This is a genomic window from Sideroxydans sp., from assembly GCF_054604835.1.
The window spans coordinates 1-55,706 of record NZ_JBTSFG010000007.1 but is presented as its reverse complement, the minus strand read 5'-3'; the positions used below and the strand labels follow the sequence as shown (position 1 = coordinate 55,706).

At 58.0% G+C, this 55,706-nt stretch carries 56 protein-coding genes and 3 tRNA genes (1 of these 59 running past the window's edge); 32 read left to right on the top strand and 27 right to left on the bottom strand.

Features of this window, described 5'->3' with window-relative positions; genetic code table 11:
- The 5 genes in view from lptB to ACYCZ5_RS11640 are tightly spaced (at most 1 nt apart) and all read right to left on the bottom strand, a layout consistent with a single transcriptional unit that may run on beyond the window.
- A protein-coding gene (lptB, locus tag ACYCZ5_RS11660; protein WP_461544972.1) for an LPS export ABC transporter ATP-binding protein crosses the window boundary here: on the bottom strand, positions 1–319 show its start. 404 nt of this gene lie to the left of the window's left edge; the window shows 319 of its 723 coding nt (coding positions 1–319); the start codon lies at positions 317–319; the stop codon falls past the left edge of the window.
- 1 nt (position 320) lies between these two features.
- Positions 321–917, bottom strand: coding sequence for a lipopolysaccharide transport periplasmic protein LptA (gene lptA, locus ACYCZ5_RS11655; protein WP_461544971.1), 597 nt, complete (start codon positions 915–917; stop codon positions 321–323).
- A complete protein-coding gene (gene lptC, locus ACYCZ5_RS11650; protein ID WP_461544970.1) occupies positions 901–1,485 on the bottom strand; it encodes an LPS export ABC transporter periplasmic protein LptC in 585 nt (194 codons plus the stop codon). The genes lptA and lptC overlap by 17 nt, the downstream gene beginning before the upstream one ends.
- On the bottom strand, positions 1,482–2,006 hold the full coding sequence (locus tag ACYCZ5_RS11645) for a KdsC family phosphatase (protein ID WP_461544969.1): 525 nt from the start codon (positions 2,004–2,006) through the stop codon (positions 1,482–1,484). The genes lptC and ACYCZ5_RS11645 overlap by 4 nt, the downstream gene beginning before the upstream one ends.
- Positions 2,006–2,992: a KpsF/GutQ family sugar-phosphate isomerase gene (locus ACYCZ5_RS11640; protein WP_461544968.1), complete on the bottom strand. Its 987-nt coding sequence runs from the start codon at positions 2,990–2,992 to the stop codon at positions 2,006–2,008. The genes ACYCZ5_RS11645 and ACYCZ5_RS11640 overlap by 1 nt, the downstream gene beginning before the upstream one ends.
- A 96-nt stretch (positions 2,993–3,088) precedes the next feature.
- Between ACYCZ5_RS11640 and ACYCZ5_RS11635 the strand changes: the two genes are divergently transcribed.
- A complete protein-coding gene (locus tag ACYCZ5_RS11635) occupies positions 3,089–5,059 on the top strand; it encodes a cation:proton antiporter (protein ID WP_461544967.1) in 1,971 nt (656 codons plus the stop codon).
- 28 nt (positions 5,060–5,087) lie between these two features.
- Here ACYCZ5_RS11635 and ACYCZ5_RS11630 read toward each other — a convergent pair whose 3' ends face one another.
- Entirely contained in the window at positions 5,088–5,720 is a 633-nt protein-coding gene (locus ACYCZ5_RS11630; protein ID WP_461544966.1) for a type II secretion system protein, read from the bottom strand.
- 223 nt (positions 5,721–5,943) lie between these two features.
- Complete coding sequence (locus ACYCZ5_RS11625; RefSeq protein ID WP_461544965.1) at positions 5,944–6,582, bottom strand: prepilin-type N-terminal cleavage/methylation domain-containing protein; 639 nt, start codon at positions 6,580–6,582, stop codon at positions 5,944–5,946.
- A 249-nt stretch (positions 6,583–6,831) separates the two neighbouring features.
- On the opposite strand from ACYCZ5_RS11625, the gene ACYCZ5_RS11620 reads away from it, so the two are divergent.
- From ACYCZ5_RS11620 to ACYCZ5_RS11605, 4 genes are all read left to right on the top strand, one after another.
- Complete coding sequence (locus tag ACYCZ5_RS11620) at positions 6,832–8,514, top strand: sensor histidine kinase (RefSeq protein WP_461544964.1); 1,683 nt, start codon at positions 6,832–6,834, stop codon at positions 8,512–8,514.
- Positions 8,515–8,670: 156 nt separating this feature from the next.
- On the top strand, positions 8,671–9,903 hold the full coding sequence (locus ACYCZ5_RS11615; protein ID WP_461544963.1) for a hypothetical protein: 1,233 nt from the start codon (positions 8,671–8,673) through the stop codon (positions 9,901–9,903).
- Between the two features lie 159 nt (positions 9,904–10,062).
- Positions 10,063–10,296, top strand: coding sequence for a DUF1902 domain-containing protein (locus ACYCZ5_RS11610; RefSeq protein ID WP_461544962.1), 234 nt, complete (start codon positions 10,063–10,065; stop codon positions 10,294–10,296).
- Positions 10,296–10,493, top strand: coding sequence for a type II toxin-antitoxin system HicA family toxin (locus tag ACYCZ5_RS11605; RefSeq protein ID WP_461544961.1), 198 nt, complete (start codon positions 10,296–10,298; stop codon positions 10,491–10,493). Before ACYCZ5_RS11610 ends, ACYCZ5_RS11605 begins: the two co-directional genes overlap by 1 nt.
- A gap of 14 nt (positions 10,494–10,507) precedes the next feature.
- Here ACYCZ5_RS11605 and ACYCZ5_RS11600 read toward each other — a convergent pair whose 3' ends face one another.
- The 4 genes from ACYCZ5_RS11600 to ACYCZ5_RS11585 all read right to left on the bottom strand — a co-directional run bounded on the left by ACYCZ5_RS11600 (position 10,508) and on the right by ACYCZ5_RS11585 (position 14,177).
- Positions 10,508–11,233, bottom strand: coding sequence for a UDP-2,3-diacylglucosamine diphosphatase (locus ACYCZ5_RS11600; RefSeq protein WP_461544960.1), 726 nt, complete (start codon positions 11,231–11,233; stop codon positions 10,508–10,510).
- Positions 11,234–11,313: 80 nt separating this feature from the next.
- Positions 11,314–11,802, bottom strand: coding sequence for a peptidylprolyl isomerase (locus ACYCZ5_RS11595; protein ID WP_461545105.1), 489 nt, complete (start codon positions 11,800–11,802; stop codon positions 11,314–11,316).
- 95 nt (positions 11,803–11,897) lie between these two features.
- Complete coding sequence (locus tag ACYCZ5_RS11590) at positions 11,898–12,983, bottom strand: L,D-transpeptidase family protein (protein WP_461544959.1); 1,086 nt, start codon at positions 12,981–12,983, stop codon at positions 11,898–11,900.
- An 84-nt stretch (positions 12,984–13,067) separates the two neighbouring features.
- The gene (locus tag ACYCZ5_RS11585) at positions 13,068–14,177 is read right to left on the bottom strand and encodes a L,D-transpeptidase Cds6 family protein (RefSeq protein ID WP_461544958.1); all 1,110 of its coding nucleotides are present in this window, start codon (positions 14,175–14,177) and stop codon (positions 13,068–13,070) included.
- Positions 14,178–14,352: 175 nt separating this feature from the next.
- On the opposite strand from ACYCZ5_RS11585, the gene ACYCZ5_RS11580 reads away from it, so the two are divergent.
- Positions 14,353–16,029 (top strand): glutamine--tRNA ligase/YqeY domain fusion protein, encoded by a 1,677-nt coding sequence (locus ACYCZ5_RS11580; protein ID WP_461544957.1) that lies wholly within the window; start codon positions 14,353–14,355, stop codon positions 16,027–16,029.
- A 1-nt stretch (position 16,030) separates the two neighbouring features.
- Positions 16,031–17,410 (top strand): cysteine--tRNA ligase, encoded by a 1,380-nt coding sequence (gene cysS, locus ACYCZ5_RS11575; RefSeq protein ID WP_461544956.1) that lies wholly within the window; start codon positions 16,031–16,033, stop codon positions 17,408–17,410.
- Here cysS and ACYCZ5_RS11570 read toward each other — a convergent pair.
- From ACYCZ5_RS11570 to ACYCZ5_RS11510, 13 genes are all read right to left on the bottom strand, one after another.
- Entirely contained in the window at positions 17,407–18,087 is a 681-nt protein-coding gene (locus ACYCZ5_RS11570) for a type II secretion system protein (protein ID WP_461544955.1), read from the bottom strand. The genes cysS and ACYCZ5_RS11570 overlap by 4 nt on opposite strands.
- A gap of 20 nt (positions 18,088–18,107) precedes the next feature.
- Positions 18,108–19,748, bottom strand: a complete 1,641-nt coding sequence (locus ACYCZ5_RS11565) for a hypothetical protein (protein ID WP_461544954.1) — start codon at positions 19,746–19,748, stop codon at positions 18,108–18,110.
- Positions 19,749–19,820: 72 nt separating this feature from the next.
- Positions 19,821–20,213 carry a hypothetical protein gene (locus ACYCZ5_RS11560; protein WP_461544953.1) on the bottom strand — a complete coding sequence of 131 codons (393 nt, stop codon included), beginning with the start codon at positions 20,211–20,213 and terminating at the stop codon, positions 19,821–19,823.
- Entirely contained in the window at positions 20,210–20,809 is a 600-nt protein-coding gene (locus ACYCZ5_RS11555) for a hypothetical protein (protein ID WP_461544952.1), read from the bottom strand. The genes ACYCZ5_RS11560 and ACYCZ5_RS11555 overlap by 4 nt, the downstream gene beginning before the upstream one ends.
- Entirely contained in the window at positions 20,806–22,281 is a 1,476-nt protein-coding gene (locus ACYCZ5_RS11550; RefSeq protein ID WP_461544951.1) for a hypothetical protein, read from the bottom strand. The genes ACYCZ5_RS11555 and ACYCZ5_RS11550 overlap by 4 nt, the downstream gene beginning before the upstream one ends.
- 2 nt (positions 22,282–22,283) lie before the next feature.
- On the bottom strand, positions 22,284–23,486 hold the full coding sequence (locus tag ACYCZ5_RS11545) for a type II secretion system F family protein (RefSeq protein WP_461544950.1): 1,203 nt from the start codon (positions 23,484–23,486) through the stop codon (positions 22,284–22,286).
- A 6-nt stretch (positions 23,487–23,492) separates the two neighbouring features.
- Complete coding sequence (locus tag ACYCZ5_RS11540; RefSeq protein WP_461544949.1) at positions 23,493–25,199, bottom strand: GspE/PulE family protein; 1,707 nt, start codon at positions 25,197–25,199, stop codon at positions 23,493–23,495.
- Between the two features lie 8 nt (positions 25,200–25,207).
- Positions 25,208–26,302 (bottom strand): tetratricopeptide repeat protein, encoded by a 1,095-nt coding sequence (locus ACYCZ5_RS11535; RefSeq protein ID WP_461544948.1) that lies wholly within the window; start codon positions 26,300–26,302, stop codon positions 25,208–25,210.
- Complete coding sequence (locus ACYCZ5_RS11530) at positions 26,299–26,823, bottom strand: type II secretion system protein GspD (protein ID WP_461545104.1); 525 nt, start codon at positions 26,821–26,823, stop codon at positions 26,299–26,301. The genes ACYCZ5_RS11535 and ACYCZ5_RS11530 overlap by 4 nt, the downstream gene beginning before the upstream one ends.
- 66 nt (positions 26,824–26,889) lie before the next feature.
- On the bottom strand, positions 26,890–28,116 hold the full coding sequence (locus ACYCZ5_RS11525) for an IS256 family transposase (RefSeq protein ID WP_461544947.1): 1,227 nt from the start codon (positions 28,114–28,116) through the stop codon (positions 26,890–26,892).
- Entirely contained in the window at positions 28,058–29,314 is a 1,257-nt protein-coding gene (locus tag ACYCZ5_RS11520) for a hypothetical protein (protein ID WP_461544946.1), read from the bottom strand. Before ACYCZ5_RS11520 ends, ACYCZ5_RS11525 begins: the two co-directional genes overlap by 59 nt.
- 175 nt (positions 29,315–29,489) lie before the next feature.
- Positions 29,490–30,953, bottom strand: coding sequence for an ExeA family protein (locus ACYCZ5_RS11515; protein WP_461544945.1), 1,464 nt, complete (start codon positions 30,951–30,953; stop codon positions 29,490–29,492).
- 9 nt (positions 30,954–30,962) lie between these two features.
- Positions 30,963–32,390, bottom strand: coding sequence for a sigma-54-dependent transcriptional regulator (locus ACYCZ5_RS11510; protein ID WP_461544944.1), 1,428 nt, complete (start codon positions 32,388–32,390; stop codon positions 30,963–30,965).
- Between the two features lie 159 nt (positions 32,391–32,549).
- On the opposite strand from ACYCZ5_RS11510, the gene ACYCZ5_RS11505 reads away from it, so the two are divergent.
- From ACYCZ5_RS11505 to rpmG, 10 genes are all read left to right on the top strand, one after another.
- Entirely contained in the window at positions 32,550–33,356 is an 807-nt protein-coding gene (locus ACYCZ5_RS11505) for an ABC transporter ATP-binding protein (RefSeq protein WP_461544943.1), read from the top strand.
- A complete protein-coding gene (gene mlaE, locus ACYCZ5_RS11500; RefSeq protein ID WP_461544942.1) occupies positions 33,356–34,144 on the top strand; it encodes a lipid asymmetry maintenance ABC transporter permease subunit MlaE in 789 nt (262 codons plus the stop codon). Before ACYCZ5_RS11505 ends, mlaE begins: the two co-directional genes overlap by 1 nt.
- A gap of 2 nt (positions 34,145–34,146) precedes the next feature.
- Positions 34,147–34,605, top strand: coding sequence for an outer membrane lipid asymmetry maintenance protein MlaD (gene mlaD, locus ACYCZ5_RS11495; RefSeq protein WP_461544941.1), 459 nt, complete (start codon positions 34,147–34,149; stop codon positions 34,603–34,605).
- A gap of 24 nt (positions 34,606–34,629) precedes the next feature.
- Entirely contained in the window at positions 34,630–35,256 is a 627-nt protein-coding gene (locus ACYCZ5_RS11490; RefSeq protein ID WP_461544940.1) for an MlaC/ttg2D family ABC transporter substrate-binding protein, read from the top strand.
- A 3-nt stretch (positions 35,257–35,259) separates the two neighbouring features.
- Entirely contained in the window at positions 35,260–35,550 is a 291-nt protein-coding gene (locus ACYCZ5_RS11485) for an STAS domain-containing protein (RefSeq protein WP_461544939.1), read from the top strand.
- Between the two features lie 6 nt (positions 35,551–35,556).
- Positions 35,557–36,807, top strand: coding sequence for a UDP-N-acetylglucosamine 1-carboxyvinyltransferase (murA, locus tag ACYCZ5_RS11480; protein ID WP_461544938.1), 1,251 nt, complete (start codon positions 35,557–35,559; stop codon positions 36,805–36,807).
- A 49-nt stretch (positions 36,808–36,856) separates the two neighbouring features.
- On the top strand, positions 36,857–37,492 hold the full coding sequence (hisG, locus tag ACYCZ5_RS11475; protein WP_461544937.1) for an ATP phosphoribosyltransferase: 636 nt from the start codon (positions 36,857–36,859) through the stop codon (positions 37,490–37,492).
- The gene (gene hisD, locus ACYCZ5_RS11470; protein WP_461544936.1) at positions 37,489–38,787 is read left to right on the top strand and encodes a histidinol dehydrogenase; all 1,299 of its coding nucleotides are present in this window, start codon (positions 37,489–37,491) and stop codon (positions 38,785–38,787) included. Before hisG ends, hisD begins: the two co-directional genes overlap by 4 nt.
- Before the next feature lie 75 nt (positions 38,788–38,862).
- A complete protein-coding gene (rpmB, locus tag ACYCZ5_RS11465) occupies positions 38,863–39,099 on the top strand; it encodes a 50S ribosomal protein L28 (protein ID WP_461544935.1) in 237 nt (78 codons plus the stop codon).
- Positions 39,100–39,111: 12 nt separating this feature from the next.
- Positions 39,112–39,282 carry a 50S ribosomal protein L33 gene (rpmG, locus tag ACYCZ5_RS11460; protein WP_459722404.1) on the top strand — a complete coding sequence of 57 codons (171 nt, stop codon included), beginning with the start codon at positions 39,112–39,114 and terminating at the stop codon, positions 39,280–39,282.
- A 63-nt stretch (positions 39,283–39,345) separates the two neighbouring features.
- On the opposite strand, the gene ACYCZ5_RS11455 is transcribed toward rpmG, so the two are convergent.
- The 3 genes from ACYCZ5_RS11455 to ACYCZ5_RS11445 are packed head-to-tail and all read right to left on the bottom strand — an operon-like array spanning position 39,346 to position 41,652.
- Entirely contained in the window at positions 39,346–39,693 is a 348-nt protein-coding gene (locus ACYCZ5_RS11455) for a SpoIIAA family protein (protein WP_461544934.1), read from the bottom strand.
- Positions 39,690–40,526, bottom strand: coding sequence for a DMT family transporter (locus tag ACYCZ5_RS11450; RefSeq protein ID WP_461544933.1), 837 nt, complete (start codon positions 40,524–40,526; stop codon positions 39,690–39,692). The genes ACYCZ5_RS11455 and ACYCZ5_RS11450 overlap by 4 nt, the downstream gene beginning before the upstream one ends.
- Positions 40,527–40,545: 19 nt before the next feature.
- Complete coding sequence (locus ACYCZ5_RS11445) at positions 40,546–41,652, bottom strand: aromatic ring-hydroxylating oxygenase subunit alpha (protein ID WP_461544932.1); 1,107 nt, start codon at positions 41,650–41,652, stop codon at positions 40,546–40,548.
- 181 nt (positions 41,653–41,833) lie between these two features.
- Here ACYCZ5_RS11445 and ACYCZ5_RS11440 point away from each other — a divergent pair, with 181 nt between their 5' ends.
- The 15 genes from ACYCZ5_RS11440 to ACYCZ5_RS11370 all read left to right on the top strand — a co-directional run.
- Positions 41,834–42,073 carry an exodeoxyribonuclease VII small subunit gene (locus ACYCZ5_RS11440; protein WP_461544931.1) on the top strand — a complete coding sequence of 80 codons (240 nt, stop codon included), beginning with the start codon at positions 41,834–41,836 and terminating at the stop codon, positions 42,071–42,073.
- Positions 42,073–42,966 (top strand): polyprenyl synthetase family protein, encoded by an 894-nt coding sequence (locus ACYCZ5_RS11435; RefSeq protein WP_461544930.1) that lies wholly within the window; start codon positions 42,073–42,075, stop codon positions 42,964–42,966. Before ACYCZ5_RS11440 ends, ACYCZ5_RS11435 begins: the two co-directional genes overlap by 1 nt.
- On the top strand, positions 42,966–44,813 hold the full coding sequence (gene dxs / locus ACYCZ5_RS11430) for a 1-deoxy-D-xylulose-5-phosphate synthase (RefSeq protein WP_461544929.1): 1,848 nt from the start codon (positions 42,966–42,968) through the stop codon (positions 44,811–44,813). The genes ACYCZ5_RS11435 and dxs overlap by 1 nt, the downstream gene beginning before the upstream one ends.
- 72 nt (positions 44,814–44,885) lie before the next feature.
- Entirely contained in the window at positions 44,886–45,683 is a 798-nt protein-coding gene (gene folE2 / locus ACYCZ5_RS11425; protein ID WP_461544928.1) for a GTP cyclohydrolase FolE2, read from the top strand.
- A gap of 2 nt (positions 45,684–45,685) precedes the next feature.
- A complete protein-coding gene (locus ACYCZ5_RS11420; RefSeq protein ID WP_461544927.1) occupies positions 45,686–46,402 on the top strand; it encodes a type 1 glutamine amidotransferase in 717 nt (238 codons plus the stop codon).
- An 8-nt stretch (positions 46,403–46,410) separates the two neighbouring features.
- Positions 46,411–46,734: a ferredoxin FdxA gene (fdxA, locus tag ACYCZ5_RS11415; protein WP_461544926.1), complete on the top strand. Its 324-nt coding sequence runs from the start codon at positions 46,411–46,413 to the stop codon at positions 46,732–46,734.
- Positions 46,731–49,280 carry a PD-(D/E)XK nuclease family protein gene (locus ACYCZ5_RS11410; protein WP_461544925.1) on the top strand — a complete coding sequence of 850 codons (2,550 nt, stop codon included), beginning with the start codon at positions 46,731–46,733 and terminating at the stop codon, positions 49,278–49,280. The genes fdxA and ACYCZ5_RS11410 overlap by 4 nt, the downstream gene beginning before the upstream one ends.
- Positions 49,277–52,537, top strand: a complete 3,261-nt coding sequence (locus tag ACYCZ5_RS11405) for a UvrD-helicase domain-containing protein (RefSeq protein WP_461544924.1) — start codon at positions 49,277–49,279, stop codon at positions 52,535–52,537. Before ACYCZ5_RS11410 ends, ACYCZ5_RS11405 begins: the two co-directional genes overlap by 4 nt.
- Before the next feature lie 43 nt (positions 52,538–52,580).
- Positions 52,581–52,754 (top strand): (2Fe-2S)-binding protein, encoded by a 174-nt coding sequence (locus tag ACYCZ5_RS11400; protein WP_461544923.1) that lies wholly within the window; start codon positions 52,581–52,583, stop codon positions 52,752–52,754.
- Between the two features lie 162 nt (positions 52,755–52,916).
- Positions 52,917–53,591: a RadC family protein gene (gene radC, locus ACYCZ5_RS11395; protein ID WP_461544922.1), complete on the top strand. Its 675-nt coding sequence runs from the start codon at positions 52,917–52,919 to the stop codon at positions 53,589–53,591.
- Entirely contained in the window at positions 53,591–55,120 is a 1,530-nt protein-coding gene (locus ACYCZ5_RS11390) for a protein kinase domain-containing protein (protein WP_461544921.1), read from the top strand. The genes radC and ACYCZ5_RS11390 overlap by 1 nt, the downstream gene beginning before the upstream one ends.
- Positions 55,121–55,235: 115 nt before the next feature.
- Positions 55,236–55,321, top strand: a tRNA-Tyr gene (locus tag ACYCZ5_RS11385).
- 50 nt (positions 55,322–55,371) lie between these two features.
- A tRNA-Gly gene (locus ACYCZ5_RS11380) sits at positions 55,372–55,445 on the top strand.
- 12 nt (positions 55,446–55,457) lie between these two features.
- Positions 55,458–55,532, top strand: a tRNA-Thr gene (locus ACYCZ5_RS11375).
- A 51-nt stretch (positions 55,533–55,583) separates the two neighbouring features.
- Positions 55,584–55,706: GTP-binding protein (locus ACYCZ5_RS11370; protein WP_461545103.1), on the top strand; the 123-nt coding region annotated here is incomplete at its 3' end.

Genomic DNA, 55,706 nt, shown 5'->3' with positions numbered 1-55,706 from the left:
CGTGCAGCTCGAGTACGGCCTCGATGTTCTGGCTGACCGTCATGCGCCGGAAAATGGAGGCTTCCTGCGGCAGATAGGCCAGCCCCAGTCGTGCGCGTCGATGGATGGGCAGATGGGTGACCTTTTCGCCGTCTATGGTGATCTCTCCGCCGTCGGCAGCGACCAGGCCGACGATCATGTAGAAGGTGGTGGTCTTGCCCGCGCCGTTCGGCCCCAGCAGGCCGACCACTTCGCCACTGCTCACATGCAGCGATGCATCCTGCACCACAGTACGGGAACGGTAGGTCTTTTTCAGGGATTCGGTACGGAGTTCGCTCATATCATTGTCTTTGCGTGGCTGGAGGCGACAAGGTCTCGCTGGGCTGTATGGTCAGCGTGCTTGTCGGCTTGGGTGTTTCCGTGGGCTTGTCGCGCTTGGGTTGCAATACGGCCCGTACCCGGTCGTTGCCGGTCTTCTGCGAAGCATCATCCCCGCGCGCTCTGAACACTTCCGTCTTGGTGCTGTAGGTGATGTGCGCGCCCTGGACTTCGTCCTGTCCGCGCTTGACGCGGGCCCGGTCGTAAAAGTCCACTGTTTCAGCGCGTGTGTCGTATTCGATCCGTTCGCCATAGCCTTCAGCATACTCTTCGCTACCTTCATAGCGCTGGCGGAATTTGGCCGGATGCCCGGTGGCGGTGAGATGCTGATAGCCTTCCTTGTCCTCGCGGACTTCGATGCGATCGGCGTGGATGTTCAAAGTGCCCTGGATCAAATGCACGCGGCCCTCAAAGCTTTTGAATTGGCGCGCGTCGTCTATCAGCACTTGGTTGGCTTCCAGATGTACCGGTTTGTCACGGTCTGCCTGTTCCGCCAGCGCGTTGTGGGCGCAGAGCAATAGCGGTATGAGCAGTAGCAGGGGCTTAGTCTGATTTTTCATGGACTGCTCTCACTTGTTGCAGGAATTTCACGGTGCGTGCTTCGTTATTCAGCTCCATGCCGACGGCATTGATGTTGTTATACCGGTCGAACATCAATACCGGAAAATCCGTCTCTGCCCAACCATCGTCCGGCAGCACGCGCAGATAGTCGGTATTGAAGTGTTGATCCTGCGTCGGCAATTTCCCCGGCCGAAATATGCGGACATCATCGTGCAGATGGATCTCTTCGCCCTTGCTGCTGAGCATGCCGCTTTGCGCATCGATCCTGGTGGGGGGCTGATCCTTAAAGAAGCTGGTCAGGGTCGGGTTTTGCAGGTGTGTGGTGTCATCGTCCGGGTAGTGCCACATCTTCTCGGTGATAAGCGTGAAGCGAGCCTGCCCTTCCGTATTCAAGGCGGTCGAGCGCAAGCCGTACACCACGAAATCGACATCGTGCCGCTGGGCGCCGGTGGAGGGTTCTACGGGTTTGACTTGCAGGTTCAGCCAGTAACTGCCGAACAGCAGGCCCAGAACGGGCAGTAGTGGCAGCCAGGCCCGCAAACGATTGACGAAGGAGAGGCGGCTCATCGTTCCAGATAAGGGGCGAGTTGCACCTCAAGCGAGCCCTGTGCCGACATGATCAATTCGCAAACCTCACGCACGGCACCGTTACCACCGGCACGCTGGCTTACATAATCGGCACGATCGCGCACGCATTGCGGCGCATCGGGGACGCTGAACGAGACGCCGACACGGAGCATCACCGGCAGGTCGATCACATCGTCGCCCATGAATGCGGTGGATTCGGGTGGGAGATTCAGGTCGGACAGCAGTGATTGCATCGCCGCATATTTGTTTTCCACACCCTGATAGAGCCGCGTGATGCCCAGGTTCTTGGCGCGCAGTTCGACACAGCGCGAGGTCCGGCCGGTGATGATCGCGAGTTCCACGCCGCTTGCCTTGAGCATCTTCAGGCCGTGCCCGTCCAAGGAGTTGAAGCGTTTGAACTCTTCGCCGGAATCGGAAAGGTACAGCCCGCCGTCGGTCAGCACCCCGTCCACATCGAAGGCGATCAGGCGCAGCGGTTTGATTCTCTCTGTCAGCGACATCAGATGACTTTCGCTTTCAGCAAGTCATGCATATTCAGCGCGCCGAGCACCTTCTTGTTCGCATCGACCACCAGCAACTGGGTGATGTTGTACTGCTCCATCATCTGCACGGCTTCGACCGCAAGCGCATCGGGGCTTACCGTACGCGGTGTTTTCGACATGACCGTGCTGACCGGTGTGGTGTTGAAGTCCAGCTTCTTCTCCAGTGTGCGGCGCAGGTCGCCGTCGGTGTAGATGCCCAGCAGTTTATGGTGCTCGTCCACGATGCCGGTCATGCCCAAGCCCTTACGTGAGATCTCCAGCACGGCCTGGGCCAGAGTCGCGTCTTCGCGCACCATGGGGATGCTGGCATGGCTATGCATGATGTCGCGCACATGGGTGAGCAGGCGTCGTCCGAGACTGCCGCCCGGATGCGAACGGGCGAAATCCGCTTCGCCGAAACCTTTGGCATCCAGCAAGGCGACGGCGAGCGCATCGCCCAAGGCCAAGGCGGCTGTGGTGCTGGCTGTTGGCGCCAGGCCCATAGGGCAGGCTTCTTGCGCGACTGCGCCATTCAGATGCACATCCGCTTCGAGTGCAAGGCTGGAGCGGGGATTGCCGGTCAGGCTGATGAGTTTTGCGCCTTGGCGCTTCAATACCGGCACGATAGTTAGCAACTCTTCGCTTTCGCCCGAGTAGGAGATGCCGATGAACACGTCATCCTGCGTCACCATGCCGAGATCGCCGTGGCTGGCCTCGCCCGGATGGACGAAATAGGCCGGTGTGCCGGTGCTGGAGAAGGTGGCCGCGATCTTGCGTGCGATATGCCCGGACTTGCCCATGCCGCTCACGATCACCCTGCCCTTGCAGGCGAGGATCAGGTTAATGGCGTTGAGAAAGTTCGAGTCGATACGATCGACCAGCGCTCTGACGGCGTCGGCTTCTATGGTCAGGACGCGGCGCGCAAGTTCGAGCGCGTGCGGGGCGGCGGGAGCGGGTTTGTTCATGGCGTGAATTATAGGTGAACAACCCAGTCGTGTCTTTGCCGCATCCATGCTGCGAACGATTTTGAAACTTGCAAGAGTTAGGGCATCATCAGACGCATGAACGATTCGTTACAACTCCTGCTCATTTTGCTCGCCGTTGCCGTGCTGGTGGTGGTGCTGTTCCGTTCGCTGCATCTGCCCGCCATGCTGGGCTATCTCATCGTTGGCGTGCTGATCGGCCCGCATGCGTTGGGCTGGATCCCCGATGCACCCGAGACCAGGCATCTGGCCGAGTTCGGCGTGGTGTTCCTGATGTTCAGTATAGGTCTCGAATTCAGCCTGGCCCGCTTGCGGTCGATGCAGCGTCTGGTGTTCGGCTTGGGTACGGCGCAAGTGGTCGCCACCATGTTGCTGGTCATGCTGACTTCCACCTTCTTCGATCTTGGCTGGGCGGCTGGGCTGGCGCTGGGCGGCATCATGGCCATGTCCTCGACGGCTATCGTCAGCAAGATGCTGGTTGAGCGCGCCGAACTCAACACGCCGCACGGCCAGAAGATCATGGGCGTGCTGCTGTTCCAGGATCTGGCCGTGGTGCCGCTCATCATCCTGATCCCGGCCTTGGCGTCGCAGGACGGCAATCTCTCTTCCACGCTGGCCTATGCGGCATTGAAGGCGATCCTGGTGCTGACCGTGCTGCTCACCTTTGGGCAGCGCTTGCTGCGACCATGGTTCCATCTGGTCGCGCGCCAGAAATCCTCCGAACTGTTCATGCTGAACGTGTTGCTGTTCACGCTCGGCTTGGCCTGGATCACCGAGTTGAGTGGTCTGTCCATGGCGCTGGGCGCCTTCGTGGCGGGCATGCTGATCTCCGAGACCGAATACCGTTATCAGGTGGAAGAAGACATCAAACCGTTCAGAGATGTGTTGCTCGGTCTGTTCTTCGTCACCATCGGCATGATGCTGGATATGCAAGCGCTGATAGAAGGTTGGGGTTGGATATTGCTGTTGCTGCTCATTCTGGTGCCGTTCAAGGCGCTGGTGGTTGCGCTGCTGGTGCGTTCGTTCTCGGGGGATTGGGGGCCGGCGTTGCGCACCGGTCTCGGCTTGGCGCAAGCGGGCGAATTCGGCTTCGTGTTGCTGACGCTCACCGGCGGGGCCAATCTTCTGCCGCATGACGTGATGCAGAACGTGTTGGCCGCCATGCTGGTCTCCATGATGATCGCCCCCTTCCTGATCCAGCATGCCGAGTCCATCGTGCGCCGCATCTCGCCGGAAGAATGGATGAACAGTGCCATGCAGATGCATCAGATCGCTGTCCAGAGCATGAGCACCAACCAGCATGTCATTATTTGCGGGTACGGACGCAGCGGGCAGGCGTTGGCGGCGTTCCTGAAGAACGAAAAAGTGAGCTTCATCGCGCTCGACCTGGATTCGCGCCGTGTGCACGAGGCCAGTTCATCGGGAGAACGCGTCGTGTACGGCGACGCCGCCAAGCATGAAGTGTTGCAGGCGGCGGGGCTGATGCGTGCCAAGGCTTTGGTCATCACTTACGACGACAAACATTCTGCGCTGAGGATATTGCGCCATATCCAGCAAGGCCGCCCTGATCTACCGGTTATCGTGCGCACGTCCGATGACAGTAATGTCGAGATCCTCAAGAAGGCCGGTGCCACGGAAGTGGTGGCGGAGGTGCTGGAAGGCAGCGTCATGCTCGCCTCGCAGGCGTTGTTGATGGCCGGTATCCCGCTCAGTCGCGTAGTGCGACGTGTACAAGAGGCGCGTGCCAAGCGCTACAGTATGTTCAGCGGTTATCTGCGCGGCAATCGCGATGAGATCGGTGAAGAAACAGACAGCATCCAGCCGCGCTTCCAGAGTGTCATGCTGCACGAGCAAGACAAGGCGGTCGGGATGCGCTTGGGCGACCTGAAGCTTTCTGAATTCAACATCGAAGTCAACGGCGTGCGCCGTCACAACCTGCTGGGCGGTGAGCCTTCAGATGATATGCTGCTGCGGGCGGGTGATGTGTTGATGTTGCTGGGGCAGCCGATGATGCTGGAGGCTGCGGAGAAAAGATTGCGGCAGGGGTGATGCGTGCAAGGCTATCTGAACCGAGCCTTCAGACGCTCAGGCAAGCCAGATAGAAATCGCGTTCGATGATGTTGCTTGACGCAATCGGCTCGCCACCACTGTTCGCATGAGAGACCAACATCGAACCTTTGGCTGTATAACCATCGTCCAGCATCATGTCCAATTGCTTCACTAGGCGCCCCGAGATGTTGTCGGAGCAGATGATGTATCCGCCGCCCATGCCGCTGATGGGCGCGTTGCTGATGTCGGTGACGCCCAGACTTCCTCCTGACGTGTTGAGCGGCACATAGCCGCTCGCCTCGGCGTTCACCACCCCCTGCAAAAATCCCGCCAAGCGAACATGTTGCCAGAGGAAGAACGATTCGCTCAGATAGGTATTCAGATCGCCCTCGATACGCAGATTGCCGTTGCCGTTCTGTATGGATATAGAGGTCGGCGACAGGTTCGCGGATGCTGCGGAGTCATCACCCGGCAAAGCGCGGAAGCGATCCTGATAGCCAAACAGCGCCACTTGAATGTCGCGGAAGTCGTTGGCGAGGCTCTTTGCGCGTGAGTTATCCACCAGCTCCCTGCCTTTGATCGTCAATGTGATGAGCAGTCCGATGATCGCCATGACGATGGCGATCTCTATCAAAGTGAAGCCGGATTGTTGGCGTTGCATGGGTTGGTTGTTCCTTGGCCATTAGCTATGGGTAGACATTAGCAGAAACCATGCCAATAGCATGGTCGTCCGTTATTGGTCTGAAACATCTATGGGCTGGCATTTGGTGAGTGTGGCGACGATACGTCGACATTCGGCGACGAGAAATGGCCAGGGATAGGGCGTAAAAAAGCCCGCCGATTAGGGCAGGCTTTTTTGCGGGGCTTTTATAGGTGTGAGGCGATTAGAATCCCATGCATACATTGTATGGGGAGTCATCTCCTATGCTTGCTGTTGCAGTTGCTGCAGTAGTTCCGCTGACTGCGGTCATCATGGAGCCGGCTGCAGTATTCCCATCGTCCATTGCGATATCAAGTTGCTTTGCGAATTTCCCAGGTACGCTGGCGGAGCAGACTATGTAGCTTCCGCGCAAGCCAACAATTGGATTGTTGGCTGAGCTATTGGTGACGCCGATAGACCCGCCGATGGTGTTGGTGGGAATGTAGGCGCTATCGGCGGTGGTGGTGGTGCCCGGTGCGATTCCTGCCAAGCGGATATGCTGCCAGAACTGGAACGACTCGCCGGATGATGCGTCCCAAGCGCCACCAATGACGCCATTGCCGTCACCGTTTGTGATGGTGACGGTGACTCCAGAAACTGCCAAGTGAGTTTGCGCTGCTTTGTCATCGCCAGGAAGAGCGCGATATTTGTCTTGATAGGCATATATGTAAATGGGCACGTTCTTGAAGTCAGTGGCCAGATTCTTAACCTTCGCGCTATTGATCAGCTCTTGCCCCTTCAGCACGCCGCCGAGCAGCAGGCCGATAATCACCAGAACGATGGCGATTTCAATTAGAGTAAAGCCGGATTGTTTTTGCTTCATTGTGTTTCCTCCAGTGGGTGATAGTTGGGTTCACGTTGCGCTAGACTGCGCGTATTCGAAACCCTGATAGCAATAGCTATCGCCTGCATAACTGATACAGCAAATAGCATGCCATCGTTCCGGCGTATGCGATTTAGTGTGCTTTATATATAAAAAACAATTCAGTGGCAAATATATTTCATCAATTAGGTGAGCGATGAAGCAAGTTCCGAAGATCGGCCGTCGAGGAATCGACGCAATGGTGACGAGATGACGACATTCAGCCCTGCGCACTGGGCGCGTTCAAGCCGCTGGCTATCGCTGCTTATGCTGGTGATGTTGCATGCGGCCTTGTGGTTGGGTATCGACAACATCTGGGCGCGCCCGCTATTGCTGGCCCATCTGGGCGTGTTTCTCGTTTGGCAGCCGTTGTGGCGCAGCGAAACGCGCTTGAGTTGGGGGAATTCGCTGTTCATCCTCGGGGTGAGCTTGGCCGCGCTCACATGGTTGAATTGGTGGATATTGGCATTTTGGGTCGGCGGGCTGTTTGCTTTGGTGGGCGCGCGTGCTTTCTCTTTCTATGCGCGCTGGCAGCGCATCTATCATCTGTTGGTCATGGCGTATCTGCTGGCGGTGCTGCTTCTGTATATCACGCCGCATCTGTTCGATCTTCCTGCCTTCGATGAGGTGACGCGTAATCTGATGACTGTCGCGCTGCCCTTGATGTTGGCTGTGATGGCGCTCATTCCAGTCGAGCGCGAAAAGCCGAATGCGGTGCAGGCTATCGACTTCTTCTACGTGCTGCTGCTGTTCACCTTGCTTACGGTGCTGGTGCTGGGCACGCTGGCTTTCATGACGCTGAACCAGGTCGGATATCTGGATGCGTTGTTGCGAACTTTGTTTGTGATTGCGGTCGCGTTATTCGTTCTGGGCGCTCTTTGGCATATGGACTTTGGACCATTCGGATTGCAGAGCAGCTTTTCCCGATACGTGCTTTCCATCGGCACACCGTTGGAAGTGTGGCTTAAACAATTGGCGGCGGATGCGCAGCGGGATAGCGGTCCGCGCGAGTTCCTTGAAAGTGCAACCGAACATATGATCGAGATGCCCTGGATGCTCGGGATGGCATGGGTATCGGCAGAAGGACATGGCACTTTGGGCAATGCCAGTCCGCACCGGGTCGAGCTGGCTGATGAAGATCTGAACATCACCCTGTTCACCAGGCAGGCTGTCGCGCCGACCGTGTTGCTGCATATGCGGCTGCTGGTACAAGTGCTGGGCTATTTCTATCAGGCCAAGCGGCGCGAACAGCGTCTACGCGAAATGACCCGGCAACAGGCTATCTACGAAACGGGTGCGCGTCTGACGCATGATCTAAAGAATATGCTGCAATCACTGTTCGCCCTTGCATCCATTGCGCAAAGCGAACCGGCAAGGGCGCAGCCCATCTTGCAGCAGCAGTTGCCAGTGCTGTCGCAGCGCATCGAGGCATTGCTGGGAAAACTCAAAGCCCCCACGCCGGAGACCGAATCCCGAGAGATCGAATTGATGACATGGTGGGAAGAGCTGTGTCAGCGCTATGCGCATCGCGATATCGAGTGGAAGCTCGAGCATGAGGGCGAACGGCCTGCCTTAAGGATACCTGCGGAGATGTTCGACTGCGTGGCGGACAACCTGATCGAAAATACGCTGAACAAACGTTTGCGTGAGCCTGCGCTGCATGTCCGGGTCAGTCTGGATGCCAGATCGCCGTCGTTGCGCGTGAGCGATGACGGAAGTGCGATACCTTCAGCTTATGCACAAAAGCTGTTGCGAACGGTGGTGCCATCAGAGGATGGCTTGGGGGTGGGCTTATATCAAGCATCAAGATGGGCGCGGCAGAACCATTACAAAATGCAGCTGCGGGAAAATCAACCGGGCAACGTGACCTTCGAGCTCTCGCCCGATGCGTAAGGGGTTGGTATAGGGTTGTTGCAATATTGCAACACATGCCAACAAAGCTTTGACACGCTCTTCACGTTTTCTTTATTGTGCGTCCCCATGGTTGAGAGGGTATGAAACCTTCCTGCCATCTAAGGGTAATTTCCAAATCAACGAGGAGAAACATCAATGAAGAAAATCGCTCTCTCTCTGGCAAGCGTACTGGCTGCAGCAGCCTTCGCACCAGAAGCATCCGCTATCCCCGCATTCGCGCGTCAAACCGGTATGGCTTGCTCTGCTTGCCACGCACAACACTTCCCCGTTCTGAACGGATTCGGCCGCGCATTCAAGGCCGCTGGCTTCACCATGATGGGTTCGCAAGAGAAGATCGAAGGCGACCACATGTCTCTGCCGGCAGTTATGAACTTCGGTCAGTTGCTGAAGGTTCGTTACCAGAAGACTTCCGGCACAGCCGGTACACCGTCTGGCCAGGATACAAACGGCGGTGAGTGGCAGTTCCCTGACGAGTACGCTCTGTTCGTTGGCGGCCGCGTGTTTGACAATGGCGCACTGAAAGCTGGTGTCATGGCTGAGAACGCACTGGGTGGTACAGATGCTGGTATCGTCGCTGGTCTGCGCGTGCCAGTGGTTATGGAGATGGACGCAGCCTTGATCTCCGTGATCCCGTTCACCACTGACTCTCTGGGCCCATTCTACGGCTACACCGAGTCTAGCCAAGGTATCAACCGTGCAATCCGTTGGGCTGAGCACCGCACCGACATCTCTGCAGCTCAGTACACCGGTCTGGGTAACAGCCCGGCAACTGGTATCACTCTGATGGCACATAGCGACATGGGTTACATCAACCTGACCCGTTATGCGAACACCTTCGCGTCTGCTGTTGCCATGTCTTCGACCGCTATCGAAATCGCTGCAACGCCGACAATCGCTGACTTCGCAACCATCATCAGCGTGAACGTGCTGTCCGGCGAAAGCGACAAGAAGAATGAGTCTGGGTTTGCAGTCAATACAGCTGATGGCGCTATCGAGGCAGCTACTACGACTTGGAGCAAGGCAAAGACCAAGGCAACTGCAGTCAGTGCACAAGCTCACGGCGAGTTGGGTGGCATGGAAACAGGTCTGTACTTCCAGACTTCGTCTACACCTGCTGACAGCACCTTCGGCAAGAAGTCTGCAACCGTTGTTGCTGCTGACTTCACTGTGATCCCGCACACTCTGTCTCTGGGTGCTGCTGTTCGCTCTGCCAAGGCATCGGATGTGTCCGACAACTCCACAACTTTCACAGCCGTGTATGACTTGGCTCAGAACGTTGCGCTGGTTGCCAACTACACCAAGTACAGCAAAGTACAAGGTTCCAATGGTGACAGTCTGTTCACCGGCATGCTGGAAGCAGCTTGGTAAGTTTGAGCTGACATAAGGGTTCCGGTTCGCCGGGATCCAAACCAAGCACAAGCACCAATGAAACAGGGGAGACTTCGGTCTCCCTTGTTTTTTGCCTGTCATTCACGCAAAGCGAGTATCCAGTTATACTGGCCTCACAATAATTTCAAGGAGCGATTGATGAAATCTCTGTTTGTTCGTGCTGAATGGGACGATGAAGCAAAAGTATGGGTTGCTACTAGCGACGATGTGCCGGGATTGGTTGCGGAAGCGGATACAGAAGAGGCATTGCTTGCCAAACTTCACGTGTTGATTCCTGAACTGCTTGATGCGAACGGCTACCCTGATGGGGGGGAGGTTCCTTTCGAGCTATTTTCCAGACGTTTCGACGTGGCTCATCGGAAAGTGGCCTGATGGTCGCGAGTTTCACGGCGCAGTTGAAGGAAATTCTCAGCAAGGCGGGATGCCGATTCGAGAGGCAGGGGAAGGGTGATCATGAGATATGGTTCAGCCCCATTACTGAAATCAGATTTCCCGTGGACAGTAAAATCAAATCTCGTCATACCGCAAATGCGGTTCTAAAGCAGGCTGGGTTGCCGAAGAAGTTCTAGAAATCTGTGCAGTTTTATTGTGGGCTGTACCAGCTGATTCCTTCGCGGTCGGCGCGCAACGCGTTAGTCCGTGTATCCCAGTCACCCAGCACCCAGCGTTCGCAGGTGTGGCGATCCACATGATGCAGATGTTTCGCTGGTCGGTGGGTGTGGCCGTGGATGAGGCGCGGATAGTCGTGGTGGCGTAACAATGTATGCACGGCTTCGTTGCTCACGTCCATGATCTCCATGGCTTTCTCGCGTTTGGAGTGTTCGCTCTGCGTACGCAGTTGTTCGATCTGTGCTTTGCGCTGACTCAAGGATTGTGCGAGGAATTGAGATTTCCAATCTGATGCGCGTACCGTGGTTCGGAATTGTTGGTAAGCACTATCTCCTGTGCAAAGGATGTCGCCGTGGGTCAGGAGGGTAGCTTGCCCGTAAAGGTCGATGAGGGTTGGATCGGGCAGCAGTTGGGCTTTGCAGGCGGCGGCGAGCGCCTCGTCCATCAGGAAATCGCGATTGCCGTGCATGATGAAGATGCGTGTCCCGCCTGTGGCGAGATTGGAAAGTGCGCCGCATATCTGGCGATGGAAGGGGTTGTCTAGGTCGTCGTCGCCTGCCCAGTATTCGAACAGGTCGCCCAGTATGTAGAGCGCTTCGGCCTTGGACGCGACTTCCTGGGCAAACCGCAGGAACTGCTCTGCCGTGTACGGATGGGATTCGCTGAGGTGCAGGTCGGAAATGAAAAGGGTATGGGGCATTTCAGGATATGGGATGCGGGACACGGGATTCGGGGGACACGGCTGGCGTCACTGAATCCTGAGTCCCGAGTCCTAAATCCTTACTGAACCACTTCAGCCTTGATGATGATGACATCTTCCTTGGGCACGTCCTGATGGAAACCGCTGCTGCCGGTCTTGACCTTGCCGATCGCATCGATCACGTCCGTACCTTCGACCACTTTGCCGAACACGCAATAGCCCCAGCCGTCCTGGCCGGGATAGTCGAGGAAACTGTTGTTCTTGGTGTTGATGAAGAACTGTGAGCTGGCGGAGTGCGGGTCGCCGGTGCGCGCCATGGCGATGGTGTATTTGTCGTTCTTCAGGCCGTTGGCGGCTTCGTTTTTGATCGGATCGTTGGTCTTCTTCTGCTTCATGCCGGGTTCAAAGCCGCCGCCCTGTATCATGAAGTTGGGGATGACACGGTGGAACACGACGTTGCTGTAGAAGCCGCTGTTCACATAGTCGAGGAAGTTCTGGGTGGTGATCGGCGCTTTTTCAGCGTCCAGTTGCAGAGTGAAGGTGCCGTGGTTGGTTTCGAATTTGACCATTTTCAATTTTCCTTTGGTTAGAGATGCGGCTTGCGCGGGCAGGATGCAGAGTCCTACCAGCAGTGAGGCGAGGATGATGCGTACGAATTTCATTATCAGGCGGCTCCTTCATAGACGATCTGCCAACGGCCATCGCGCTTTTGCCAATACTGGCGCTTGTGCATGCGATTGCTCAGGTTGTTGCTGTCGTATTGCTGCTCGAAATCCACCACGACCAGATCCTGCTGGGTCGGGTACGGGAACAGACTGAGGTTCTCGATCTTCACCTTGATCCAGGACTTTCCGCTATTGACCAGACGCTTGTGCGCGGCAAAGTCAGAGAGCGTGGTGATGCCGGCATTGAAATCATCCGCATAGTGGGAAAGATAACGGTCGGTGTCGCGGCTCTCCCAGTCGTTGCGCCATTGTTCGATGGATTTCATCAAGGCAGCGCGCTCCTGATCGTCCGACTCGCCCAGCCAGTCGATGCCATTGGTGATGATGACCGGCGTGGTGCCGACCTGGATGTCGCGTCCCAGCCGACTCAGGTCGGCATTCGACAGCACGACACAGCCGTTGCTGGCGCGTGGCGGGCGGCTATAGGTGTCGGACGGTGTGCCATGCAGCCAGATGCCGTGACCTTTGCGCCCCTGGCGTTGATCCCATTCGTTCGGGTAGCTGATCGGGAATGCGCCTGAGCCATACAAGTCGGCCAGCTTGTGGCGGGGGATATAGCTGTCCACGAAGTAGACGCCGAGCGGGGTCTTTTGGTCTCCCTCGACGACTTTGTCCGGCCCCTTTTTCCCCATGCTGATGTAGAAATCGGCGACGTAGCGTGGCTCGCCATCTACGTTCTCGTAAAGATAGAGTGTGGATTTGCTGGTATCCACAACCACCGCGTGCTGTTGCTTGGGGTTGAGACGCCATAGATAACGCGGCACGGCGACGGGCTGCTGTTGCTGCGCGCGCTGCAAACGCACTTGTGCCTCTTCCCGCAGGTCTTGCACAAGGTCGCGCGGGGCATTCGGGGCATCACCGAATTCGCTGATGGAACGCGAGCGGGCCAGCAAGAGATCGCCCTTTACCAGTTGTGCGAGTTTGAAGTTCGGATTGAGTCTGAGCAGGGAATCGACTTCATTTAGCGCGACATCGAGCCGATTATCACTGACTGCCTGCAAGCTTCTGGCCAGCTGCTGTTCCATGTCGCGCGAATCCGGCTCCGCATGGGCGCTGAGCCCGAAGCAGGACAAGAGCAACAGAAGGGGATTGAGCCGTGTCTTCATCTATTAGTTGTCGCTGCGCTCATCCGCGATCTGCCAGCCGGCGGCCGTTTTGACCCAGTGCAGCGTCTTGTTGTTGATGCTCTTGAAGTGGCTGGCGTTGTAGGTCTGGCGGAAGCTGATGCGCGCATGGCTGTCGTCGATGACCTCGACTTTGGCATTGTCGATGCCGACCTTGATGGACTTGGGCTTGCTAACGCGATCATTGCGCATCTGTTCCCAGGCTTTGCGCGCTTCACCATTGGGCGTCTTGAATTCGGCCGCATAGAAGCCCAGATAGCGCTTCACATTCTTGGCAGCCCAGGCGGCGGCCCAATCGCGCGTCGCTTGCATGACCTCCGCGCTTGCATCGGTTGCTGCTGCAACCGGCTTAGCCGCAGGGATTGCCTTGGCAGGTGGTGCGACTGCCACGACCGGTGCTGTGGCCACGACTGGCGGTGCAGCAACGGCTGTTGCGGCAGGTTCTGTCTTGGCTGGCGTCGGTGCTGCCACGATCGGCTGAGCAGGTGCGGGCTTCGCGGCCACAACGGGCTTCGCCGGTGCGGCAGGTTGGGCCGCGGCCGCGACTGCCAGAGCGGGTGTCGTTGGTGTCGCGTTCTGAGTACCCTTGCCGAACAGATCGCGGATCAGGGCGAGCTTGGTCTTGGTGCCGGTGTTGTTCTTGTCCAGTTGCAGCGCGCGGTCGTAGGCTTGGCTGGCCATCTTGGCGTAGATGTCGCCGAGGTTCTCGTGCGCGGTGGCATAGCTCGGGTGGGTGCGGATCGCCATCTCCAGTGCGACTTTGGCTTTTTCGTATTGCCCTTGTCCGGCATACAGCACGGCGAGGTTGTTATAGGGCTCCGGCAATTCTGGATAGTCGTTGGTCAATTCGGTGAAGATGGCGATGGCCCCCACTGCGTCACCCTGCTCATTGACGATGAGGCCTTTGAGGAAGCGTGCCTGTGCGTCCTTGGGCTTGTTCGCCAGATAGCCGTTCACCTTGTCCAGTGCCTGCGTCAGCTGCCCCTGTTTGAAGAGCTTGTTGGCGTCCTGTATCTCGTCGGCATGGCTGCCGAGGCTGAATGTAAGTAGCGCGCATAGTGCGACACCGGTTGCGAATCTTTTCAATGTATCCATTTTGGTCTTTTTCTTGATAGGGTTATGTTGCCGGCCGAGTGCGCCAAACGCACGCGATTCTACCAAAGAAGCGACTCTCATACACTGATTGCCTGCGCGAGGAAGTGTGGGGCGGCCATCTGCCGGTTTCGGGTAGAATCACGCATCTTCATAGCAACGCATCATTGGCATAGACATGAGCAGCAACACACCCGCCCCGACCCCTGTTTCGAACTTCATCCGCACCATCATCGATGCCGACCTGGCAAGCGGCAAACACACGAGCATCGTCACGCGCTTCCCGCCCGAGCCGAACGGCTATCTGCATGTCGGGCATGCCAAGTCGATCTGTCTCAACTTCGGTCTTGCCAAGGATTACAACGGCCTGTGCAACCTGCGTTTCGACGACACCAATCCGGAGAAAGAGAGCGAGGAATATGCACTGTCCATTCAGGATGACGTGCGCTGGCTCGGTTTTGAATGGAACGGAGAGGTGCGCTGGGCGTCGGATTACTTCGATGCGCTGCACGACTTCGCCGTCGAGCTGATCAATAAAGGCTTGGCGTATGTGGACGATCTGACGCCGGAGCAGATGCGCGAATATCGCGGCACGCTGACCCAGCCGGGCAAGAACAGCCCCAACCGCGATCGCAGTGTGGCAGAGAACCTCGACCTGTTCGCGCGCATGAAGGCCGGTGAGTTCGCCGATGGCGCCATGGTGCTGCGCGCCAAGATCGACATGGCTTCGCCCAACATGAATATGCGCGATCCGGCGATCTACCGCATCCGCCGTGCGCACCATATCCGTACCGGCGACAAGTGGTGCATCTACCCGATGTACGACTATACCCACTGCATCTCCGACGCACTGGAAGGCATCACCCATTCTATCTGTACGCTGGAGTTCGAGGATCATCGCCCGCTGTACGACTGGGTGCTGGACAACATCACCATCCCTTGCCATCCGCGCCAGTACGAGTTCTCGCGCCTGGAACTGCACTACACCATCACCAGCAAGCGCAAGCTGCTGCAACTGGTGAACGAGAAAAAAGTCAGCGGTTGGGACGACCCGCGCATGCCCACCATCAGCGGTATGCGCCGTCGCGGTTACACACCGGAAGGCATCCGTGAGTTCGCCAAACGCATCGGTGTCTCCAAGAGCGAGAACAGCGTCGACATGGCAATCATGGAAGGCGCGATCCGCGAAGATCTGGAGTTGCGCGTGCCGCGCGTGATGGCCATCATCAATCCGTTGAAAGTGACCATAACCAATGCCGAGGGCGCACTGACACGCGAAGCGGATTTCCATCCCAACGTGCCGGAACTGGGCAAGCGTGAAGTGCCGTTCGGCAAAGAATTGCTGATCGAAGCAGACGACTTCGCCGAAGTACCGCCACCCGGCTGGAAGCGCCTCACCCTCGGCGGCGAGATCCGCCTGCGCCACAGCTATGTGATGCGTTGCGACGAGGCGGTGAAGGATGCGTCCGGCAAGGTGATAGAACTCAAGTGCAGCATCGACCATGACACGCTGGGCAAGAACCCGGAAGGCCGCAAGGTCAAGGGCGTGATCCATTTCCTGTCGCGCGAACATGCGCTGCCGGCCGAGATCCGCCTGTACGACCGCCTGTTCAACGTGCCGGAACCGGATGGCGACCGAGAGGTGGAATTCCTGTCGCATCTCAACCCGCATTCGCTGGAAGTGGTGCAAGGCTGGGTGGAAGCCTGCGCAAAGGATGCTGCGCCGGAAACGCGCTACCAGTTCGAGCGCCTTGGCTATTTTGTGACCGACCGCCGCGACCATCAGCCGGGCGGTAAGTTGGTGTTCAACCGCACCGTGACGCTGAAGGATTCTTGGGCGAAAGAGCAGAAATAACATGCTGAAGATCCACAACACACTCGCCCGTGACAAACAGGAATTCAAGTCTATAGAAGCGAACAAAGTGCGCATGTACGTGTGCGGCATGACTGTGTACGACTACTGCCACTTGGGTCATGCGCGCGTGATGGTGGTGTTCGATATGGTCTATCGCTGGCTCAAGGCATCCGGTTACGACGTGACCTACGTGCGCAACATCACCGACATCGACGACAAGATCATCAAGCGCGCTGCCGAGAACAAGGAATCCATCCATGCCCTGACACAGCGTTTCATCGACGCGATGCACGAAGATGCCGATGCGCTCGGCGTGCAACGTCCGGACCACGAGCCGCGCGCGACGCAGTTCATCCCGCAGATGTTGCAGATGGTCGAGCAATTGGAACAGAACGGACTCGCTTACAAAGCGGCGGATGGCGACGTGAACTACGCGGTGCGCAAATTCGATGGCTACGGCAAGCTATCCGGCAAGTCGCTGGAAGACCTGCGTGCCGGTGAGCGTGTAGAAGTGGCTTCGGACAAGAACGATCCGCTCGATTTCGTGCTGTGGAAACATGCCAAAGCAGGCGAGGCCGAGGAGGTTCAGTGGGAGTCAAAGTGGGGCAAGGGCCGTCCCGGCTGGCATCTGGAATGTTCCGCGATGGGTTCCGAATTGCTGGGCAAGCATTTCGACATCCACGGCGGCGGTGCCGACCTGCAATTCCCGCACCACGAGAACGAGATCGCGCAGAGCGAAGGCGCGCATGGCTGCCAGTATGTGAACTACTGGATGCACAACGGCTTCGTGCGTGTGGACAACGAAAAGATGTCCAAATCGCTCGGCAACTTCTTCACCATCCGCGAGGTGCTGAAGAAGTACGACGCCGAAGTGGTGCGCTTCTTCATCCTGCGCGCGCACTATCGCAGCCCGCTGAATTACTCAGATCAACATCTGGATGATGCCAAGGGTGCACTGACGAGACTCTATACGGCTTTGAAGTCAGCAACTGCTGATGCGCGTGAAGTGGATTGGAACGAGCCTTACGCCCAGCGTTTCAAAGCCGCCATGGACGACGACTTCAACACCCCGGAAGCTGTCGCCGTATTGTTCGACCTCGTCAACGAGGCGAACCGCAGTCAGTCAGGTGAGGCCGCCGCACAGCTAAAGGCGCTGGCTGGTGTGCTCGGTCTGTTGCAAAGAGATGCGCAGGAATTCCTGCAGGGCAGCGCGACGGCTGGTGGATTGGACGATGCAGCGATCAATGCGCAGATCGAAGCCCGCATCGCCGCCAAAAGAGCCAAGGACTTCGCCGAGGCAGATCGCATCCGGAAAGCGTTGCTGGAGGCGGGGGTCGTGCTGGAAGACAACGCGCAGGGGACGAGCTGGCGCAGGGCTTAGGGAAGTTTGCCTGCGGCGACCATGCGGTTGATCAATTGCGGGCGAGAAATCCAGATCAGGATATCGTCAAAGGTGGTGCTGGGTGTGTCGCTTTGATAAGTACCTGTAGTGGCTTCGAATGAGCTACTGGCATTCTGCAGGTTTCCAGTCAAATCGGGGCCAGTGGAAAAGACGATTGCGATGGGGCGCTCTGAAACAGAAGTCAAAGGATTTCCGCTTAAATCCTGTACCACCAGTTTGTCGGCTGTGTCGGGGTTGGTCGTTATCGAAAATGGGACGGCAAAATTTCGATTCACGCGATACCGCCAGTAGCCTAACCATAGATCACTGCTGCTGGCTCGTTTGCTGCCCCAAGCATCAATCTCGGGAACACCTAGTGTCTTCCATGGTAAATACCCTTCACTGGTTGGGGCGCTGGAACATGTTCCATCTTCAACGCCATAATTGGCATCGGCGGGGTCCGTTGTAGTGGATGGGCATGGCAAACGACCGTTTATTACGGAAAATCCCATTAGTGCCTGCTGAATCACATCAATTTGCTTTCGAGTCTCAGTTCTGCGTTGCTGTTCGACTTGGCTTGATAGAGACGGCAGAAGACCTGCCATAAGCAACGCCACGATAGCGAGCACCATGGCCATTTCGACCAGCGTAAATCCAAGGTTGGTACGGGGTGGCATAAAGGGGGGCGGGGTAAGCCTCATGGTGCGACAACAATGACCTGATCGTTGAACGAAGTGGAAGCTGGCTGATTCTCGAATGTCTTGTCTCCTGTCGAAGAATTTTCGCTTTCCAGATAATTTGAGATGCACGCTGCGGTCTGTATGTAGGTTCCAGTCGCACTGCAAAGTGCGGAGGTAGATGAACGTGATTGTCCTGAGAGCGCGCTACCCGTCATGATGATCACAGCTTTTCTGTCGTTTCCGCTATGTGCGCCGGAAAGTGTCAGGCACTGATAGGCTCCGGATGTTGTGGTACAGGTGATGCTGCCGCCACCGCTGCCTGCTGGTGCGTTGCCTTGAGAGACGGCGTAGTACAGCAGCTGCTGCCATTGGTTGTTCTGGATCCAGTTTGCTAAGGTGCCAGACTCGTACTGGATGTTACGCATATCGATGCGCTGGAATTGGCTACCTCCAGACTTGCCTTTGGCGGAGAAGACGACAGTAGCGCTGCCGTCCGAGTAGTTCAGTGTGCCGCTAACGGAAATGGAATCCGGATCGAAGATGGTTTTGGCAAGTTGGTAGTTCCCGTAGCGGTCGCGTACTCTGACCTGTTCGTTGCTGTCGTAAATACCGTTGTTGTTTATATCAAGACTGAACATTTGCCAGAAACCACGCCCGACATTCTGGAGCTTCGCCGTCATGGTGACGGTGGCGCCAGCGGGCAGGGTGGCATAGGAGGCATCAGCAGTGCAGCGCACGCGCGAATTGTTCCAGTCACTGTCCCTACGCTCGCAATCGAATATTGGTGTAGAGCCGCTACTGAAGGAGATGGTGATTGGCGAAGAGGACCATTCTGGGTTGGGAGGTGAGGAGCCGATACCATTCAGATTGCCGAATGGGTACAAGCCTTCGTAAGTAGAGACCGCCCCTTTGTAATTTGCTGTAGAAAAAGGGGCGGCAAATGGATAGGCCCCCCACGATGAATAGTAGTTATTCAGGTGCCGTCTGAATTCCCCGCCGACACGCTGCTCTACCCTTGTGAATAGCTGGTCATGGGAAATGGTGATTAGTTGATCGTTGAAGTCCGGGCTGGAGGCAGAGCTTTGGTAGGTCGTGTTGGGGGAAGAGCCTAGGCTGGCGTTGCCGTTGCTGCCTTCCAGATAATTTGATGGGATGCATTTGGGGTCGGATGATGCGGGGGACGTGCATGCAGTACTAATATCGCCACGTGTTTGTGATGATACAGGTGCGCCGGGGGCAAATACGATGGCCATTAGATTGGTGTTCCCTCCGTCAATATCCAATGTGCCTTCTGTGTTGCTGTTGAGTGGCATGACCGAGTCATATCGGCGTACATTGCTAGATAGGGTGTACCACAGCCGCTCGCCAGTCGCGTCGCGCAGGTCAGAAAGGCCAAGCGTTTTCCAAGGGAGACGGCCAATGTATTGGGGGCAATTTCCTGAGCCTCCTGCATCTGACTCACCATCATTATCTGTATCTGGGCAAGGTAGGCTACCTGGGTAATCGGAATATAGTATGGATTGCCCTATCAGGGCCTCCTTGGCTTGTGCCAGCGCCAAGGTAGTCTTCTCATCTCGCTTGATTTTGAGGCCGGCATTACTCAAAGTGCCGACCAATGCCGCTGAAACGCCCAGCACCAATATGACCGCCATCACCATAAAGACCGCACCTCTCTGAGTGTGCAAACTTTGAAAGTGTCGGGCAAATTTATGCGGCAAGTGCGACATGGTTTAATCGTCGTTCGAGGCTTGCATTTTTGAAGGCTGGGAGCTTGATGGTGTAACGGGACTGTCCAGCATCAGCCGCTGCCCGACCTTGACCTTCACCGATTCGGTCTTTCCCGGCAGGATCACCGGTACGCTGGCCGGTGTGCGCGAGTCGGCAGAACCGGCGGCTTGTTGCTCGCCGTTTATCCAGATGATGCGCTTCCCGCCATCGCGTTGGATCATGCCGTTGACGATGAGAGAGTGGCTGTCGTTGCCGGGCTCGTCGGCACTGAGTACATGCTGCCGTTCCAGTTGCGCGCGTTCATTCTGGGTAAAGAACAGACGGCCCAATTCGGCAGCTTGCACGGTTGTGGTAGAGACCAGGGTAAGCAGAATCAAAGCGAATCGGATTTTCATGGCGTGTCCCGGTTCTTCATGGTGAACCAGCCTCCTGCGCATGCTGCTTTCAGCATGACGCCGCCGTTTTGCGCGTCGTCAGTACGGGAAAGGGCGCACTTGTCGAGCAGGAACCAGCCCGGCATCTGGCGACTCAGCGCTTCAAAGAAATTCAGGAGCTGGCCTTCGTGCAGCAGATCGAACTCCATGGATAAGGGGCTGAGGCTGAGTGCGAAGTTGCCTGCATTCAGCGGCGGGTTGGGAGCGTAGGAAGTTTGCGGGCCTATCGTGTATTTGAAATCCGGTAGCAGGTTTTGTTTGCGCAACTTTTCCAGACCTTCGATCCAATCCAGCCGCTGCTCGTTACCGATGACTTTCTGCGCGACCAATGCGTCATATTCCATCTGGTACGAGGCCATGTTCTCCTGGTCGTTCTGTGCAGTGAGGAGAAGGTCGCGCGCTGTATTGAGTTGGCGCTGCGCTTGCTGAAGATCCTTAAGGGATTGCTGCTGGATGGTGGCGCTGTAATTGATAACCCCGACCGCGAAGCCTGCGCTGATCAGGCAGGCGAGCAGACTCCATTTGATCTCGCCGAGGTCGTCTGTGGTGAAGCTCATGACGGGGTCCTCCATATGATCTTTAGGGTGAACTGGCCTTGCGAAGATCCGGCACTCTGGCCGCTGATGCTGCCTTTGGATGTGATATCCAGTGGCAGTGCTGTGGCGCTGACGGCATAGCCGCGCTGGATCAAGGCTTGCTCGAACTGCTCGAGATAAGCCAGCGCGCCACGGTGGTCGCTGCCGAATCCTGCAAGGGAGCCGATGAAAGTGATGACCTGCGCGGGATACTGGGAAGGGGCTGCATCCTCAGGGCTGGTGCGCCATGACAGATTGTTCAAGGTGATGCGCGGGAAGGATTCCAGCACAGCGCTCAACTCATAGATGATCTCTTGAGGTGGGTGCGAATACTGGTTCAGGCTGCGAGCCAACAGCACTGCTGTCTTCATGTCGGCAGCGGGCACTGAGGTGTTGGCGAAGTTACGCTGTATCCCTTGCGCCTGTGTTTGAAGTTGAGTCGTTTGCTGGTTCAGCGGGGTCGTCTCCGCAGAGAACTGCTCGCTTTGCCAGAAAGCCATGCCACTCCACAACAGGCCAAGCAGCAAAATGACGAAAGCCAGCCCGAACAAGACGAAACGCAGTTGCCACAACATGAAGAAATGGGTGTGCTGTGAACCGGCATAGTGGGCGCTGGGCGGCTTCGCTGCAAGCAGGTTGAGGAACAGCGGGGTGCAGTCGGAATCTGCGATTTCCTGTTTGCACTTGTGGCGGCGCGCGAAATCGGTGATGTCCAGATAGTTGAAATGCATATCGCCGCTGCTGGCGAGCTGCGTATTGAGCTGCGCGATCTCGTTCGCGTGGCAAAGGATATAGACTTCCAGAACCTCACCGGGTGGTGGCAATGAAAGGCTCTTCAGGTATTGCTGCGTGCGCGGTGTCTCGGAAATGACCGAATCGATCAGCGTACCGCTCTCGTTGATCGGGATCAGGCGGGAGAAATGCAGCCGCTTGTTGTGGAAATAGGTCTGGCGCAAGCCGGCGTTGCGCTCCCAGGTCAACAGCAGGATGTGCTCGGATTGGATGTCTTTGAGCAACGGTGCGCTGATGTTGGGGATGGAGTAGATGCCCGCCAGCGGCACATGGTTCTCCAGCAATGCATCCAGCCAGGGCGTGATGCGCTGCGGATTGGTCAGGGCCGAGAACAGATATTCGTCATCGCGCCGACCTTCCTCCTGCCGCTTGAGCAGGGTCGCCTGACGGAAAGGGGTGCTGCGGTAGTACTGCTCGAACTTGCGGCCGATGAGCGCTTTGCGGTTGGGACCGATCAGATGCGGGATGGTCTCTAGATGAAAGTCTTCCTCGATGATGTCGACCAGCAGATAGGTCGGGTTGCGATGCTGTTCGACGAAGGCGGAGAACTGCTCGCGACCGTCCGCGTCGTTGCTGAACTCATGCGCGAAGCTCAGGCCGCTGCCGTTCCAGAGGTAGGCCTGGAAGTTTTCTGCGCTAAGGAATAACAGGGTGCGTGCCATAGTCAGAGCTGTACTTTGCCGATGAGGTCGTAGATGGGCGAGAGGACAGATAGCATCACCCAGCCGAGTAGTGCGCCAAGGATCAGTGTCATGGCCGGCTCGATCATGACCTGCACCTTTTTGATCGCATCCTTCACGTCGCGATCATAAAAATAACTGACGTTGAGCAGTGCCTGGTCGAGCTGGCCGGTGGCCTCGCCGACCTTCAGCATACGCACGACCAGAGGCGGGAAGATGCCCGTCTTCTGGAAGCTCTGTGTCAGATTCTTGCCGGCTTCGATCTCGCTCATGACATTCTGCAGGCTCTGCGCGATGACCTGATTGTCCACCAGATCGCGCGAATTGGCGATGCAGTCCAGGATGGTGATGCCGGAACTGTACATCATGGCGAAGGTGTTGGCGAAGCGGGCCAGAATGATCTTGCGCAGGATAGGGCCGGTGGGCCAAATGTTCAGCTTGAGGTTGTCCACGTGGTATTGCAGCTTGGGATTGACCAGCAGTGCCAGTTTGAAGCTGCCGAACAGCACGAACGGTGTGAGCAAAATTACATACCAGTAATTTACGAAAATATCGGACGTGGCCAGCAGGATGCGTGTCTGGATGGGAATTTCCTGCCCCATGCCTTTGATGAATCCCACCAACTGCGGCACCAGATAGATCATCAGGAAAAAGGTGATGGCCAGCACGATGGTGCCGACGAAAGCAGGATAGATCATCATGGTCTTGGTCTGCGAGGCCATCTCGTCCTGCCACTTCAGCGATTCCATGAGGTGTTTGAACACATCTACCAATCTGCCGCTGTCCTCGCCGGCCTTGGTCAGGTTGGCGGTGATCTTGTCGAAAGCGTTGGGATGTTCTGCCATCGCTTGCGATAGTTTCTTTCCGCTCTCGATGGATTCCACCATGCTGGCGATGATCTCGCGGAAGGAGGGTTCCTCCATGGTGTCGCGCAGATCGGCCAGGCATTCCAGCAGCGGCACGCCAGCCCGCGAAAGTTGCTCAAGGTTGAAAAAGAAAGTGATGAGATCGACGCGTTTGACCTTGGTTGAACCGAAGGAGGCGGCATGGTCTTCCTCCTTTGCACTGATCAGATCCAGACCGCCGCGCTTGAGGCGCATCTCCAGGTCGATCAGATTGGCTGCATCCTGCAGTCCTTTGGCGCGCTTGCCGTCGCTGTCGATTGCTTTGTAGAGATAGAGGGCCATGGGGCGTTAGTGCCGATCAGTGAGGTCGACTACGCGCGAGACTTCCGCCACGGAAGTGACGCCCTGCAAGATACGTCTGATGCCGTCCTGCGCCAGTGGGCGGAAACCGCTTTCCAATGCGGCGTGCTTGATATCGCGGATGCTGGCGCGACGCGCGACCAGGTCGTCCATGTCGGAATCCATCTTGAGGATCTCCATGATGGCTTGACGTCCAGAGTAGCCCTGATGGTGGCAGATGTCACAACCGGCTGCGCGGTAGAGGGTGACCTCTTCGTTGTGGTGCAGGCCGAGCAGTTTCCGTTCCGACAGGTCGGGCTGGTAAGGATATTTGCAATGGCGGCACAGCATGCGGATCAGGCGCTGCGCCACGATGCCGATGATGTTGCCGGCCAGGATGTCGGGCAGGATGCCAATATCGAGCAAGCGCGGGATGGCGCCCACGGCAGAGTTGGTATGCAGCGTCGAATACACCTGGTGGCCGGTCATCGCGGCGCGGAACGCCATCTCGGCAGTCGGATGGTCGCGCACCTCGCCGACCAGGATGATGTCCGGGTCCTGACGCATCAGGGAGCGGATACCGCTGACGAAATCGAGCTTGGCGGCTTCGTTCACCGAGCTTTGGCGGATCAGCGGGATCGGATATTCCACCGGATCTTCCAAGGTCATGATGTTCACCGATTCGGTGTTCACATGATTGAGGATGGAATAGAGCGTGGTGGTTTTGCCGGAGCCGGTCGGGCCGGTGACCAGCACGATACCTTCCGGTTTGGAGATGATGGAAAGCAGCGTTGAGAGCGCGATGTCGTCCAGCCCGAGCTGGTTGATCGGCACGATGCCTTTCTGGCGGTCCAGGATGCGCAGCACCAGATTCTCGCCATACTGGGTGGGGTGCGAAGCGACGCGGAAATCGATGGGGCGACCGGACAGACGCAGCGAGATGCGGCCATCCTGTGGCGCGCGCGTCTCGGCGATGTTCATGCCGCTCATCACCTTCAGGCGCACCACCATGGCCGGCCAGAAACTCTTGTGCAGACTGCGCACTTGGCGCAGCACGCCGTCCACGCGGTAGCGGATGCGCAGAAAACTGTTCTCAGGTTCGAAGTGGATGTCGGAGGCGTTCTGCTGCACGGCTTCGGTCAGCAGCGCGTCGATCAGACGTACCACCGGCTGGCTGAATTCATTGACGCCTTGCTGCAGGCCCTGGTGTTCCAGTTCGCCCGGTTCGATCTCGTGCAGGATGCCGTCGATGGAAAGTTCGAAGCCGTAATACTGGTCGATCGCGCGCAGGATGTCGGATTCGCTGGCCAGCAGCGTGATCAGCCGGTACTCGTCCTTGAGCAACGCGCGCACCTGATCCAGCGCGATGATGTTGTCCGGATCGGCGATGGCGAGCGTCAGATTCTTGTTGGCCGCATCCACCGAGATCGGCACCAATTGATAGCGCCGCGCGACTTCCTTCGGAATCATCGTCACGGCCGCGGAATCGACGATCACGTTCGCCAGATCGACGCTCTCCTGTCCCAGGTTTTCGGACAGCACGTCGCGGATGGTCGCCTCGGACAGGAAGCCGAGACGAACCAGTAAGCGCCCCAGCGGTTGGGGGGATTTGCTCTGCTCTTGGGTGGCGATACGCAACTGGTCTTCGCTGATGACGCCCTTGGCGATGAGCAATTGTCCGATCGGCTGCTGGAACTGTTGTTGCGGTGCGGCCATCGTCGTTCCTAGCGGGGAGAGGTCAGTTCATTCAGACGACGCTGTGCCTGTACGTGATCGAAGCCGGCGCTATTGCTGCTGTCCAAATCCAGCGCCTGGCGGTAATGATCGGCAGCCAGCTTGCTTTGACCAAGATGATCCAGACTGACGGCCAGATTGAAGGTGAACAATGCATTGCCCGGCTCTAGTGCGCGCGCGCTGAAGTAGGACTGCTGTGCCTCTGCCCAGCGTGACTGGTCCGCATAGGTGTTGCCCAGTGCGTAATGCAAGGCTGCGGCTTGCGGTTGTTCGGACAGCATCTGCTTCAACCGCACTTCGGAGTCGACCTGGTCCGTGCTGTAGGAAGCCATCGCCCCCAAAGCGACCGGATCGCGGGGGTCGAGCAACAACACCTGACGGTAGTAGTGTTGCGCAGTCTGATCCTGTCCCTGTTGCTGCGCAACCGCGCCCAGGCCAAGCAAGGCATCGCGGTTGCGGGCATCCTGAGCGAGCACGTTGTGGTAGCCCTGGGCAGCCGACAGATACTCGCCGCGTTGATACGCCTGCCAGGCATCCTGCAATGCCGGGGTGATGGTGTCCGCCTTGGGCTGGCGTTGGATGGTCAGGCGGCGAGGTGTGCGTTCGGTGGCGCGTCGGGTGACAGGTTGGGCCGGTGCCGCTTTGACCGTCTCGGTTACCGGCGGCGTAACGGTCGGGGTTGGTTCTGCTGCTTGCACGGGGACCGGCTCCGGCGCGATGTCTGCGACCAGGCGCGGCGCGGCCGGTGGCGGGGTGATCGGCGCAGCCGCGACAGGTACGGGGCGCGGTGCAGGGCGTCTGACGGGCGGGTTGAGCTCGGTCCAGACGTAATAGCCGTAACCTGCGCCTATCGTGCTGCAGATCAGAAAGGTGGTCGGAACCAGCCCCAGTTTCCAGCGACGGCGAGGCGGCTCTTTTTTCTTCTTTGCCGCAAACAGGGCTTGTCCTGCGGCGCGCGAAGTTTCAGTCGGCGTGCTTTCCGGGGCTACATAGGCTGTCGACTGATTGGGATGCTCCTCCAGCGTCAGGCCGGTGCCCTTGCCTTGTTCGCCAGACTTCTTCATCGCGTCGAGTAGCAAGCTCATCGTGTTTCCTTTTCGCTCTCGGGCTTGAGGAAGTCGCTGGTCGGCAAGCTATCGCGGAATCCGACGTAATCGCCATCAAGACTGCTGTCCTTGATTACGATTGGTCGAAGAAAGATGACGAGTTCTTTTTTGATTTTGGTGTCATTGCGACTTTTGAATAAATTGCCAGCGCCGGGGATGTCGCTGAGTAAAGGGATGCCGTCACTTTGATAATCAATCTCGTCTTCCATCAGGCCACCCAAGACGGCGATTTGCCCACTATTCACACGAATAATAGACTCGATTTCACGCGTTCTGATTTCCGGGATCTGATTGTCTATTGCGGGGATGTTGCAGGTTGCAACACCGCTGCCGCAGGGATTCGCCAAATTAGGGTTGGGGTCTTTAACATAACCGATGATGCGAGTAATGGTAGGGCGGACGTTAATCGTCACATTGTCGAAATCGTTGATTTCTGGCGTCACGTTCATGGTGAAGCCAATTGAAACAGGTACTGCAGTAGTAGTGAAAGACGCCGGGATGATAGTGGTGCCAGTTGTAGAACCAGGTGTGGAGGGTGTCCGGAATTTTGTGTAAACGGGGTTTCTCTACTGCTGCGGCATCCGATCTTCGAATTGAATAGTAAACCGATTTAACGCAGCCTTCCAATCTCGTATCGGCATCGTCCACTTCTTGCTGATGTTATTCAGCGCCAAGTAAAACAATTTCAATAGCGACTCATCAGTTGGGAACGAGCCCCTGTTCTTGGTGATCTTGCGCAGGCTCATGTTCACCGACTCAATGGCGTTGGTGGTGTAGATCACCTTCCTGATCTCCGGTGGGTAGTCGAAGAACGGGATGATGCGTGGCCAGTTGCGTCGCCAGGATTGTGCGATGGGCGCGTAGGCCGAGCCCCATTTCTCTTCGAACTCGTTCAGATTCTGCTCGGCCTCTTCGACGGTGGCGGCTGCGTAGATGCTGCGCAGGTCGGCAGCAATCTCCTTGCGTAGTTTCCAGCTCACGTAGTTCAGGCTGTAGCGCACCATGTGCACGATACACAGCTGCACGGCGGTCTTGGGATAGACCGTCTCGATGGCTTCCGGGAAGCCTTTCAAGCCATCCACGCAGGCGATGAAGATGTCCTGCACGCCACGGTTCTTGAGTTCGGTCACCACCTGCAACCAGAACTTCGCCCCCTCGGTCTGGGCGATCCAGATGCCCAGCAATTCTTTCTCGCCAGCCATGTTGATGCCCAGCGCCAGATACACCGCCTTCGCACGTACGCTGCCGCTATCGCGTACCTTCACATGGATGCAGTCGAGATAGACGATGGGATACAGCGCATCGAGCGGACGGGACTGCCATGCCTTGACCTCTTCGATGACCGCGTCGGTCACGGATGAGATCAGCGTAGGCGATACCTCGGTGCCATACATTTCTTCTAGGTGGCCCTGTATCTCGCGCACCGTCATACCACGGGCGTAGAGCGACAGGATCTTGTCGTCAAATCCATTCCAACGGGTTTGATGCTTGGGGATGAGCTGTGGTTCGAAGCTGCCGTGGCGGTCGCGGGGGATTTCGATGGGTAGTTCGCCGAACTCGCCCTTGAGTTTCTTGCTGCTTTTGCCGTTACGGGTGTTGCCTGCGGGATTGGTAACGGTATCGTTCTTGGCATGGCCGAGGTGGGCTTCCATCTCGGCATCCAGCGCCCGTTCAACGAGTGCTTTGGTGAGTTGCTTGAGTAGGCCGTTCTCGCCTATCAGATCTTCGGGCTTCTTATAGCCAGACAGCAGGCTGTCGATCAAATCTGCTGGTAGTGCTTTTGCTGCGGTCATTGCTACTCCTTTCAAAGTGGCGGCAGTTTCCTGCCAAATGACCGTTTACACAAAAATTCTTACACCCTCCAGGTGTGACCTGCACCGTGAAGTAAATTCTATTGTCCACAACCTTGATGGTTGCAGTTTGGTTGTTCATCACACTCAGCTTTGGGCTGGAAAGAACCTTAACGTCGCCAAAGGAATCTAGCAACTTAACCGCGCTACTTATGTTTCCAAATTTCGAGGCTGGATTGGCGTAGCCAATAGCTAGCATGCCATTGGCAGTCGCTGTTGGAGTTGGAGTCCCATCTCCGAAATCAAAAGAAAATCCGGAAGTTCCCGATGCCAGCTTCGACCAATTTATACCCTGCTGATAATTGCTGTTCAAGCTTACTTCCGCGATGGTTGCTTCAATCAGCACTTGGCGTCGGGCTGTTTGCATCACCTTTGTGAGAAATTCTTGCACCTTACTGTGTTGGCGCGATGTCGCTCGGACAATTATGACGCCAGTTTCACTGTTGGCATTTATGTTGACTGCAGGCTCATATTTTGAAGCTTGTTGTGGTTGCTGTGCTTTGTTGCTGGCCTCATTACTGTTCTCGGAGCCTGAATTGCCTTGGGCGTATTCGGCTTGAGCACGCATTTCATTGCGAAGCTCTAGTTTTTCGCTGTGCCTGATTCTATCCTCATCAGAAATGATGGCTTTGATGTTGGCAACCAGGCTTTCCACTAGATTATTTTTGGTTTCGCTGGTTACAGTGGTCGAAGCACTGTTGCCACCAGAAGTGTTACTTGAAGCGCCTCCGACCTGGCTGCTTGTGAAAAGCTTGCTGGACACAGTCCGGGACATATTGATGAAATCAATTTTGTATGTTTTTAAGAATGGAGTGTCAGCCTCGACAAATAAATTCCCATTGTCGAGTGTGTAACGCATATCGATCTGCTTAGATATGCGGTCAAGGATTTGAGGCAAAGTCTGATTAATGGCGTTAAGGGTAATCAGTCCTTCAATTCCGGAATTGATGTCAATGTTGATCTTGGCATCCCGAGCCAGCGCAAACAGCACTTCGCGAGCGGGAAGATTGGTGACGACGACGCTGTAGGTTTCTACCTTGGCTGCAGCTTTGGGAGGGGGGAGGACGACGGCTTGTTTGCTGGGTTGGGGGATGGTGCCACTGCTGCGGGCGACGGTGTCCGGCGTTTGCTGGATGTGCATGTCGGACTGCTTGAGCGGTTTCGTACTACAGGCGGCTAGCAATACACCTGTAGCGCAAAGTAATGCGTGACTGGACCTCATTCCCATTTCCCCCTGTTGTTTGGGCGAAAGGTAACCTAAAACACTGGGGCTCGCAACAGTCCTGATGGACTATATATTTTTTTCTTTCATCGGCTTATGGGAGGTTTTGATAACTTTCCAGCAAGTGCAGAGTCGGTGCAAAAGCTTCCAGATAGCGTGCGGGGAGTTCTGGAATAGCGGCGCGAGCCTTGCTACTGCTGGGGAAACTGCCATATAGCACGCGGAAAGCATCCTGACCCTGCAGCTCGATAGGAATGATGAAGATCTCTTCCAGCTTGCCCAATTTACGGGCTCTGCGCAGGAATCCTTCCATGCGCGCCGGCTGCACATTCTCGGTATAGAACAGTTGGATGCTAGTGCTGCCTTGTGGCGCGGCATTCAACATGGCCTCGGTGGCATCCAGCCTTTGCTGCAGCAGGCTGTTGGCGGGAATGCCGGGCAGTTGTTTGAGCTTGAGGGCAGGGCGTGCTTCTACAATGCTGGTTGGCGTGGCTATCGGCGCGACGCTGCTGGCGGCGACAACCGGCTTATCGCCAAGTGGCGTTGCATCAGCCGTTGCTGACGCTGCTTGTGCGACGGTTGCGGCAGTTGCCGTGCTAACCATAGGCGCCAATTCTGCTGGTTGGGCTGGCTTGGGCGCTTCGGAAGCACGTTCCTGATTCAGGAACCAGACGAATCCTGCAAGCGTGGCGCTGAACAACAGTAGCCCGCCCAGTACGGCGGCATAGCGGCGGCCGTTCCAATTGCGCATCGGGGTCATCTCGCTGTCGCGCAAGGCCGCTTGCACGTGACGCTCTTCGATCTTGTGCGTGTTTTCCACAAAAGCTGCCAGCAGTGCTTTGTCGGCCAGGATGTTGACTCTGCGCATCAGGCCTTGCGAGGCTTTGCCGATCTGTTTTTCCGCATTGGCGGAAAAGATATCCGGTCCCTTGTAACCGGCTGCCCGCATGCGGAACATCAGATAGGCATGCACGATCTTGGGGGACAGCGGCAGGATGGTGAAGTGGTGGACGATGCGATCTTTCAGTTGGCGCATATTGGTCTGCGCCAGTTTTTCGTCCAGTTCGGGCTGGCCGAACAATACGATCTGCAGCAATTTGTGTTTGCCGACCTGCAGGTTGTAGAGCAATCGCAACTCTTCCAGTGTCTCCAGCGGCATGGCGTGGGCTTCGTCTACCAGTACCACGACGCGTTCGCCGCGCTCGTACATCGCTTCCAGATGGTTTTGCAGCGTCTGCAGGATGACGTTGACGCGCTTGCCTTCCAGGTCGAGTTGCAGGCGGTCGGCGATGGCGTACAGCAGTTCGTCGCGCGACATGCTTGGGTTGGCGAGATAGATCGCCTTGATGTTGGTGGGCAGTTTGTCCAGCAGCATGCGGCACAGCATGGTTTTGCCGCTGCCGACCTCACCGCTGATCTTGATGATGCCTTCGCCGTCGGTGATGGCGTAGACCAGTGCGTCGAGGATCTCGCCGCGGTTGGCACCCGAGAAGAAGAAATCTGTGACCGGTGTGATCTTGAACGGAGGCTCATTGAGGCCGAAGTGCTCCAGATACATCTTTTCCCCTTATTGATTGCGTTGCTGCGATCTGTGTTTTTGCAATGCTTCCATGCGACTGTACAGGGTGGTGCGCGCGATGCCGAGCAGTTTGGCCGCTTCGCTCACATTGCCGTGCGCCAGTTCCATGGCGGCATCGATATACGTTTGAGCATAGCCCATCAGCAGATCATCCAGATTGAAGTCGCCTTGTTGCAAGCGCGCATGCACGCCGGCTTCGGGTAAGGTGGTCAGTCCGTCGGACAATTCAGGGTGCAGGTCGAACTCGCTCTCAAGCTGTCTGGCAGTGAGTCGTGCACCGGGGTGTTTGGTGACTAGGCGGATCACGATGTTGCGCAGTTCGCGGGTGTTGCCGGGAAAGCTATAGCTCTTCCAGCTTGCTTCCGCGGATTCATCCAGCGTGAACGGGGTACTTTGCATCTGCTGGGCATAGATGCGCCGGAAATGATCGAGCAGCAACACCTTGTCTTCGCCCAGCGTGCGCAATGAAGGGACGTTGATGGTGAATACGCTGAGACGATGGAACAGGTCGCTGCGGAAGTCGTTGCTGCGTACCGCTTGGGCCAGGATCAGGTTGGTCGCTGCGACGATGCGCGCATTGCTCTTGCGGGTGGCGGTCTCGCCCACGCGCTGGTATTCGCCGTTCTCCAGCACACGCAACAGTTTGGCTTGCAACTCCTGGGGCAGCTCGCCGATCTCGTCGAGGAACAGGGTGCCGTCGGCTGCCTTTTCAAAGAACCCCACTTGGGCGGTGGTCGCGCCTGTGAATGCGCCCTTGGCATGGCCGAACAAGGTGGATTCAAGCAGATTGGGGGCGATCGCGGCGCAGTTGATGGCGATGAAGGGGGCATTGGGATCGCGGCTCAGCTTCTGCAGCGCGGCGGCCACCAATTCTTTTCCGCTGCCGGATTCGCCCTGGATCAGTACCGGATAGGGCGTGTTAGCGTAGAGCCTGATCTGGTCACGCATCGTGCGGATAGGCAGGCTGTCACCGATGATGCCAAGTTGCTGTTCGTTATAGGCGGCGCTCCTGCGTTCGCTGTGTTGGGCGATGAGGGCGGCGCGTAATTCGGCGCGCAAGGCCTCTGGTCTGCTGGGTTTGGCCACGAATTCGAAGGCGCCCAATGCGCGCGCATGCCGGGCATTGCCTTCGTCGCTCTGTCCGGAGAGGGTGATGATCTTGATGTCGGGAGCGTGGGCCAGCAGCTCTGCGATCAGACGGAAGCCTTCCTGCGGGCGGTGCGGGGTGGGCGGCAGCCCCAGATCGACCAGTGCCAGTTGCGGTGGCACGGTCAGCTCGCGCACCAATCGAACGGCTTGCGGCCGGTCCTCGGCCAGCAGGATGTCGAATTCGTCCGAGAGCGCCAGATGCAGCGAATCACGTATGAGTGGATCGTCATCGACGATGAGCAGGCTGGGGCGGACGTCAGTAGTCAATGTATTGGTATGCGGTGGTTGGGCAACGCGCGCAGGATAGCCAGTAATCGGGCTGAGCTCAAGCCGACGCTACGGCAGGAATGCCGGACGGTCGAGCATGGCGAATCTGAACAGGCGAGGTGATAGAATGCGCGCCTGATTATCAGTCGAGGTGTATTTGTGTCCGAACAAGCATTAGTTGAAATACGGGATGTGAACTTCTCGTACGATCAGCGGCCCGTGCTGAACGGAATCAACATGTCCTTTGGTAAGGGCAAGGTGATCGCCGTGATGGGCGGCAGCGGTTGCGGCAAGACCACGCTGTTCAGGCTGATCGGTGGCGCGTTGCGCCCGACACGTGGCGAGGTGCGCATCGACGGCAAGGTCATCCACGATCTGGATGAAAAAGGCCTGTATGAGATGCGCCGCAAGATGGGCGTGCTGTTCCAGTTCGGCGCTTTGTTCACCGATATGTCGGTGTTCGACAATGTCGCTTTCCAGATGCGCGAACACACCGATCTGCCGGAAGAGATCATCCATGATTTGGTGATGATGAAGTTGCACGCGGTCGGCTTGCGCGGTACCCATCAGTTGATGCCGGCGGAACTTTCCGGCGGCATGGCGCGGCGGGTCGCACTGGCGCGCACAATCGCGCTGGACCCGATGTTGATCCTGTATGACGAGCCGTTCGCCGGACTCGATCCCATCTCGCTCTCGGTGGTGGGGCAATTGATCCGCAAGCTGAACGACGCGTTGGGCACGACTTCGGTGGTGGTGACACATGATGTGCAGGAATCGCTGAAGATCGTGGATTACGTTTATTTTATTTCGGATGGTGTGATCCGTGCGGAAGGGACGCCGGACGAGATTCGTGCATCGAACGATCCGTTCGTGCACCAGTTCGTGCACGGCGAGATGGACGGGCCGCTGCCTTTCCACTATCCGGCCGCCACCACGTATGCGCAGGACATGGGAGTGACTGACTGATGCCGTTGATCAAGAGTGTGCGGGGAGTGGGGCATCGTGTCGTGGATTCGGTGTGGCGACTCGGCGTCGCGTCGCGCTTTCTGGCGCTGACACTGATGCAGTCCGGCATGAGTTTCCGCCGCTTCCAGCTTATCGTGAAAGAGATGTTCTCCAGCGGCGTGATGTCGCTCATCATCATCGGCGTGGCAGGCTTGTTCGTCGGCATGGTGCTGGGTTTGCAAGGGTACGAGACGCTGAAACGCTACGGTTCAGAATCCGCGCTGGGTTCGCTGGTCGCGTTGTCGCTGGTGCGTGAACTGGGGCCTGTGCTGGCGGCGCTGCTGTTCGCCAGCCGCGCCGGTTCGGCGATGACAGCCGAGATCGGTCTGATGAAGGCGACCGAGCAGGTCGCCGCGATGGAGATGATGGCGGTCAGTCCGATCGCACGGGTGGTGGCACCGCGCTTCTGGGCGGGTGTCATCTCCATGCCTTTGCTGGCCGCAATATTTTCGGCGATGGGCGTGTTCGGCGGTTATGTGGTCGGTGTGGTGATGATCGGGGTGGACGAAGGCTCGTTCTGGTCGCAGATGCAGGCATCGGTGGATTTTCGCGAGGACATCATCAACGGTGTGATCAAGAGTTTTGTGTTCGGCGTGGCGGTCACTGTGATCGCCCTGTTCGAAGGTTTCGATGCGCCGCCGACTGCGGAAGGCGTATCGGGCGCGACCACGCGCACGGTGGTGGAATCATCTTTGGCGATCTTGATGCTTGATTTCATCTTGACCGCATTCATGTTCAGGGGAGTTTGACGATGCAACGTACGACATTGGATCTGTGGGTGGGGGCTTTCGTGGTGGCGGGTATCGCCGCTTTGGTGGTGTTGGCACTGAAGGTCGGAAACTTGAGCACCTATAACGTGTCGGAGACCTACCAGTTGTCGGCGTACTTCACCAATGTGGGGGGCTTGAAGCCGACTGCTTCGGTGCGCAGTGCCGGCGTGCTGGTGGGGCGGGTGAGCAGCATCACGCTGGATACCGACCGTTACGAAGCCAAGGTGACGATCAGCGTAGACAAGCGCTACGAGTTCCCCAAGGACACATTCGCCAACATCCTGACCTCGGGTCTGCTGGGCGAGCAATACATCGGGCTGATCCCCGGCGGCGATGAAGAGGTGTTGCAGGATGGCGGCGTGTTCAGGAAGACGCAGTCGGCCATGGTGCTGGAAGATCTGATCGGGAAGTTCCTGTTCAGCGAGGCGGGCGATAAGTGATCGTCCGGGCGTAAAGGAAAAGTCATGAAAAAACTGTTGATGATGTTGCTGGCGGCAACTTTAAGCTGGTCCTCCGCTTTCGCGCAGGATGTGGCTACGCCCGATGGATTGATCATCGCTACCGTGCGCGAGGTGCTGGCGATCGTGAAGCAGGACAAGGCGATCGTGTCGGATCAGGCGCGTTTGCTGGCGTTGGTGGATGCCAAGATCTTGCCGCATTTCGATTTCAAGCGCATGACGCAACTGGCCGTTGGTCGCCCGTGGCGGACCGCGACGCCCGAACAAAAAGAAGCACTGGTCAAAGAATTCCGCACCATGCTGGTACGTACATACACAAAAGTGTTCAGCACTTACGTCGAGCCCGTGGTCGAGGTCAAATCGGCCAGGATGCTGGGTGAGGATGAGTCGACCGTGCGTTCGGTGATACGCGTGCCGGACGGGCGTGTGGTGACGGTGGATTACGAAATGAAGAAGAATGACGGCAAATGGCAAGCCTTCGATGTGACGGTGGAAGGGATCAGTCTGGTGACCAGCTATCGCGGATCGTTTGCCGATGAGATCAAGCAAGTGGGTATAGACGGATTGATCAAGACGCTGTCTGAGAAGAACCGCGATGTCAGCGATGTTGCAGCAGCAGGAAGCAAAGGATAGGAATTGATACAGTTCGAAGGTGATCGCATGTTGGTGTCCGGGCCGCTTACGCTGGAAACGGCGAGAGCCGCCTCGCTCACTGAAGTCTCGGCCGGGCGCAATGTCTCGGTCATCGATCTGGCCGGGGTGACCGCCGTCGACTCGGCCGCGCTGGGGGTGCTCATGCATTGGTCGCGCCAGCATGGGGGCAAACTTGAGTTCATCAACATTCCGGAGAACCTGCGCAGTCTCGCCGATCTCTACGACGTGGCCACCATGCTTTCCATCGCGACTCCAGACAACTCCACTCATTGAACTGATATGCAAAAACTAGCCATCCAGGGCGGCGCGACACTGCGCGGCGAAGTCCGTATCTCCGGCGCCAAGAACGCCGCTTTGCCCATCATGTGCGCCAGCTTGCTGACCGCCGACACTTTGCATCTGACCAACCTGCCCGATCTGCACGACGTCGGCACCATGCGCAAACTGCTGCTGCAGATGGGTGTCACTGCGGAAGTGGCGCCGAATGAGATCACTTTCAACGGCGGCAAGATCGACAATTGGGAAGCTCCCTATGACATGGTGAAGACCATGCGCGCAGCCATTCTGGTGCTGGGGCCGCTGGTGGCGCGCTTCGGTGATGCCAAGGTCTCTCTGCCGGGAGGTTGCGCCATCGGCTCCCGTCCGGTCGATCTGCATATCAAAGGCTTGCAGGCGATGGGCGCGGAGATCGCCATCGAGCACGGTTACATCCACGCCAAGGCCAAGCGACTGAAAGGTGCGCGCATCTTCTTTGATATCGTCAGCGTGACGGGCACCGAGAACCTGATGATGGCGGCGGCGCTGGCCGACGGCGTGACCGTGCTGGAGAACGCGGCGCGCGAACCGGAGGTGGTCGATCTGGCTGACTGTCTGCGCGCGATGGGGGCAAGGATCAGCGGCGACGGCACCGACACGGTCACCATCACCGGCGTAGAGTCGTTGCATGGTGCGACGCATCGCATCATGCCCGATCGTATCGAGAGCGGTACTTTTCTGGTGGCTGCTGCGGCGACAGGCGGCAGCATCACGCTGCGCGAGACGCGCGCGGATATCCTCGAAACTTTGCTGGAAAAACTCAGCGAGGCGGGCGCCAAGATCAAAGTCGATGGTGACAGCATCCATCTCGAAATGAACGGTCGTCCCAAGGCGGTCAACGTGCGTACCGCCCCGCACCCGGCATTCCCGACCGACATGCAGGCGCAGTTCATGGCGCTAAATTGCATCGCGGAAGGCAGCTCGATGGTGGTGGAGACCATCTTCGAGAACCGCTTCATGCATGTGCAGGAATTGCGCCGTCTGGGCGCGCATATCGATGTGGAAGGCAACACCTCGGTGGTCAAGGGCGTGGCGCATCTGGAAGGCGCGACCGTGATGGCCACCGACCTGCGCGCATCGGCCTGTCTGGTCATCGCCGGACTGGTGGCGCAGGGCGAGACCGTCATCGACCGTATCTACCATCTGGATCGCGGTTACGAGCACATTGAAAGCAAGCTCTCGCAGCTCGGTGCTAACATCCGTCGTATAAAATAATCTCCTGAATGCGGGCGCTTGCGCCGTTTGCAACGATAGAAAGTAGAAAATGATCACCATCGCCCTGTCCAAAGGACGCATCTTCGAAGAGACACTGCCGCTGCTGGAAGCGGCCGGCATCAAGCCGCTGGAAGACCCGGAGTCTTCGCGCAAACTCATTCTGCCCACGAACCGCGACGATGTGCGACTCATCATCGTGCGCGCTTCCGACGTGCCGACCTATGTGCAGTACGGTGCGGCCGATCTGGGCGTGGCGGGCAAGGATGTGCTCAACGAACACGGCGGCGAGGGCTTGTACCAGCCGCTCGATCTGAACATTGCCAAGTGCCGCATGATGGTCGCCGTGCAGAATGGCTTCGACTACGAGTCAGCAGTGAAGCAGGGCGCTCGTCTGCGCGTGGCGACCAAGTATGTGAAGACGGCACGCGAGCATTTCGCGTCCAAGGGTGTGCATGTCGATCTCATAAAACTGTACGGTTCCATGGAACTGGCGCCGCTGGTCGGGCTGTCCGACGCCATCGTCGATCTGGTCAGTAGCGGCGCAACACTGAAAGCCAACAACCTCGTGGCGGTAGAGGAGATCGTGCATATCTCTTCGCGTCTGGTGGTGAATCAGGCTTCGCTGAAACTCAAGCGCGCGACCATCCAGCCCATGCTGGACGCCTTTGCCGGAGCGATCAAATGAACATCACACGACTCTCTACACAGCAAGCCGATTTCGATGCGCGCCTGAGCACGCTGCTCGCCTTCGAGGAAACCGCCGACGAGAAGCTGGAAGCGACTGTCTCCGCCATTCTCGCCGATGTGAAGAAGCGCGGCGACGACGCTGTGCTGGAATACACCCGCAAGTTCGACCGTCTGCCGCTGGTCGATGCGGCCGCGATGGAGTTGCCGAAGTCAGAGCTGAAGGCGGCATTCGACGGTCTGCCCGCCGAGCAGAGGATCGCACTGGAGCAGGCTGCGCAGCGCGTCACCGCTTATCACCAGAAACAGGTGCAGGCCTCCTGGAGTTATGAAGACGAAGATGGCACGCTGCTCGGGCAGCAAGTCACACCGCTGGATCGTGTCGGTCTTTATGTGCCGGGCGGCAAGGCGGCCTACCCATCATCCGTATTGATGAATGCCTTGCCCGCCAAGGTGGCCGGTGTGTCCGAACTCATCATGGTGGTACCCACGCCGGACGGCACCAAGAATCAGTTGGTGCTGGCTGCTGCGCATCTGTGTGGTGTAGATCGCGTGTTCACCATCGGTGGTGCCCAAGCCGTGGCGGCGCTGGCTTACGGCACGGCCAGCATCCCCAAGGTGGACAAGATCGTCGGCCCGGGCAACGCCTATGTCGCTGCAGCCAAGCGCCGCGTGTTCGGCACTTGCGGCATCGACATGATCGCGGGACCTTCCGAGATACTGGTGATCTGCGACGGGCAGACCGATCCGGACTGGGTGGCGATGGATCTGTTCTCGCAAGCCGAACACGACGAACTGGCGCAAGCCATCCTGCTGTCGCCGGACGCGGCCTTCATCGAAGCGGTGGCTGCCAGTGCCGACAAATTACTGGCGCAGATGCCGCGCAAGGACATCATCAAGACCGCGCTGGAGAATCGCGGCGCATTGATCCATGTTGCGGATATGGACGAAGCTTGTGCGATATCCAATCGCATCGCGCCTGAACATCTGGAGTTATCGGTGGCCGACCCGCAAATTTGGCTGCCCAAGCTCAGGCACGCCGGTGCCATCTTCATGGGGCGCTATACATCGGAGTCGCTGGGCGACTACTGTGCCGGGCCGAACCATGTATTGCCGACTTCTGGAACGGCGCGTTTTTCCTCGCCGCTGGGCGTTTATGACTTCCAGAAACGCAGCAGCCTGATCCAGGTTTCGGCGGTCGGTGCGCAAAAATTAGGCGCTATCGCCGCTACCCTCGCATTTGGCGAGGGTTTGCAGGCTCACGCCCAGTCCGCGCTATATAGAAAAAACAGCTAGAAACTTTCGGTTGTGTGTTCTGTCCGGTTTGGGTAGAATCCGCGCCTCATTTTTGCAATTGGTCTGGAGTCAGTCATGGCACGCGTATGTCAAGTAACGGGAAAAGCCCCAATGTCGGGCAACAATGTTTCCCACGCCAACAACAAAACAAAGCGTCGTTTTTTGCCGAATCTGCAACGCCGTCGTTTGTGGGTTGAATCAGAAAATCGTTGGGTGTCTTTGCGCCTGACTAATGCCGCACTGCGCACGATCGACAAGAACGGCATCGAAGCCGTACTGTTCGAGATGCGCGCCCGCGGCGAGAAGGTATAAAGGAGACGCACCATGGCATCTAAAGGCGGACGCGAGAAGATCAAGCTGGAATCCTCTGCTGGTACAGGGCATTTCTACACGACCAACAAGAACAAGCGCACTACTCCACAGAAGCTCGAATTCATGAAGTTCGATCCGGTGGCACGTAAGCATGTTGCATACAAGGAAACCAAGCTGAAGTGATTCGGCTCCGGTTCAACAAAAAAGCCCGCATCGCTGCGGGCTTTTTTGTTTGTGCCGCCGCAATCAGGCGGAGGCCCAGCTTTCTGCTTCGCTGTAGTCGCCGAAGGCGCTGATGTCTGCATCCACGAACAGGCGGGACAGCCAAGCTTGCCAGGTCAGCCACTGGTCGTCGGTGACGACCGCGATCCTGTTGAAGTCATGATTGTGTTCGCGGCTGAAGAACTTGACCTCTTCCCATGCCACATCCGGCGTGTAAGACAGCATGCCGCGCAGATCGAAGATCAGGTTGAGACCGCTGCCGCTTTTCAATTTGTAAAGTGCGTGTTGCTCGAACTGTTTGAAGTCGGCCAGTGTGAATTCACCCATGACGGCGATGTTGACCAGATTGTTGTTGTCGGCGATGGTGATCATGTTTTTTCCTGGATCTTGGGGGATAGTTTCAAGCTTAACACACCGCTGGCGATGATGAGACCCATGCCTAGCCATGCTTCGATACTCAGATGCTCGTGCCAGAAAAGCAGGCCGAGCAGCGCGGAAAATACGATGGTGGTGTAGGCCAAGCTACCCACCACCAACGTCTGGCCGGTGCGGTAAGCACGTGTCATGAACAGCTGTGCGAAGGTGGCGGAAGCGCCGATGGCGATCAGCAGCGGCAGGTCGGATAACGAGACGGCATGCAGCGTGTCGCCGAGTATCCACATCGCGCTGGCGAGTGTGGCGATCAGGTTGAAATAGAACACGACGCGCATCCCGGGTTCGCCCAGCATGCCAAGGTGACGCACATTCATCAGCGCAATGCCCGCGAGCAAACCCGAGGCGACACCCAGCAAGCCATCCGCAAATTGTTCTTGTTCCAGTGTGGGTTGCAGCAGCAACACCACACCGGCGAACCCTGTCGCCAGCGCTGTGCTCATCGGCAGATGGAACTTCTCCTTCAATACCAGCACGGTTAGCAGTGATAGGAACAGCGAAGAGGTGTAGTTCAGCGTGATGGCTGTGGCCAGAGGCAGGACGGTGATGCAGTGGAAGAACAGCAGCATGGCAACCGTGCCGGACAGACCGCGCCACAGATGCGTGCGCCAATGGAAGGTGGAGAGTCTTATGCGTGAGCGGTGCAGCAGTGCGTACACCACGAGCAAGCCGAAGAAGGAGCGGTAGAACACCAATTCACCACTGGAGAAGTGGGGCGCCCCCAGTTTGACGAGTGCGCCCATGCAGGCGAAGAGTGATGCTGCGGCCAGCATCCATAGCGAGCCCACTTTGCTATTTCAAATGCGGCTCGAGATGGCGACGCAGGAACTCGTGGTAGTGCAGCATGCCGTCCTCGGTCGGTGACTGATAGGGGCCTTGCTCCTCGACGCCCTGCTTGTACAGGGCGCGGCGGCCCTGATGCATGCGCAGGCAGATGAAGTCGTCTTCGACTGCTGTCTCGCGATAGGCCTGCTTCTCCGCTTCGATGTAGTCGCGCTCGAACAGAACGATATCTTCGGGATAATAGAACTCGACGATGTTGGTGCAGGCGTCCGTGCCGCGCGGTACGACCGTGCTGACCACCAGCGTGTTCGGATACCACTCGACGGTGATGTTGGGGTAGTAGGTCAGCCAGATCGCGCCGTACTTGGGCAATTCGCCGTTGTTATAGCGCAGCACCTGCTGCGCCCATTTGGCATAGGTCGGGCTGCCGGACTTTTTCAGCGCATGGTTGATGCCGACGGTCTGCACGCTGAAGTGCTCGCCGAAGGTCCATTGCAGATCGTCGCAGTCCACGAACTGGCCGAGACCGGGATGGAACGGCACAACGTGGTAATCCTCCTGATAGACCTCGATGAAAGTCTTCCAGTTGAAGTTGTATTCGTCGATCTCGACGCGGTCCAGCATGTAGCCGGAGAAATCGATCTCCTTGAAGGCGGGCATGTTGGCCAGATCTTTCGCGACATCGCGCTTGCCGGCGAACAGCAGGCCGTTCCAGTTCTGCAGCGGCGTCTTGTTTAGATGCAGGCAGGGATTGTTGGGGAAATGCGGTGCGCCGATCAGCTCGCCGTCGGTCTTGTATGTCCAGCGATGCAGCGGGCATACGATGTTCTTCGCAGTGCCGCGCCCTTCCAGCATGGTAGCCTGACGATGGCGGCAGATATTGGAAAGCAGCTCCACGCCACTTTCGTTGCGCACCAGCATCTTGGCTTTGTCCATCCACTCGATCACATGGTAGTCGCCAAGGTTCGGCACCATCAATTCATGGCCGACATACTGCGGGCCGGCGTCGAGCAATACACGTTGCTCGATCTCCAGGACCTTGGGGTCGAAATACCAGCTCAACGGGGGTTGCGCAGAGACGGGATTGAATTGCTGCAGCTTTGCTATTTCGGACATACCCACATTCCTCTGTGAATACGGGGAATCAGACAATGCCCACAAAGCATGTTCTATCGATTCCCGGATGTTTACGGGGTCGGGGATTGTCCTTTAAAAGTCAGGACCGGGCAACAAAAATTGGCCGCACTGTATAGGCTTGGGTAAAATGCCGCCCCTACGCGAAACAATGCATACAGGAATGATGATGGCGACTAAGTCTGAAAAGAAGCCGAGCTTCGAGACGGCCATGGCCGATCTGGAACAACTCGTGGCAGATATGGAATCAGGCAAGCTGTCTCTTGAGGATTCACTTGCCGCCTACAAACGCGGCGCGGAACTGATGACTTTCTGCCGTACGCGTCTGGAAGAAGCGCAGCAGCAGGTGCGCGTGCTGGAAGAAGGTGTGTTGAAGGATCTCGACGTCGGTGAAGCAAACTGATGGCTGCCGATTTCACCGCATGGGTATCCACCCATCAATCCCGGTTTGAAGAGACATTGAAGCGCCTGCTGCCGCAGGCCGACGTGACGCCGCAACGTCTGCACGGCGCAATGCGCTATAGCGTGCTGGACGGCGGCAAGCGCGTGCGTCCGTTGCTGGCCTATGCCGCCGGTGAATTGGCGGGCGCGACTGCCGAGCGCGTGGCGGTCGCTGCCGCCGCGGTAGAACTCATCCATGCCTACTCACTGGTACACGACGACATGCCCTGCATGGACGACGATGTGCTGCGTCGCGGCAAGCCGACCTGCCATGTCGAATACGACGAGGCCACTGCTTTGCTAGTGGGCGATGCGCTGCAAAGTCTTGCATTCCAGTTTCTGTCCGAACACCGTCTGAACGACGATGCGCACAAGCAGTTGCAGATGGTGAAGCTGCTGACCGTCGCCTCCGGCTCGCGTGGTATGGCAGGCGGGCAGGCCATCGATCTGGCCAGTGTGGGCAAACAACTGTCGCTACCCGAGTTGGAGCAGATGCACATCCACAAGACCGGCGCGCTGATCCGTGCTGCCATCCTGCTCGGTGCCTATTGCGGTAATAAGCTGAGCGACTCGCAAATGGAACGTCTGGATCATTTCGGCAAACTGATCGGCCTAGCTTTCCAGGTTGTGGATGATGTGCTCGATTGTGAAGCGGATACTGCGACGCTGGGCAAGACCGCGGGCAAGGATGCCGACAACGACAAACCGACCTATGTCAGCCTGCTTGGACTGACCGGTGCCAAAGAGATGGCGCAAGGTCTGCATCGTGAAGCGCTGGATACCTTGGGCGAATTCGGCGAGGCTGCGTTAAGACTGCGCGAACTGGCCGACTTCATCGTGTTAAGAAAGTTCTGATGACACCGCTGCTCGATACCATCAATAGCCCCGAGGATCTGCGCAAACTTTCCCGCGATCAGCTGCCGCAATTGGCGGATGAATTGCGCGAGTTCCTGATCGAGTCGGTGAGCAAGACCGGCGGCCATCTCTCTTCCAATCTGGGTACGGTGGAGCTGACCATCGCCCTGCATGCCGTGTTCAACACGCCGCAGGACAAGCTGGTGTGGGATGTAGGCCACCAGACCTACGTGCACAAGATCCTCACCGGTCGCCGCGCCGCGATGGCCAGGTTGCGCATGCATGGCGGTATCGCCGGTTTCCCCAAGCGCGACGAAAGTCCCTACGACACATTCGGTACCGGCCATTCCAGTACATCGATCTCGGCCGCGCTGGGCATGGCAGCTTCAGCAAAGTTGCGCGGGACGGACGAGCGCGCGGTCGCCATCATCGGTGACGGTGCGATGACAGGCGGCATGGCGTTCGAGGCGCTGAATAACGCGGGCGCGATGGATGCCAACCTGCTGGTCATCCTCAACGACAACGACATGTCGATCTCGCCTCCGGTCGGTGCGCTCAATAACTATCTGGCGAAACTGATGTCGGGCCGTTTCTATGCGGCGATGCGTCGCGGCAGCGAGAAGATGCTCAAAGGTATGCCGCCGGTGCTGGAGTTCGCCAAGCGTACCGAGGAACACATCAAGGGTATGGTCATCCCCGGTACGATGTTCGAAGAATTCGGTTTCAACTACATCGGTCCCATCGACGGCCATGACATCAACGTGCTGATGGATACGCTTAGCAACATCCGCAAGCTGGAAGGTCCACAGTTCCTGCACATCGTTACGCAGAAGGGCAAGGGTTATGCGCTGGCGGAAGAAGACTGCCTGCTCTACCACGGGGTGTCCAAGTTCGACCGCACCAGCGGCATCATCCCCAAGCCTGCACCGCACCGCAGTTACACGCAGATATTCGGTGAATGGTTGTGCGACATGGCGGCGACGGACGACAAACTGGTCGGCATCACGCCCGCGATGTGCGAGGGTTCGGGCATGACCGAGTTCTCGGAAAAGTATCCGGACAGATATTTCGATGTCGGCATTGCCGAGCAGCACGCACTCACTTTCGCGGCCGGTATGGCCTGCGAGGGCAGCAAACCGGTGGTCGCCATCTATTCCACCTTCCTGCAACGTGCCTACGACCAGTTGATCCACGATGTCGCCATCCAGAACCTGCCGGTGATGCTAGCCATTGATCGTGGTGGACTGGTCGGGGCGGACGGCGCAACACATGCGGGCAGCTTCGATCTGAGCTATCTGCGCAGCATCCCCAACATGACCGTGATGGCCCCTGCGGACGAGAACGAATGCCGCCAGATGCTGACCACCGCCTATCGTATGTCGTCGCCGACCGCCGTGCGTTATCCGCGCGGCACCGGGCCGGGCGTGCCGGTCAGCAAGGAAATGACTGCGCTGGAAGTCGGCAAGGGCGAGATCCGCCGCAGCGGTATCGGCGTCGCCATCCTGTCGTTCGGCACCATGCTGGCACCTGCGCTGGAAGCGGCGGAGAAGCTGAATGCCACGGTCGCCAACATGCGCTTCGTCAAACCACTGGATGCGGAACTGGTATTGAAGCTGGCGCGCGAACACGTGCTGCTGGTCACCGTGGAAGAGAATACGGTGCAGGGCGGTGCCGGCAGCGCGGTGGCTGAATGCCTCGCGCAACATGGCGTGAAGGTATCCATGTTGCATCTGGGCTTGCCCGACCGCTTCGTAGAGCAGGGTGAGCATGCACTGTTACTGGCGGATTGCGGGCTGGATGCAGCCGGCATCGAAAGTGCCATCCGCAAGGTGCATGTCACCGCATAAAGAGATAACCCGACAAAAACAGTCGGAGATTGTCTATAATCGGCCCCCGGCCACAACGCAAAGGTTACGACAATGAACGCACCCGCGCCAATTCCAGACGTGCAGAGCAGCGCGGATACCCGCCAGCTCGCCATCAACAAAGTCGGCATCAAGAGTATTCGCCACCCCATCGTCGTCAGCGACAAGAGCGAAGGCGTGCAGCACACCATCGCCACATTTAATATGTATGTGCGTCTGCCCCATAACTTCAAGGGCACGCACATGTCCCGCTTCGTGCAGATCCTGAATCAGCACGGCCGCGAGATCACGGTGGAATCGTTCGAAAGTATCCTGCGTGAGATGGTGGAGAAGCTGGAAGCCAAGTCCGGCCACCTGGAAATGAGCTTTCCGTATTTCGTGAACAAGACCGCGCCCGTTTCCGGCGTGCAGAGCCTGCTCGATTATGACGTCACTTTCACCGGCGAAATCATTGACGGTGAGTACCGCTTCACCATGAAGGTGCTGGTGCCCGTCACCAGCCTGTGCCCCTGTTCCAAGGAGATATCCGAACGGGGGGCGCACAACCAGCGTTCACATGTCACGCTCACCGTGCGTACCAAAGGCTCGGTATGGATCGAGGACGTGGTGCGTATCGCCGAAGAGCAGGCATCAAGCGAGCTGTACGGCCTGCTCAAGCGCCCGGACGAGAAGTTCGTCACCGAGCGTGCTTACGACAATCCCAAGTTCGTGGAAGACATGGTGCGCGACGTGGCGGCGGCATTGAATGCCGATGATCGTATTGAAGCCTACATCGTCGAATCCGAGAACTTTGAATCGATTCATAACCACTCCGCCTACGCGCTGATCGAGCGCGACAAGACTCAGGGCTGATCTTGAAACCGGTCGCCGTCTTTCGACATTCTGCGAATGAAGGGCCGGGTCATATCGCACTGTTCCTGACCCAGCACGCCATCCCCTGGCAGATGTTCCATGTCGATCAGGGTGAGGCTGTTCCGGAAAACGCAGACGACTTCAGCGGCTTGGTGTTCATGGGTGGCGTGATGAGCGTGAACGACGATCTGCCGTGGATACCACGCTCCCTGAATCTGATCCGCGATGCCATCGCAAAAGACATCCCCGTTTTGGGCCACTGCCTCGGCGGACAACTCATGTCCAAGGCACTGGGCGGCGTGGTGACGAAGAATCCGGTGAAGGAGCTGGGCTGGGGCGCAGTCACTGTTGCCGACAACGAGACGGCACAGCAATGGTTCGGCGACATCAAGACTTTCGATTCATTCCACTGGCATGGCGAGACCTTTTCGCTGCCAGCCAATGCCGTCCATCTTCTGTCCAGCCCGTACTGCGCCAACCAGGCCTTCGCCATCGGTAAACATCTGGGCATGCAATGCCATGTCGAGATGACCGAACACATGATCGAAGACTGGTGCCGGGCTGGTGCCGACGACCTTGCTGCCAACCTCGCCAGCCCCGGCGTGCAAAGTGCCGAGACCATGCAGACGCAGATGCACGACAAACTGCCGCGCCTGACCGAAGTGGCTGAGCGGCTCTATCGTCACTGGATACACGGCATTGCCCCGCGCGCGAGTTAGAATGCGGCATGACCTACGTCGTTGCCGAAAACTGCATCCGCTGTAAATACACCGACTGTGTAGAAGTGTGCCCGGTCGACTGTTTTCGCGAGGGCGCGAATTTCCTCGTCATCGATCCCGAAGAATGCATCGACTGCTCGCTGTGCGTCCCCGAGTGTCCGGCCAACGCGATCTACGCGGCGGATGATCTGCCGGCGGATCAGCAGCAATTCATCGCACTGAATGCCGATCTGGCCAAACACTGGCAGCCCATCACCGTGAAAAAAGACGCCCCGCCGGATGCCGATGACTGGCTGCAGGTCAAAGACAAACTCCACTTGCTGAAGAAGTGAGTCAGGCCAGCGCACTCTTCGACCGCGTCGCGCAGCGCATCCTTGCCGCGCATCCCGCGCCCGATCTGCGCGGCATCACCGTCATCCTCCCCAACATGCACGCCGCGCAGCCGCTGGCGCAGGCTCTGATGCGCCATGCGCAAGTGGCGGCCATCCTGTTGCCGCAGATGGTGACGCTGAACGAATGGGCGCAAAGTGTGCCGCTGGTTGCACCCGTCGCCAGCGACAGCCAGCGCAGCGCCATGCTCTATCAACAATTGCGCAAGCTGCAATGGTTCGAGCACGCCGACCTGTGGAGCATGACGCAGGAACTGCTCAAACTGTTCGACGAACTGACGCATGCGGTGCACGCGCTACCGGGCGATGCGGATGCTTTTGCCGCCGCCGTGCAGCAGGCCTATCAGGCCAGACAGAACACCACGTTGCAACTGGAAGCGCGACTGGTGTTCGAGCTGTGGCATGCCATGCAGAGCGGTGAAGAACTGGATGCCGCGCGCGCCTACCAGATGCGCCTCGCCAAGCTGGCGCAGCAGGCAGAACGTCCGCTATATGTGTTGCGTGCATCGGAATGGGATGCGCTGGAGCAACGCTTCCTTGAAGAATATGAACAGCATGCGGTGGTGAAGGTGTTCGATGCGCGCGAGATGGAGGTGACTAGCCAAGCGCCGCTGTTCTTCGCCGCGACCTCACTGGAGCAAGAAGCCCGCGCCGCCGCCATGCAGGTGCGCCGCTGGCTGGCCGATGGCAAACGCAATATCGCCATCGTCGCGCAGGACCGCGTGGCGGCGCGGCGCACGCGCGCGCTGCTGGAACGCGCCGAGATCCTGGTGGCGGACGAGACTGGCTGGACCTTCGCCACGCTGTCGGTGAGTACCGTACTCGACCGCTGGCTCACCGCGTTGCAAAGCGATTTCTACCATCACGACCTGCTCGACCTGCTCAAGTCGCCATTCATCTTTGCCGACATGACGGCGGGCGAGCGCAAGGCGGCGGTGTATCAACTGGAACAATTGCTGCGCAAACAGGGCGTGGTTGCCGGGCTGGAGAGATACGTCGCGCTGGCCGAACAAGAGATCGCGCTGCATCAGCCGCTCGCCCGCATGCGCCAAGCTGCGGCGCTGCAGGCGCAGAACAGGAAGCAGACGCTGACGGAATGGCTGGCGGCATTGCAGCAAAGCTTGAATGTGCTGGGCATCGATGCCGGTTTGCAGCAGGACGATGCCGGTCTGCAACTGTTGCGTGCGCTGGATAACTGGAAGCAGGAATTACACGGCGATGCAGGCCGTTACCGTTTCGAAGAATGGCGGCGCTGGCTGGCGCAGCAACTGGATACCGAGACCTTTCGCGATAGCAGTATCGACAGCCCCGTGCGCTTCACCCATCTCGCAGCCACGCGCTGGCGCAGTTTCGATGCGGTACTGTTGCTCGGTTGCGATGCTGCTCATCTGCCCAGCGCGGGAGACGGCGGACGCTGGTTCAACGACGCGGTGCGCGCTACGCTCGGCCTGCCGACACGCACTTTCCATGCCGTACGCCAGCACGATGACCTGCGCGCCTTGCTGGCCATGAACGACGAAGTCCTGGTCACCTGGCAGAAGGAGCAGAACGGCGAGGCACGTCTGCTCAGCCCGTTCCTGCAGATGTTGAGCGATGCGCATCAGCAAGCTCATGGTGATGATCTGAGCGAGCGCGACTTGCATGCCTATCTGGTCGCGGAAGAAATGCAGCAAGTCGAGTTGGCGCAGTCGGTGCAGCCCGCGCCTGCTATTTCGCCTGACAGTGTGCCGACCAGTATCTCAATCAGCGGTTACAACGCGCTGGTCGCCTGCCCCTACCAATACTATGCGCGCCACATCCTGAAGCTGAACGAATTAGACGAAGTGCAGGAGGCTATCGAAAAGCGCGACTACGGCGAGCGCGTGCACGGCATCCTGCAGCGTTTCCACGAGCAGTATCCGCTGGTGATGCAAGGCGATTTAGCCGAGATGGAAGCTGCCCTGCGGCAGATCAGCGAAGAGGTGTTCGCCGATCTGCTGGCGCAGGACTTTGCCGCGCGCGCCTGGCTGGCGCGCTGGGTTCAATCTCTGCCTGCCTATCTGGATTGGCAGATAAAACGCGAAGCTGAGGGTTGGCGTTATGCAGAATCCGAACAGGCCTTCGACTGGCCGCTGGAAGGCATCCGTCTGCGCGGCCGCATCGACCGGCTGGATGTGCGCGGCGAAGAGAAGTTGGTGCTGGACTACAAGATGCAGAGCGACCAGTTGCTTCGCAACAAATTGAAAGAGCCGGGCGAGGATGTGCAACTCGCCTGCTACGCTTACGCGCACGAAGCGGCGGACGCGGCCTTCGTCAGTATCGAGAGCAGCAAGGTTAGGCAGGTCGCACCCATGGAAGATGTGCCGCTGCTGGCGCAGCTGAATGCCGAACGGCTGGAGCAGGTGATGGGTGAGATACGCGGTGGCTCCGGTCTGCCCGCGAACGGTATCGATGCGGTGTGTGCATATTGCGAAGTGCGCGGCGTGTGTCGCAAGGGGGAGTGGGTATGAGCAATCACATCGCCCTCGATCCCGCCCGCAGCGTCGTGGTCGAAGCCTGTGCCGGTAGCGGCAAGACCTGGCTGCTGGTGTCGCGCATCGTGCGTCTGCTGTTGGACGGCGCGCAGCCTTCGCAGATCCTCGCTATCACCTTCACGCGCAAAGCCGCGCAGGAGATGCAGTCTCGTTTGCAACTGTGGCTGCGCGATCTGGCGATGGGCGACGAGGCTTTCGTGCGCCAGTTCTTCGCCGAGCGCGGCATCGCCGAACTGAGTGATGAGCAGTTGCTACGTGCGCGCAGCCTGTACAAGGAGACCTTGCTGGCTCAGCCCGCCATCACCCTCAGCACCTTCCACGGCTGGTTCATGCAGGTCATGCAGCGCGCGCCTTTGAACGCCGACGTGATGCAGGGCATGAGCCTGCTGGAACGCGCCGGAGCCGAGCAGGAGGAGGCGTGGGAGGAATTTCTGGAACAGATGCGCAAGCAGCCGGAGGGCAATGAAGCGCGGCATATGCAATGGCTGTTCGAGGCATATGGCTTGTTCAACACGCGCAAGCTGCTGTTCAACTTTCTCGCCAAGCGCGCCGAATGGTGGGCGTACACACAAGGGGAGCAAGCTGCGCTGACCTTCGCGCTGGAGAATCTGCGCAACGATCTGGCGGTGGATATGGATTTTGATCCGGTCGCCGACTGGGGTATGTGCGGTAACAGCGAAGAAGTGTATTTCGCCTTTGTGCGCCAACTGGCGAGTAACGGCACCGACACGCAGGCGAAGAAAGCCGGTGAGCTGGAACAAGCCTGGACGGACAGCGCGCCCGAGGCGCGCCTCGATACCGTATTTCCTTTGTTGTTCACGCAAGCGGACGAGCCGCGCAGTTTCAAGCCGACCAAGAAGCAGGATGCCGAGGCCTATCTGGTCACGCGCGACGCACTGTTCGCCATTGTGCAGGAAGTGCGCGACACCCTCGCCGAGCAGCAAGCCTATCGTCTGAACGAAGCCGTGCTGCATTGCGGTGTCGCCTTCCTTGAGCGCTATCAGGCGCTCAAGGCGCAGAAGCAGCAGATGGACTTCTCCGATCTGGAATGGCAGTTGTGCCGCCTGCTGCAACAGAGCGAGCATGCCGAGACCATGCAGTACAAGCTCGACAGCCGCTACCGTCACGTGTTGCTGGACGAGTTCCAGGACACCAATCCGCTGCAATGGCAGATCATGCGCGCATGGTTCGACGCCTCGGTGGCGGTGGAATCGCAGCCGACCGTGTTCGTGGTGGGCGACCCCAAACAGTCCATCTATCGCTTCCGCCGTGCCGATGCACGCTTGTTCGGTGTGGCACGCGAATACCTGCAACAGCATTTCCGCGCTGAAACGTTGGGCAACAGTCTCACGCGCCGCAATTCGCAAGCCGTGGTGGATGCGGTGAACGCGGTGTTCCGCGAGCAGCCGGAAGGCTTCGAGTTCGTCGAGCACCAGACGCATCAAACTGAATTACCGGGTCATGTGCTGGTGTTGCCGCTGGCGGAGGCAGAATACGCGGAAGCAGCAGTCGCCGAAGATGCGCAACTCGTGTTGCGCGACCCGCTCACCACGCCGCGTTCCGAAGCTGGCGAAGGTGCGCGCCACATGGAAGCCGCGCAATTCGCCGCGCAACTGCAAACCATCGTCGGCGAGTGGTCGGTGAACGACGCAGGCGAGGCACGCCGCGCGACTTATGGCGACATCATGGTGTTGGTGCGCAGCCGCACCCATCTCGCCATCTACGAAGAAGCGCTGCGCGCGAAACATATCCCCTTCATCAGTTCGCGGCGCGGCGGTTTGCTCGACACATTGGAAGCGGAAGACATACAGGCACTGCTGCTGTTCCTTATCACGCCCTTCGCCGATCTCGCGCTGGCGCAGGTGCTGCGCACGCCGATGTTTGCGTGCAGCGATGCGGACCTGATGCGCTTGGCATCAAGCAGTGCTGAGGAAAAAGTACTGAGTACCGAGAATCCTGCGCAGTACTTAGCACTCAACACTCGCCTTTCGTGGTGGCAACGACTGCAACATCTGCCCGAACCGTCACCCGCTTTGCAACGCGCCTCCGAACGCCTGCAGCGCTGGCTCGCCCTTGCCGACAAGTTGCCGGTGCACGATCTGCTCGACCGCATCTATTTCGAGGGTGATGTGATCGCACGCTACAGCGCCGTGCTGCCGGCGGAGATGCGTGCCAAGGTGACGGCCAACCTGCATGCTTTCATGGAGATCGCGCTGAGCGTGGATGCCGGGCGCTATCCCAGCCTGCCACGCTTCCTGCAGGAACTGCGCGAACTGCGCGACAGCGCGGACGATGCGCCGGATGAAGGCAAGCTCGGTGCGGCGGGAGATGCAGTGCGCATCTACACCGTGCACGAATCGAAAGGGCTGGAAGCGCCCGTTGTCTGGCTACTGGACGCGAACGCCGAGAGGCAGAACCGCGACGGCAGCGATGTGCTGCTGGACTGGCCGACCCATGAGGCGCAGCCGTTGCATTTCTCGCTCTATGCCGACCAAGCCTCGCGCGGCAAGAAGCGCCTGCCGCTGTTCGAGCAGGACGCCGCCGAGCAGGCGCGCGAAGAGATGAACCTGCTCTACGTCGCCATGACCCGCGCGCAGCAGGCGCTCGTCGTCAGCGGCAGTCAGGGGGCGCGCGAGGTGAAGCAGCTCACGTGGTATGGGCGCATAGCCGGAGTGATAGGCGAACAAAATAATCCGCTGCATTTTGCCACTGCATCAATAGTGGCGGAAGTTTCGGAGATGCGTAAGGAGGGCATATCGCTGCCCGTCATCATTCCCGCCGGTCAGCGCGCTGCCCGCAACACTACCCGGCAGCAGCGCGGCATCTGGCTGCATGCCTTGCTGCAACACTTGACGGAAGGTCGGCTGGATCAGGCGGCGTTGCAACAAGGCCTCGGCATTCCCGCCGCAGAGATCGAATCGCTTTGGCAGCAAGCCAAAAGCCTGCTCGCCGCTCCGCAACTAGCTCGTTTCTTCGACGCACAGCAATACCGCACCGCCTGCAACGAGATGCCCTACATCAATGTCAGGGGCGAGCTGAAACGCATCGACCGTCTGGTCGAGTTCGACGACGAAGTCTGGGTGCTGGATTACAAGCTGGGTGATTCGGACGATGCGGCACGTTATCGCGCACAGATGGCGGAATACCAAAGCGCGATGCGGGCGGTGTATGCGAACAAAGAGGTCAAGTGCGCACTGTTGTTTGCGGATGGGGTTTTGAGTGAGTTGCAATAGCACATATATAAAGACGCAGCGTGATTGTCCTGAAGATGAAGTCATGTGCCACTGCAGCGGCACGCGACGGGAATATATCCGCCAGCTGTTTGAGCAAGGCATGGATGTGGATGCCATCTCCCGCTGGACGGGCGCGCTTTCCGGCTGTGGGGGCTGCGAATGGGATATCGCGGATTTCCTGAAAGATCTCTCCGAACAAAAGAACACTCGGCTCTGAGTTGGTTGCCAGTCCATATGGTTCGTCGACCGAATCGTTCGGGCTGAATATTGTTCGTTTAATGCATGGTGTTTATTTTGCCCGCCCCATAGAATAGGCACACTTTTTCAATGGGTATCGCCGCGTGACGGGCGGCAGTATCTGTTCAGATGGAGGTGTGCGATGAGTATCGTGGACTGGCCGGAAGGGGAGCGGCCCCGGGAGAGGTTGTTGCAGCGCGGTGCGGCGGCGCTGTCGGATGCGGAATTGCTGGCGATATTCCTGCGCGTCGGTGTGCGCGGCAAGAGTGCGGTCGATCTGGCGCGTGAGGTGCTGGCGCGGTTCGGCGGCTTGACGGCGATGTTCGCCGCTGACGAAAAATCGTTCTGCGAGATACGCGGCATGGGGCGCGCCAAGTATGTGCAGTTGCAGGCCGTGTTGGAGATGTCGCGGCGCGCATTGAAAGAAGAGGTGCATGCGGGCGATGCCTTGAATTCACCGCAGGCGGTTCGCGACTATCTGCGGCTGTTATTGCAGGGGCGGCAGCAGGAGGTGTTCGTGGCGCTGTTCCTCGATGCGCAACATCGCGTGATCGCGATGGAGGAGTTGTTCCAGGGCACGCTGACGCAAACCAGTGTGTATCCGCGCGAGGTGGTGAAGCGTGCACTGCATCACAATGCGGCGGCTTTGATCTTCGCGCATAACCACCCTTCAGGGGTGGCCGAGCCGAGTCAGTCCGATCAGTTGCTGACGGATGCTTTGAAGCAGGCGCTGGGATTGGTCGATGTGAGGGTGTTGGATCATTTTATCGTGGCAGGTGCGAGTTGCCTGTCATTCGCAGAGAGAGGTCTTTTGTAATGGGGAATGAGGACAGCGGGGAGCCGGCTTGCAACGTGCCGACCCGTGCGACGGTAGTCAGCATCATCATCCGCGATTTCATCCATCTGACAGAACGGGTGTCTGCTACGAATCTGGCCGGTTTGATGGCCAGCTATTACGCGAAGGTGGGCGCGCAGGTAGAGCAGCAGCAGGGTGTGCTGACCTCGATCAGCAACCACGGCATGCTGGTGACGTTCTTTGATGTGGCCGGGGCGGATAACCATGCCCGCCGGGCATTGCGCTGCGCGCTGGCAGTCGCCCTGATCGCCTACCAGACCCGCTTCCTGATCCGCCAATCGTTTCCCGAGCAGGACTTCGACCGCTTTGGCGTCGGGGTGGGTATACATACCGGTGAGCTGGTCTTCGCCGAATTCAGTCACCAGGCCGAGGGGCAGCGCATCGTTTGCGGGCATGCGGTGTCCATCGCCTCCCTGCTATCCGTCAAATCCAAAGATCTGGACTGGAACGTGGTGTGCAGCGAGCAGACGCTGGCCGAAGTCGGATCAGGGATATCGACGCGCCGGCGCGGCACGCTGGGTGCTGATTGGCTGAAAGATCCGGTGCAGGTGGCTGAGGTGGTGGTCGTGCGCGAAGGTGAGGCGGGTGACAGCATGGACGCAACGCTGAAACTGGATCGTGGCGCACGTTCCGGCATGTACAGGGCGTTCGATCCTGCCATGCTGGGTAATGAAAGCGAACAGGGCGAGGATCTTCCGAAAGTGCCAGGCTATCGCTGTCTTAAAGCAGTGGGGCGCGGTGGTATGTCCAGCGTATTCCTTGCCGAGAGATCGAGCGACAAGGTGCTGATGGCACTCAAGTTCGCCGACGGCAGTGTCTCGGAGGATAGCGAGGTGCTGTACCGTTTTGTCGAGGAGTACGGTTTGCTGGAACAAGTGCGTCATCCCCATGTGTTGCAGATATTCGACCAGGGCGTGACTGACGATGCGCTGTTCATCGTGATGGAATACCTGCCGGGCGGGACGCTCAAGCAGCGTATCGGCAAACAGGGGATCTCCGGGAAAGAAGCATGGCGTGTGCTGCGCGAGATCGTGCATGCCCTGGTCGAAGTCCACGAGCGGGGCATCATCCATCGAGACATCAAGCCCGAGAACATCATGCTGCGCGAGGACGGGGCGGCGGTACTGGGCGATTTCGGCGTGGCGAGGCGCATGCACGAGGTGCGCATGGATGGGCGTCTGGATGCGATCGTGGCGACGCCATACTATATGAGTCCGGAGCAGGCGCTGGGTGTAGCCGAAGATGACCGTACCGATATATATAGTATGGGCGCGGTGTTCTATAACATGCTGACAGGTCGCAAGCCGTATACGGGCGACACGCTGGAAAGCATCGCACAGCAGCACCTGCGGGCTGAAACACCCAAGCTGCAACCGGAATACCAGCATTGGCAGCCTCTGCTGGATGGCATGATGGCGAAAGACAAGTCGCAACGCCACTCCGCCAAGACATTGATGGCGCATTTGAACACCTATCCCGCTCCTGCATGAGCCGGTAGCTGCTGGAAATGTCGGGCGGGCCGAAATATTGGCTCGATTCTTGCCGGATTCCGTATTTTCCCTTTGACATGCCCCAAGGTTCTATGGATAATCGCGCGCTCATTTTGGAGGGGTGGCCGAGTGGTTAAAGGCAGCAGACTGTAAATCTGCCCTCTTATGAGTACGATGGTTCGAATCCGTCCCCCTCCACCAAATTGAAAGGCAGTTTGCTGTAGTTTAATAGTGGGCTGGCGTTGGGTTTTGCGGGAGTAGCTCAATGGTAGAGCTGAAGCCTTCCAAGCTTATGACGAGGGTTCGATTCCCTTCTCCCGCTCCAGAGTTTTTGTAGGCCCATGTGGCTCAGTGGTAGAGCACTCCCTTGGTAAGGGAGAGGTCGCGAGTCCGATTCTCGCCATGGGCACCAGATTTTATGTTTTTAGGTTCTTTTCGTTAATTGGGTTGATGGGGGATTATCATGGCAAAGAGCAAATTTGAACGTACCAAACCGCACGTAAACGTCGGCACGATCGGCCACGTTGACCACGGCAAGACCACGCTGACAGCGGCGATCACGACAGTGTTGTCGAAGACATTCGGC

Excerpts from the sequence above, each read along its gene's own strand:
- lptA (WP_461544971.1), bottom strand. The coding sequence starts at position 917 with ATGAAAAATCAGACTAAGCCCCTGCTACTGCTCATACCGCTATTGCTC.
- lptC (WP_461544970.1), bottom strand. The coding sequence starts at position 1,485 with ATGAGCCGCCTCTCCTTCGTCAATCGTTTGCGGGCCTGGCTGCCACTA.
- ACYCZ5_RS11645 (WP_461544969.1), bottom strand. The coding sequence starts at position 2,006 with ATGTCGCTGACAGAGAGAATCAAACCGCTGCGCCTGATCGCCTTCGAT.
- ACYCZ5_RS11640 (WP_461544968.1), bottom strand. The coding sequence starts at position 2,992 with ATGAACAAACCCGCTCCCGCCGCCCCGCACGCGCTCGAACTTGCGCGC.
- ACYCZ5_RS11635 (WP_461544967.1), top strand. The coding sequence starts at position 3,089 with ATGAACGATTCGTTACAACTCCTGCTCATTTTGCTCGCCGTTGCCGTG.
- ACYCZ5_RS11630 (WP_461544966.1), bottom strand. The coding sequence starts at position 5,720 with ATGCAACGCCAACAATCCGGCTTCACTTTGATAGAGATCGCCATCGTC.
- ACYCZ5_RS11625 (WP_461544965.1), bottom strand. The coding sequence starts at position 6,582 with ATGAAGCAAAAACAATCCGGCTTTACTCTAATTGAAATCGCCATCGTT.
- ACYCZ5_RS11620 (WP_461544964.1), top strand. The coding sequence starts at position 6,832 with ATGACGACATTCAGCCCTGCGCACTGGGCGCGTTCAAGCCGCTGGCTA.
- ACYCZ5_RS11615 (WP_461544963.1), top strand. The coding sequence starts at position 8,671 with ATGAAGAAAATCGCTCTCTCTCTGGCAAGCGTACTGGCTGCAGCAGCC.
- ACYCZ5_RS11610 (WP_461544962.1), top strand. The coding sequence starts at position 10,063 with ATGAAATCTCTGTTTGTTCGTGCTGAATGGGACGATGAAGCAAAAGTA.
- ACYCZ5_RS11605 (WP_461544961.1), top strand. The coding sequence starts at position 10,296 with ATGGTCGCGAGTTTCACGGCGCAGTTGAAGGAAATTCTCAGCAAGGCG.
- ACYCZ5_RS11600 (WP_461544960.1), bottom strand. The coding sequence starts at position 11,233 with ATGCCCCATACCCTTTTCATTTCCGACCTGCACCTCAGCGAATCCCAT.
- ACYCZ5_RS11595 (WP_461545105.1), bottom strand. The coding sequence starts at position 11,802 with ATGGTCAAATTCGAAACCAACCACGGCACCTTCACTCTGCAACTGGAC.
- ACYCZ5_RS11590 (WP_461544959.1), bottom strand. The coding sequence starts at position 12,983 with ATGGAACAGCAGCTGGCCAGAAGCTTGCAGGCAGTCAGTGATAATCGG.
- ACYCZ5_RS11585 (WP_461544958.1), bottom strand. The coding sequence starts at position 14,177 with ATGGATACATTGAAAAGATTCGCAACCGGTGTCGCACTATGCGCGCTA.
- ACYCZ5_RS11580 (WP_461544957.1), top strand. The coding sequence starts at position 14,353 with ATGAGCAGCAACACACCCGCCCCGACCCCTGTTTCGAACTTCATCCGC.
- cysS (WP_461544956.1), top strand. The coding sequence starts at position 16,031 with ATGCTGAAGATCCACAACACACTCGCCCGTGACAAACAGGAATTCAAG.
- ACYCZ5_RS11570 (WP_461544955.1), bottom strand. The coding sequence starts at position 18,087 with ATGCCACCCCGTACCAACCTTGGATTTACGCTGGTCGAAATGGCCATG.
- ACYCZ5_RS11565 (WP_461544954.1), bottom strand. The coding sequence starts at position 19,748 with ATGGTGATGGCGGTCATATTGGTGCTGGGCGTTTCAGCGGCATTGGTC.
- ACYCZ5_RS11560 (WP_461544953.1), bottom strand. The coding sequence starts at position 20,213 with ATGAAAATCCGATTCGCTTTGATTCTGCTTACCCTGGTCTCTACCACA.
- ACYCZ5_RS11555 (WP_461544952.1), bottom strand. The coding sequence starts at position 20,809 with ATGAGCTTCACCACAGACGACCTCGGCGAGATCAAATGGAGTCTGCTC.
- ACYCZ5_RS11550 (WP_461544951.1), bottom strand. The coding sequence starts at position 22,281 with ATGGCACGCACCCTGTTATTCCTTAGCGCAGAAAACTTCCAGGCCTAC.
- ACYCZ5_RS11545 (WP_461544950.1), bottom strand. The coding sequence starts at position 23,486 with ATGGCCCTCTATCTCTACAAAGCAATCGACAGCGACGGCAAGCGCGCC.
- ACYCZ5_RS11540 (WP_461544949.1), bottom strand. The coding sequence starts at position 25,199 with ATGGCCGCACCGCAACAACAGTTCCAGCAGCCGATCGGACAATTGCTC.
- ACYCZ5_RS11535 (WP_461544948.1), bottom strand. The coding sequence starts at position 26,302 with ATGAGCTTGCTACTCGACGCGATGAAGAAGTCTGGCGAACAAGGCAAG.
- ACYCZ5_RS11525 (WP_461544947.1), bottom strand. The coding sequence starts at position 28,116 with ATGACCGCAGCAAAAGCACTACCAGCAGATTTGATCGACAGCCTGCTG.
- ACYCZ5_RS11520 (WP_461544946.1), bottom strand. The coding sequence starts at position 29,314 with ATGCACATCCAGCAAACGCCGGACACCGTCGCCCGCAGCAGTGGCACC.
- ACYCZ5_RS11515 (WP_461544945.1), bottom strand. The coding sequence starts at position 30,953 with ATGTATCTGGAGCACTTCGGCCTCAATGAGCCTCCGTTCAAGATCACA.
- mlaE (WP_461544942.1), top strand. The coding sequence starts at position 33,356 with ATGCCGTTGATCAAGAGTGTGCGGGGAGTGGGGCATCGTGTCGTGGAT.
- mlaD (WP_461544941.1), top strand. The coding sequence starts at position 34,147 with ATGCAACGTACGACATTGGATCTGTGGGTGGGGGCTTTCGTGGTGGCG.
- ACYCZ5_RS11490 (WP_461544940.1), top strand. The coding sequence starts at position 34,630 with ATGAAAAAACTGTTGATGATGTTGCTGGCGGCAACTTTAAGCTGGTCC.
- murA (WP_461544938.1), top strand. The coding sequence starts at position 35,557 with ATGCAAAAACTAGCCATCCAGGGCGGCGCGACACTGCGCGGCGAAGTC.
- hisG (WP_461544937.1), top strand. The coding sequence starts at position 36,857 with ATGATCACCATCGCCCTGTCCAAAGGACGCATCTTCGAAGAGACACTG.
- hisD (WP_461544936.1), top strand. The coding sequence starts at position 37,489 with ATGAACATCACACGACTCTCTACACAGCAAGCCGATTTCGATGCGCGC.
- rpmB (WP_461544935.1), top strand. The coding sequence starts at position 38,863 with ATGGCACGCGTATGTCAAGTAACGGGAAAAGCCCCAATGTCGGGCAAC.
- rpmG (WP_459722404.1), top strand. The coding sequence starts at position 39,112 with ATGGCATCTAAAGGCGGACGCGAGAAGATCAAGCTGGAATCCTCTGCT.
- ACYCZ5_RS11455 (WP_461544934.1), bottom strand. The coding sequence starts at position 39,693 with ATGATCACCATCGCCGACAACAACAATCTGGTCAACATCGCCGTCATG.
- ACYCZ5_RS11450 (WP_461544933.1), bottom strand. The coding sequence starts at position 40,526 with ATGCTGGCCGCAGCATCACTCTTCGCCTGCATGGGCGCACTCGTCAAA.
- ACYCZ5_RS11445 (WP_461544932.1), bottom strand. The coding sequence starts at position 41,652 with ATGTCCGAAATAGCAAAGCTGCAGCAATTCAATCCCGTCTCTGCGCAA.
- ACYCZ5_RS11440 (WP_461544931.1), top strand. The coding sequence starts at position 41,834 with ATGATGATGGCGACTAAGTCTGAAAAGAAGCCGAGCTTCGAGACGGCC.
- ACYCZ5_RS11435 (WP_461544930.1), top strand. The coding sequence starts at position 42,073 with ATGGCTGCCGATTTCACCGCATGGGTATCCACCCATCAATCCCGGTTT.
- dxs (WP_461544929.1), top strand. The coding sequence starts at position 42,966 with ATGACACCGCTGCTCGATACCATCAATAGCCCCGAGGATCTGCGCAAA.
- folE2 (WP_461544928.1), top strand. The coding sequence starts at position 44,886 with ATGAACGCACCCGCGCCAATTCCAGACGTGCAGAGCAGCGCGGATACC.
- fdxA (WP_461544926.1), top strand. The coding sequence starts at position 46,411 with ATGACCTACGTCGTTGCCGAAAACTGCATCCGCTGTAAATACACCGAC.
- ACYCZ5_RS11405 (WP_461544924.1), top strand. The coding sequence starts at position 49,277 with ATGAGCAATCACATCGCCCTCGATCCCGCCCGCAGCGTCGTGGTCGAA.
- ACYCZ5_RS11400 (WP_461544923.1), top strand. The coding sequence starts at position 52,581 with ATGTGCCACTGCAGCGGCACGCGACGGGAATATATCCGCCAGCTGTTT.
- radC (WP_461544922.1), top strand. The coding sequence starts at position 52,917 with ATGAGTATCGTGGACTGGCCGGAAGGGGAGCGGCCCCGGGAGAGGTTG.
- ACYCZ5_RS11390 (WP_461544921.1), top strand. The coding sequence starts at position 53,591 with ATGGGGAATGAGGACAGCGGGGAGCCGGCTTGCAACGTGCCGACCCGT.